Here is a 56,520-nt window from a genome sequence, read left to right as displayed (position 1 = left end):
GATCCAAGAGGAGCTGGGGATGGAAGTGTGGTGCGCCGGTTCCCCAGAGGATCTTGTCGATCGCGTGTTTCCCGCCGGCGTAGAGGAGGTCCTGAAACGTCTCGGTGAACGTCTTCGGTGTCGTCACGGCCTCCGCGAGGGTGAGCTCGAGGTTGACGTAGACGTTCGGGTGGCGGGCGATCTGCCAGCCGGTCTCCTTGGCGAACGTCAACCCGCCGTGAACGATCTCGAAGTTGAGTTCGGGGAAGCAGTTGGCGGCTTCCTCGATGCCGCCGACCTTGTAGGAGTCCATCGGGGCAGCGCCGAACGGGAGGGCCTTGTGGACGGCGACGACGTCGAGGTCGAGGTCGCTCGCGCGTTCCCAGAGCGGGAACGCGGTCTCGGGGTCGTTCATCTTGAACGGGTGATGAGTCCCGTCTTCCTCCCAGTAGGAGGGATACACCTTCACGCCGTGGGGGTCGAACTCGTCGACCTGACGCGTCAGTTCCGCCTCGGGGTCGTCCGTCCCGACAGCGTCGATACTGGCGAGGGCCGCGCCACGGTGCGGGTTGCGTTCCTGGTAGGCGATCGCTTTGTCGAGCGCGGTGAGGCCGTCGTGGAACGCCGCTATGGACTGTGGGTGGATGACGCTGAAATCCGTCTGACTCTCGCGGAAGAGTGCGTTTTCGGTGTTCTCGATGGCCCAGTCACTGAGGAAGGTCTCCTCCGTGCGTGCGTAGCCTTCCGGCATCGCGTTCTCCAACCCGACACCGATCTGTACGACCTGTGCTGCGTATTCGGGCACCCGGTAGTTCGCCTCGGTCTGGTTGTACGCGTGACACACCGCATCGGCGACGAAAACGTCGTCAAGTGATGTCATATCACGACCGATGGCAGTATTCCTCATTAATGTTCGGGCAACTGTACTGAGTCGAGATGAAAGACTGCCACGCAACTCGGCAGCCGCTCCTCGAACCGACGACGAACGCCTACAACGCGCTCGATATCGAGGCGATCGGCCCGATCGAGCTCTCGCACTTTCTGGTGCCAAGTTCGTATAACAGCATACAGTTTACGAGTTCGAGACGAGACACGACTCGCTTCACAGCTCGTCAAAATAAGTTATAGATATTCGATATGTATCGTTCGTGAACCCGGCCACCCCAGTCGTGAGTGTAGGTGTCGATGACGTCGCTCGCGACGTCGCCACGGAGGTACTTTACGATACCGCGGTCGCCGGTGCGGTCGCGGAGGTGCGTGGTGAAGAAATGTCGGAAGTAGTGGGGCGTGACGTTCTCGCTCGCCCCGCCACCCGTTCGGTACCAGCCGTTCTCTCGGGCGTGATCCCGGACGATCCGGCCCACCATCGCCGGTGTGAGGCGTTCACCCCACTTGCGGCCGGTGTTGAGGAACAGCGGTTCGGCGGGTGAGACCGCGTCGGGGCGGATGGCGAGCCAGCGTCGGAGGGTCGACCGGAGCTCATCGTCGACCGGGACCACGGTCGCCCGCTTTCGTTTGTTCGAGGCGCTCCGTTCCTCGCCGTTGACGACAGCCCCCTTCGAGACATCGCTCCTGACGTGGAGCGCGTTCTCGCGGTCGCGGAGCGCTCCACCGCCGAGGGGGAACCGGGCGGCGAGTTCGTCGTCGACCAGCGTGAGATCCCGCAGATCGAGGTTACAGAGCTCTCCGACGCGCATTCCAGTCTTCAGGAGCGTCACCACCACGGCTCGGTCGAGCGGATGGTGGATGTCGGCGACGAACGCCCGCATCGCGGATACCGATATATCGCGTCGGTGGGGGTTCTTGTCGATCGTCTCGTCCATTCCCTCGACCACGAGCGCCATCGGGTTGGCCTCGAAGGCACCGACACGGGCCATGTAGGTGTAGAAACGGTGGAGATACGTCGCGTAGGTCGCCACCGTACTCTGAGCCAGATCCGTTCGCAACGAGTGCACCCAGGCCATACACTCGTGTTCGCCGGCCTCGGCGAGCACCTTCCCCGAATCGCCGAGAAATCGTTCGAATCGACGGAGGACGCGTTCGTACGCCGCACGGGTGCGTTCGGACCGGCCCTGGTATTCGAGGTTCTGGAGGAAGTACGCGACCGGGTCGTCCGGCGAGACCGTCTCAGTCGACATCCGTCCCCGTCACGGCGTAGCCACCCCGACGGCCGTTGTACTGGATCCGACCCTCGCGCTGGAGACGCTGGAGGGCGGTTTCGAGCCGGTCTTCGAGGTCTTCGGTGAGCGAGCCCACGATCTCCTCCCACGAACGGGGCTCCTCGTCCAGAACATCGAGGAGCCGTGTTTCGAGGTCGTCGACCCCTGGGGTCGCACCGTCAGAACCGGGTTCCCCGGATTCGGTATCGAGGTCGAACCCGTGACGCCCGGCTTGGACCATCGACCTGACGAACTCGCTCTGGCTCATCCCCAGGTCGTCGGCGTGCGCCCGCCACTCCTCTTGCTGATACGACGGCACCTGCGTTCTGACCGTCGTCCGTTCGGTGTCGGCCATCGATCGATCCCTCGTACGCCATCGGCATCAATCTTCGGCGCTCACACAGGATAAGGTCTCTTATTTTCACAGCGCGTTTCCGACCACCCCTTCTACGTCGTGCGGTTTTCGCGCGCCCTTGCAGGTCAGTTTGACCAGGCCTGCAAGATCGTCCTTGCAGCCTTGCAGGACAGAACTCGGAAATCGAGTTCGTTTCGGCAGCGTGGTCACTCCCCGCTGAGTCTCGACCGGTATAAACCCTTGGAACGACCGGAGCGATCCAGCGTATGGCCAGTGAGCCCCTCGGAGCGGCCCAGAAACTCGACTGCATGCGAGAGCTCGCGTGCGGACCACTACGAACTACGTGAGGGCGACATCCCGCGTGTTTAGTCCCCTGCGAACCAGGTCGGAACATGGCTTCGGACGGCACTACGATCGGTATCTGGATCGGCGCGGACGACGACGTGCTTCGGGAGTTCGACGAGACGCTCGGCTGCGGGCCCGACCACGCTGGCTCGCGCTCGGAGGCGATCAAGGAAGCGATGCGTCTCGCCATCGCCGTCGAGGAGACCGTCGCGGAGTTCCCGTACGATATCGACGGCGCGCCGCTTCGCCACCAGGTTCAGCAGGCTCTCATCGAGCAGGACCGGCGAGAGGCGAGGGACGAATGATCGCTCGTCGTCTCTCGGCGTCTCGAACCCCCATTTCGGTTTAGCTTCCGGATCCCCTCTCAGAGGACGATGTGCACGCGTTCGCTCGAACAGCCGTCACACGGCAGGTCGAGCATCACAGCGGGCCATCGGGCATTTCGGTGCGATTGAGTCGAAGGGAACCGCTCTGCGACACCCGGATCGTAGCCCAGCGGAAGAAACGGCACGAAACCCCGCTCTGTAGGACATGGAAAGACGCGACGGGCTTTCTTACAACCGAAAACGCGGAGCGTTTCGAAGACAGGAATACGGCGTCGTGAGCTCGGATCGTGGCCTTCGTAACTGCCCGAGTCGCGCCATATCGGCACTCTGCGGGCGTATCTCACGGCATCAGACGTGGTATGGCTACGCACGTACACAGAACGATCGAACGAACTCCGACACCTCCTGCACGCGGTGAATATCACCTTTTGGAGGTCGGCGAACGGTGTGGGGAGCACCGCCGAACCGGGGTCGATGTCGAATCACGGCACGCTGGCCTCGGTGGTCGAAAGACCGCTCGTCCCTCGTGATGGAGCGAACGAAGGGACATCGGGAATTCAGCATCCCCGGCGGTTGTCCACAGCCCAAGCTCTGAAATCGCTCAACCAGCGCTGCGGTCGTCAGTCGCCGTGAAGCCGCGAGAAACCGTCGAACCACCTCGGGGCGGAGGATGAAGGGGCCGTACGGTCGCGCGACACACCACTTCTGCTTGGGTACTTCCTCCGACCATTTCGACCGAATATATCGGCCCCTGCTATACGAACGGGGCCCGTTCGCAGTGGTTGCTCGCTACGGAACCCGTGAGGCTTCGTTGTCCCATCCAAACCACTTTCGATCCCCTCAGACGATTTCCGCAGATCAGCAGATTAACTGTAATTTAATTTATATATTTTTGGCTATAATTCTGTTGGGCCTGCGACGTATGAACCACATGTTGCGATACACAATCAATCCTCATCTCGCAGAATATGTTCTCTCGAAGGAAACCCGAGATCGGTCGGTTCAGGAGGTCGGTCGGTCGATGGCGGTCTCGATAACTCGACGGGTTCGGTCGATGAGCGCGTCTACCTGTTCGCTCTCGGCGTAGATCCTGACCTTCGGTTCGGTACCACTCTGGCGCACCAGTACCCAGCCGTCGTCGCGCTCGATGCGGACCCCGTGTTCGGTCGCGACTTCGCCGTCGGGGAACTCGTCCGGAAGGGTCGTCGCGAGCTGCTCCATCACCGGTTCCTTCCGGTCGTCGGGACAGTCGATACTCACCTTTCGGTAGGGGAGTTCCCGAACGGGCTCACGAAGCGCATCGAGACCGCTCTCGGCGACCAATCGTGCCAGAACTGCTGCGCTCGCCACGCCGTCTATCCAGGGGCCGTGTTCGGAGTGGACGTGTTTCCAGGGTTCGGCCGCGAACACCACGCGTGTGTCGTCCGTCCCCGCCTCGTATGCCGTCACGACCCCCTCGTGAAGCGCGCCCAGACGCACCCGTTCGACCCGCCCATCCGCCGCGGTGACGCGGTCGTCGATCCGGGAGGAGGCGTTCGGCGTCGTCACCACGACCGGGTCCGCGGCGTCGCTCGCACGGGTGTATTGTTCGGCGAGCACAGCGACGATCGTGTCCTCGTGGACGATCTCACCAGTCGAATCGAGGACGACTATCCGGTCGGCGTCACCGTCGTGGGCGAACCCGAGGTCGGCATCCCCGTCCGCGAGGAACGCCCGAACGTCCCCGAGGGTGGCGGGTGTGGGTTTCGACCCACGAGCGGGGAACGACCCGTCGACGTTCGCGTTCAGCGCCGTGACGTCCGCACCGAGTTCGTCGAGTACCTGCGGGGTCGCCCGGCCCGCCATTCCGTTGCCACAGTCGACGACGACGGCGAGGCCGTCGAGCGCCGTGCCGTACCCCTCCGCGTAGTCCACGACCGCCTCGCGGTACGCCCCGAGCGGGTGCAGTCGCTCCGCGGTTCCCCACTCGCTCCACGCCACCGGGTCGGCATCGTCTTCTACTCGGCTCTCGATGCGGGCCTCGGCGTCGTCGTCGTACTCCTGACCGTCGTGAAAGAGCTTCAGACCGTTGTCGGCCGGTGGGTTGTGGCTCGCGGTGACCATCACGCCGCGTCGCCCCCGCGAGGCGAACGCGAGCGCCGGCGTCGGAAGCACGCCTGCACGGCGCACGGCCACACCGGCGCTTTCGAGCCCCGCTTCGAGGGCGGCGGCGAGCCCGGACCCCGTCTCGCGACCGTCACGTGCGACGACGAACGTCGAGTCCACGTCGTCGGTCGCGCGGGCGTCGAGCCCCGCCGCCCGGCCGACCGCGAGCGCGAGTTCGGGCGTCACCCGAGATATCGCCGGACCGCGGATACCCGCAGTACCGAAGAGTGTCATACCCAGTCTCGGGTCGCGGGGCTACTTAGTCTGGGAGGATAGCGGCCGAATTCAGAGCTCGACGCCGCCGGGAATGAGGCTGTGCTGGCGAACGAGGTTGCCCTCGTGGTTGTAGACGAGGAAGGTGGACTTCTCGTGTGCGAGGAGTTCGTCGTTCTCGAAACGAACCACGAGCCGGTAGCGGCCGTCGCCGTCGGCGGCGCGCTCGCCGTAGGCTCGGGCGGCCCGGATGAACTCGAGGACGCCGTCGGCGGTCGCGTTGAGTTCGAGCACGAAGTCGCCCGTGATACGGTTGGTGACCGAGAGCACGCCGTCCCCCGCGGGGCCGTCGGCGTGGAACCGATAGTTGACGTCGGTCTCGCTCGCCTCGACGAGGCCCTCGTCGGCCCCCGCGAGGCTGGTTTCGAGCACCTCGCGCGGACCGTCGAACGCGATGACGATCGTGGGTTTTCGAGGCTCGTCCTCGGCCGACACCCAATCGGTGTTGCTGACGTGGAGGTCGAAGTACTCGCGCCTCATTCGGGTCTGTCCACGCTACGACCCCCGGCGTCATGAACGTAACGCCGGCGAACACCGCGGCTGACGCGCCGCGAACGCCGCGAACGCCGCCACGCTGGCTCGGATCGAGGCTGCCGAAAGACCCAAACCTCACGCCAGCCGGTCGACGATGGTCTCGTCGTCGACCACGAGGTTGTAGGCGTCCTCGTCGTCGTTCCAGAGCACGAGGACGTTCTCGAACGCGAGGAGCTCGCCGTAGTCGGCCTCGGCCAGCGCGCGGTTCAGTCCGGTCTCGCGGGTCACCACCGCGTAGTGGTCGGCGGACTCGCTGCCGTCGCTGACTTTGAACAGCGGGTTCCCCTCGGAGAGCGAGTGGCTGAGTTTCGCCGCCACGAGGTCGACACGGTTCGAGACGTGACGGTCGCTCTCGGCCATCTTCGCTGTTCTGTCGGGATTGGGGATGAATTCGGTCTTTCGTCGTCCCTCTCGTCGGAGGACCGTGTGGGAGAACTGGACGTCGACGTTGACGAACGCCTCGGGGTCGTCGTCTGGGTCCTCGACGGCCTCGGCCAATCGGCGCTGGAATCCGGGGACGGCGAAGTCGGGTTTCACGTCGAACGACCAGCCCCGATCCGTGGGTGCGTGGCCCGGCCAGAGCCGAACGGCGGGGCCATAGCACGTCGCGGGGCCCGAATCACACAGCGCGCGCTCAATCTGTCGAAGCCCGATCGAGGTCTCGCGGTCGGCGGGAGCGATCCCGACCAGCGAACCGGCGGGAGCGAGGGCGTCGAAGTACCGCCGAGCGACTCCCACTGGATCGTCGAGTTCGCTGAGGGAGTTGGCGAACAGGATCAGGTCGTACTCGCCATCGAGTTCGAAGTCCTCGGCGGTGGTACGGTGGATCGTCGGGTGGACGTTTCGCCCGGTGGCTTCGAGCAGCGAATCGAGAATTTCGGTTGCTGCACTCGGCTCTATCGCGTGGTACTCACAGAGCGCGTCGTCGGGGAGCAGGTCGGCGAGGCCGAGCGCCGGGCCGCCGACGCCGGCACCGACATCGAGCACCCGGAGGTGATGAGAGAGCAGTCCATCGCGCGCGAGGTCGGCGAGGACGTACTGCGCGACGGCGTAGTAGTCCGCGAGGTGGTAGATGGCGTACGCCAGCGCGGTGTCGCGGTCGTACTCGACCGCCTGCCCCGCGAAGTAGGACTCCTTGAACCGGCGGATCCGGTCGCGGAGCCCGTCACCCGATTCGCCGTCGGGCCAGCCCGGTCCGTACGCTTCGACCAGTAGGTTCTCGAGGTCGCGGGCGTGTTCGTCGGGGAACGCCGACACGCCGTCGAACTCGACCGCGATCGGGTCATCGGAGACCGGAACGAACGTGCCGTCCGTCCGCTCGACGAGTCCGAGGTCGGGGGCTTCGTCGCGAAGCGTCTCCCGAACCACCGCGGGGTGGGGTCGGCCGTCGACGTACTCGAAGATCTCCTCGGGGTCGATCGGTCGGACCTCCCGGAGGTACTTCGCGTTCGCCCGGACCTCCTCGCGCTGGTCGGCACTCATCGTTCGTCCACCGAATCGCGTGCCTCGCGGTAGAGCGCCTCGAACTCCTCGGCATCCGCGGCGGCGATGCGTTCGGCCGCGGCGGCGATCTCCCCTGTCCCGTCGAAGGCCGTCTGTATCTCGGCGTATACCTGTGGGGAGCCCGAGAGCACCTGGTCGGCGAGCTCGGAGAGCGGCCCGGAGATCGGCGTGTGAAAGCGGTCCGGGACGTCGTCGGCGGCGAGCGCGTAGGCCAACAGCGCGGCGTGGGTGCGGGCCTGTACCGTAGTCATCGCGTGGTCGTGTTCGTCGGGAGTCGTCTCGAAGGGGTCGTTCTCCCGTTCGAGTGCTTCGCGGACCGCGTCGGTCACCGGGCCCGTCGCGTCGTCGACGACGGCGATCCGGCCGGGGGCGTTCACCGGGGCGAACAGCGGGTGGAGGCTCAGCCGCTCGCGGTCGGGTGCGTGGGTCCGCATGGCTTCGACCGGGGTCGCCATCGTGCCGGTGACGTCGAGCATCGCGCGGTCGGCCCGCGGCGCGAACGTCGCGACCGCGCTTTCGACCGCCGAGATCGGCACCGCGAGACAGACCCCATCGAAGCGCTCGGTGGTGTCGAGCGCGACCGCACGACCCCCGACCGCGTCGGCGGCGGCGGCGGCCACGTCGGGGTCGGTGTCGGCGAAGGCGATTTCGATGCCCGCCGACCCGACGACGTCGGCGAACCACCGTCCCATCGCGCCCGCGCCGACGACGAGGAGGTTCATTGGCGACGGTTCCGCCGCGGCGGCAAAAAACCGTTCGAGTGCGGTCGCGACGATACTGGTCTCCGGGTTCCCATCCTTGTCTTTTGGTGACGGCGATGTACCAGCGACGACCGCGGGTAACCCGTTGCAAACGAGGGACCGCACCGCTCCCGCCCCGCGACAGCCACGAGCCTCCCGCACCCACTTTTTTAGACGGGGGAATCGCTCGCCTTCGGCTCGCTCAACCCCCGTCCAAAAACCTGGACTAAAAAGGCTGCTCGCTCACACCGTTCGCTCGCAGTACAACCACTATCACTACCGCTCCCCGTCGTCTACACGCCTCCCAACCGATTTACTTCACTCGCCTCGTTCGTTTCGTTCATCCACCGGCAGAGCAAAGTCGTTCGGGAGAGCTTCGCGCCTTTCGAACGATTTCACTCACGCACGACCGCCAGCGCGCGCCAACCGTCCGCCACCGCAACCGTACCACAACCGCCACCGACCGCCACCCCATCCGCCCTAATCGCACCCCGCGTCCGCCGACCGCACCGCTCGGCGGCTGACGGGTCCGAAAAGCGAGCTGGGACACAGCGACTGCTCTGGAAACGGTGAAAAGGGGGAGGCGGTGTGTTCAGGCCGCGGGCGCTGCGGACTCGAAGGCCTCGTGGAAGGCCGTCGTCATGTCGTTGACCCGCTCGGTGCCGGCTTCGAGCGCGTCGAGCGGGGCGGTTCCGGGTTCGGTCCGGATCACGAGTATCGGGTCGGTCTGGCCACCCGACTGCTCGGGGTTCATGTCGTAGGTCGCGGCGGAGACGCCCTCGACTTCGAGGAGCGCGCCCTTGAGGACGTTCATGAACGTGTGGTCCTCGCCAGCGATCTCGATCGAGAGTTCGGTGTCGTCGTTTTCGATGACGCGGAGGTCCATACACCTCCTTCGTCGTCGCGCGCTTCAACCTGACGAATCCCGGCGCGCGACAGAGTGAAACCCCTCGCTGTCCAGTCGTCAGTATGATCTCGCCGTGGGCGGTGCTCGCACGCATCGTCCTGGTGCTCGCGGTCGTGGGGTCGGTGGTCGCGGTCGCGCGTCTCGACGACGAGCGCTGGGGCGCGCATCTCCAGGCACGGTTCGTCTACGGTGTCCCGTGGGGATCGCTTCTGACCGTGGGCTTCGTTCTCGGGATCTATCTGGTCGTCCAGGGCGGCCTCACGTCGTGGGGAAACCCCGTCTCGCTCCCGTTCCGTGCGTGGTCGTACCGCTACCCGCTGGGGATGGTCGTCGCGCCGTTCGCTCACATCGGCCCGAGCCACCTAGTGGGCAACCTCGTCGGCACGCTCGCGCTCGCGCCGCTCGCGGAGTACGCGTGGGGCCACTACCCGCCGACGCGCGACCGGGACCGAGGCTCGGCCGTTCCGAGCGCACGAGCCGAAGACGCGTTCGTGACGAGTCCCCGTGCTCGAATCCTCGCCGTGCCCGCCGCCGCGGTCGCGGTGGGGCTGTTCACCGGCCTGTTCTCGATCGGACCGATCATCGGCTTCTCGGGTGTGGTGTTCGCGTTCGCGGGGTTCACGCTGGTTCGCTACCCGCTCGCCACCGTGGTGGTGTTCGCGGCGAGCGGGGTGATCCAGCAGGTGTACGTCGCGCTCCGGAACCCGGTGGTCGAGGCGGGCGCGAGCGGTGGCGGCTACGGGCTCCCGTGGTGGGCGACGGTCGCGATACAGGCCCACGCCCTCGGGTTACTGGCAGGAATCGTCATCGGGGTCGCGGTGTTCCGCCGACGCGAACGGCTGCCGTCGGCGGGGCGACTCTGGCTCGGCACCCTGGTATTCGCCATCGGGCAGTCGCTCTGGGCAGTCTACTGGTTCCGCGGCAACGGCCGGTTCGTCCTCTTTCGAGCCCTCGGGGTGGCGCTGGTGTTCGCGCTCGCGTTGCTCGTCGCGGCGAGCGTCGCAACTCCCGGTCGGGCCAGGGGTGTCCGGGGTGTCCGACACGTCCGTCGAATCGTCGGCATCGAGCGCCGTGCGGGGGCGGCGATGGTACTCCTGCTCGCGCTCGCGGTGCTCGCCGCGCCCGCGGTCCCCGTGAACCTCACGACGACCACCGCGACCGGAACGGCGCTCGCCCAAGACGACGGGTCCGCCGCCGGCACGATGGACCGGGTTCAGGTCCGGGATTACACGGTCTACTACGCCGAGAACGTCACGAACCGGGTGGTCTCGGTGGTCGACGTGTCGGCGTTCGGCGAGTCGACGACGGTGAACGCGAGCGGGGTGATCGTCGAGAGCGGACAGCGGAGCCTCTGGACCACCGGGGTCGAGGAGTCACGGCTCGCCTTCGCCGGCTGTGCCACGGTCGGCGTCGGCGGCCTCGGCTGGCGGGAGTCGGTCCACGTCTCCCGCACCGGTTGGAAGGCAATCGGCGGCGGCCACGCCTACAAGGTCCGGTTCGGTCGGGGCAACGACAGCCGACTCGCCTATCTCTCGGGTCCGGCTACCGCCGACGCCACGGTCGCGAACCGGAACGTCTCGGTCGTCCCGCGCCGCGAGGGTTTCGGGGTCGTGGTCTCCCGGGCGAACGAGACCGTCGACCGCGTGAAACTCCCCGCAAACGGGACGACCGCTCATGCGGGTGGCCTGAGCTTCGACCGGACCGGCGGTGACCTGTTCGTCGCCGTCGACGGAACCAGGGTGCGGGTGGCCAGCCGCGAAACGTATAAATGAACTGTCACCAAAATCCCGTATCGACCTGTACTCGTTGCGCAGGCAACCCGAAGGAATAGAACGCTCGCGCCCCATCGAGGGGAACGACCGTGTACGACCGCACCTCGATCCCCTCCAGACCGCTCGAACGGCCGGACGTCGACCGGATCCGCGCCCAGCCCGACGTCGAGTCGGTTATCTCGCTCGGGACGGCCCCGCTCGACGGGCGCTCGTCCCGGGAACCGGACGCGACGAAACGACTGGTGCTCCTGACCGGACGGACGGTCTCCGCGCTCGAATACGACGGTGCCGACTGGTCGAGGGAGGTCCTCGAAACCGACGCCGACCGGGGCGACCAGCTCCGGTGTGCGCTCGACCTGCTGCACGAGCGCTGATCGCCGGCACGGGAGCCGCGAACCGATCCGGGGGTGACGGCTCAGTCCCACTCGATACGGAACAGCTCGGCGTCGATGGTGCGCGTCTCTTCGTCGTGGAACGCGAACCGGTTCGGGAGGTCGAGTTCGGTACGGAACTTCCTCGTAACCGTGCCGTCGTTGTCGGCGGCGAACGACTCCACGAACGGCTGACTCCCGGCGTTGTGGACCGAGTAGGAGACGTCGCCGAGGCGGGCGGCGGCCGCGAGGAACTCGCGGTCGGCGTGGGCGTTGTCGTTCTGAGCACCGAACGGCGGGTTCATCACGACGGTCGTGCGGTCGGGCGGTGCGAGCGGCGCGTCGGTGGCGTCGGCCCGAACCCACGAGACGTCCGCTGCGGTGCCGACTCGACGGCGGTTCTCGACCGCGGTCCGGAGCGGGTCGATGTCGACGTCGAGGCCAACGACACCGGTCGGGCCGCGGAGCGCGGCCGCGAGCGCGAGCATCCCGGTCCCCGTCCCGAGGTCAACCACCAGCCGGTCCTCGATGTCGCCCTGGAGGTCGGCGTCGTGGACGAGGCGGGCGGCCAGCTCCGGCGGGGTCCGGTACTGTTCGAGCGAGACCCGCGGGTTCTCGAAGCCGGCGACCACGGCGAGCTGCTGGGCCAGCGCACTCACGGAGCTCATCGGGTACGACCTACCGACCGCGACGAGGAAAGCGTTTGGAGATCTGTCTGGACCGTCGCCGGGGATTAAGTCGCTGGTGACCGTCGATCACGCACGATGTCCTCGGAACTCGATCCCCAAGTCCGTGCGCTGCTCGATACCCTGGACGAACAGCGCGCGCCACCGACCTACGGCGTCTCGGTCGAGACCGCACGCGCCCAGCTCGAAGAGCTGTTCTCCGCGGCCGACCCCGAGCCCGTCGGGGAGGTTCGAAACTTCGATATCCAGGGGCCAGCGGGTCCGCTCCCGGTGCGGCTCTACGCCCCCGAGACCGCCGACGACCCGCTCCCGGTGTTCGTGACCTTCCACGGCGGCGGCTGGGTCATCGGGAGCCTCGACACCCACGACGCGGTGTGTCGCGGGATCGCCAACGAGGCCGACTGTCTCGTGCTCTCGGTGGACTACCGGCTCGCGCCCGAACACCCCTTCCCGGCGGCGGTCGAGGATTGCTACGCCGCGACCGAGTGGGCCGCCGAGTTCGCGCCCGAGATCGGCGGCGACCCCGACCGGATCGCGGTGGGCGGCGACAGCGCCGGCGGCAACCTCACCGCCGCCGTCAGCCTCATGGCCCGCGACCAGGGCGGGCCGGACCTGTGTCACCAGTCACTGATCTACCCGGCGGTCGCCTCGCCCCCGCTCCACGAGTTCGACTCCTACGCGGAGAACGGCGAGGGCTACTTCCTCGAACGCGACGACATGGCGTGGTTCTACGAGCGGTACATCCCGCGCACGACCGACGCCCGCAACGAGTACGCCGCACCGCTGCTCGCCCGCGACCTCTCTGGTCTCCCGCCGGCGACGCTCGTCACCGGCGGGTTCGACCCGCTCCGCGACGAGGGCTATGCCTACGCCGACCGCCTCCGCGACGCGGGCGTGGCGGTCGAACACGAGCACTTCGAGGGGATGATCCACGGCTTCATCAGCATGACCGACGTCATCGACCGGAGCCGCGACGCCATCGAGGTCGTCGCCGATGGACTTCGAACGTCGTTCGAGAGCTAACTCGGCGAACAGTTCGGTTCGCTGTCTCAGGGGCCGTACGCTACCCCACCGTTCCGGAAGTCCGCCGCTCCGGTGTACTCGCCCGTCTCTTGGTCGATCTGGATCGCCATCACGTTACCCAGCGTCGTGAAGGGCGAGACGTCGTAGCCCCGCTCGCGAAGCCCGTCCTGGACTTCCTCGGGGACGGAGGCTTCGGGATAGACTGTCGGCCCGGAGTTGCCGTAGAAACGCGGTTCGGCGACCGCTTCCGCGAGGTCCATGTCGAACGCCACGAGGTTCAGAATCACCTCCGCGACCGTCGTGATGATGGTCGTGCCGCCGGGCGAGCCCACAGTCAAAAACGGCTCGCCGTCCCGGAAGACGATGGTGGGGCTCGTGGAGCTGAGCGGGCGTTTCAACGGCTGGACCTCGTTCGGACCGCCGGGCTGGGCGTCGAAGTCGGTGAGTTCGTTGTTGAGCATGAACCCGTAGTCGGGCACCATCAGCCCGCTGCCGAACAGCTGCTCGATGGTACTCGTCCACGAGACGAGGTTGCCATCCGCGTCGGCGGTAGTGAAGTGGGTCGTACTCCCGAGCGGGTTCGCTATCGACGGGCGCGGCGCGTCCTGGATCGCACCCACGTCGTCGAGGGTGAGCGGGTCGATGGCGTAGGGCGACCCGGGCTGGTAGCTCCACGGGTCGCCGGGTTCCTGCGTCCCGGTCGTCGCCTGCTCGTAGTTTATCATCCCGCGGCGTTCGTCGAGATACTCCGGGTCCAACAGCCCCTGCCACGGCGCGTCCACGAACTGCTTGTCACCCATGTACTCGCCGCGGTCGGCGTAGGCGAGTTTGAAGACCTCGGCGAGCCGCTGGTAGACCTCGATCGACTGCCGGTCGTACTGACCGAGGTCGAGCGGTTCGAGCAGCGAGAGGATCCCCGCGATCGTCAGCCCGCCGGAGCTCGGCAGCGGCTGGGTTCGGACCGTGACGTCGCCGTACTCGACGTACTCCGGGGTGTCGATCGTGACGTTGTACGCGCCGAGGTCGGCGGGGGTCATGCTCCCGCCGTCCTCCTGGACGGTCTCGGCGAGCGCCTCGCCGATCTCCCCTTTGTAGATAGCGCCGACGCCCTCGTCGGCGATCGTCTCGAACGTCGACGCGAGGTCTGGCTGGACGAGTTCGTCGCCGACGTCGAGCGGGTCGCCGCCGGGGGCGAACACCGCGCGGGCGGCGTCGTTGAATTTACCATACTCTTCGGCGATCGTGCGAGCGAGGTAGTCGTCGACCCGGGCTCCATTAGCGAGGTCGATGGCGGGCTGGATCAGCTCCGCGACCTCGTGGGTTCCGAAGCGTTTCAGCGCGACGTCGCACGCCTTGAAGGTCCCCGGAACCCCGACCGCCTGGCCGAGGGTGATACGCGTGTCGAACGGGATCGGTTCACCGTCGTCGAGGAACATGTCGGGCGTCGCACCGAAGGGTGCGCGCTCGCGGTTGTCGATCGAGTAGAGTTCGTCCTCCTTGGCGTCGTAGACCACCATGAACCCGCCGCCACCGAGCCCCGAGGTGTGGGGCTGGACGGCGTTGAGCGCGAACTGAACCGCGACCGCCGCATCGACCGCGTTGCCGCCCGCGTCGAGCACGTCGGTCCCGGCCGTGACCGCCCGCGGGTCGCTCGCTGCCACCATCCCGTCGCTGCTGGTGGCCGTGTCGACCCGGTCGATCCGCTCGCGTTCGTCGTCCCACGCGGTCGCACGGCCGGCGCTCATCGAGAGCGCTCCCGCCCCGAGTGCGACGGCCGACCCCTTGAGGAACGTTCGTCGGTCGCTTCCCGATCGGGTTTTCGGCTCCCGATCCGCGAGTTCGCTCGCTGGTGAATCCGTTACCGTCGATGTCCCGTCATCGTCGTGTTGTGACATACCGTACGAACGTGTCGTGCTACCGTCTTAAATCCACAGCACGATCGACAGCCTCGGACCGTCGCGATGACGTGGATCCACGGTCTTCGCGACTGGATTACCGGTACCCGAAACGGCCTAGGTTTCCTCCGGTTCCGTCACCGTTTTTCGCGGTCGGCGGGTAGCATCGGCGATGACGGAGGACCTGTTTACGCCGCTTTCGTTGCGCGAGACCGAAGCCCGGAATCGGGTGATGGTCTCGCCGATGTGTCAGTACTCGTGTGAAGACCGTGATGGGATGGCCTCGAACTGGCATCTCGTTCATCTGGGAAGTCGCGCGGTCGGCGGGGCCGGCATCGTGATGACCGAAGCCACCGCCGTCGAACCTCGTGGGCGGATCTCGCCAGAGGACCTCGGCATCTGGAGCGACGAGCACGGCGAAGCGCTCGCGCCGACCGCCGAGTTCATCGCCGACCAGGGGTCGGTCCCGGCGATCCAGCTGGCTCACGCCGGTCGGAAGGCCGCGACGAGCCGGCCGTGGGAGGGGCACGACCCGCTCCAGCCCGACGAGGGTGGCTGGGAGGTGCTCGCACCGAGTGACGACGCGTGGGACTACGGCGACCAGGAGTCCCCGCCGCTCAAGAAAGCCGACCAGGACGACATCGAGGGCGTGATCGACTCCTTCCGCGAGAGCGCCGAACGCGCGCTCGATGCCGGCTTCGAGGTCGCGGAGGTCCACGCGGCCCACGGCTACCTCCTCCACGAGTTCCTCTCCCCGGTCACGAACCACCGCGAGGACGACTACGGGGGCAGCTTCGAGAACCGCGCACGCCTCGTGCGTGAGGTCACCGAAGCGGTGCGGGAGGTCTGGCCCGACGACAAACCCGTCTTTGTTCGGATCTCCGCGACCGACTGGATCGAGGGGCAGGAATCGTGGGACCCCGACCAGTCTGCACGGCTCGCGGACGTGCTCTTCGAGGCCGGCGCGGACCTGCTCGACGTGAGCGCCGGTGGGGCCGACCCGGCTCAGGAAGTCCCCCACTCGGGACCAAACTACCAGGTGCCCTACGCCGAGCACATCACCGAGCAGAAGGAGAGCGACATCGCGATCGGCGCGGTCGGCGGGATCGAGACCGCCGAACAGGCCGATGCGATCGTCCGCAACGACCGCGCGGACCTCGCGATCCTCGCGCGCGAGCACCTTCGTGACCCCTACTTCTCCCTCCACGCGGCCGACGACCTCGACCAGTCCGAGGAGGCCCCGGTGCCGGACCAGTACCTCCGCGGGTTCTGAGCTTCCGGCGTCTCGACTGCCGGTGCCGAAAGAGGTTATCGTACCCCGGTCGTTTTCCGGGACGTGGCAACGAACAACCAGAGCGACACGTTCGACATCGGTGGCGAGGACACGGTTCACCGGCTCGGTTTCGGCGCGATGCGACTCACCGGCGAGGATATCATCGGGCCGCCGGAGGACGAGGAGGAGGCGAAGGACGTCCTCCACCGCGCGACCGACCTCGGGGTGGACTTCATCGACACCGCCGACTCCTACGGGCCGGCGGTCTCCGAACGCCTGATCGGCGAGGCGCTCGCGCCCTACGACGACGCCTTCGTGGCGACCAAAGGCGGTCTCTGGCGTGACGACCGCGACGGTTCGTGGCCCAAGTGTGGGCAGCCGGGCTACCTCCGCAACGCGATCCTTGGGAGTCTCGACCGACTCCAGGTCGACCAGATCGACCTCTATCAGTACCATCGGCCCGACCCTGACGTCGACTACGCCGACGCCGTCGGGACATTCGCGGAGTTCAAGGACGAGGGCAAGGTCAAACACGTCGGCGTCTCGAACGCCTCCGTCGAGCAGATCGAGGAGGCCCGCGACGTGGTCGAGATCGCCACCGTTCAGAACCAGTACAACATCGGTGACCGCGAGGACGAGGAGGTGCTCGAATACTGCGAGGAGCACGACATCGGCTTCATCCCGTGGGCCCCGCTCGGCTCCGGGGAGCTCGACGGCCTCGACGAAGTGGCCGACAACCACGACGCAACGGAGTACCAAGTGGGGCTGGCGTGGCTGCTCCAGCACTCTCCTGTTATGCTCCCGATCCCAGGGACGAGCAGTATCGACCACCTCGAAGAGAACGTCGCCGCCTCGGAAATCGACCTCACCGACGAGGAGATCGAAACGATCGAGAACTGAGGCGACCGGCGGATACCGACTTCATCGACTCTTTTCGGATGTCGTCCCTGATCGGGGTGCGGTGGCGCGCGCTCGCGGTCGTGCGCGAACGGACGTGAGCGCGCGACCACGAATCGGCGTGCGAGGGATGAACGAAAGGAGCGAAGCGAGTGAAGTGAATCGGTTGGGGAGGTGTGTGGCCGTCGCGAGGCGGTGCTGTGCGGTCTCTCAGTTGTGTCGGGACTCGCCGTAGACGAATCGACTGTCGTCACTCCGTGGATTCCGTGACTTAGCGCGAAGATCACTCAATTCGGTCGCCCCAATCCTCCCGAAGCAACCCATACCGAACGTTGTCGATGTACTCGCCGTCGACGAACCGATCCCGTCGAATTCGCCCCTCCTCCTCGAAACCGAGAGATTCCAGAAGCCCCCGAGAAGCGTCGTTGAACGCGTAGACACGCGCTCCGACTGCGGGATGGTCGTAGGTCCGGAACACGTAGTCGACCACCAGTGAGACCATCTCCGTCGCGTAGCCCTCACCGTGTACCTCGGGAATCAACCAGTAGCCGAGTTCGGGGCGTCGCCAGTCGGCGTCCCTGACGGTGATCCCGCCGATCCGACGGATGTCGTCCTCGTCCGGTGATCCCGGTCCCGCGTCGTCGCCGTCGAGACAGACGAGGAATCGGTCCGTACCGTCGTCCTCCTTGTGGATCTCGAGCTGCTCGCGATTTCTCGGCGAGTTGCCGAGCGGGTAGCGGAGTTCGGGGTTCGCGGCCGCACGCTGGAGGAACGGCACGTCCGCTTCTTCGACGGTACGAAGGGTGACTCGCTCACCGCTCGCGACGCGTGCGCCGGGCATGGACACACCGAGCACGACCACTGCAATACGCTTTCGCCCGAACGAAGCCGAAGCTCGATGTGACGAAGGGCGTGAAGGGGCATCACGTCGACCAACGAACGAACCGAGGAATCATGCAATCGAGCACTACAGTTAATTATCCCGAGGTGATACTGGAACCATGGACGGCGGCTGGGGGTCGTTTCGAACCATCGATGGGACGGCGTCGGTCGGCGACGAGGCGCTCCACATCGAGCGGTCACCACGGAAGTTCCTCCACGGCCAGCGAGCGCACTGGCGCGACGGTGGACGTAAGCGACAGCTCGTCACGGTCGGCAAACTGCTCGGGTTCCTGTTGTCGTTGCTCTTCGCGACGTATCAGGTCTCGACGATGCTCGATACGACGGTCGGGGTAGTGGCGGCGCTCTCGCTTGCCTTCGTCGCGCTCGATCCGCTCCACCGGCTGTGGAGACGGACCCGAGGCACGCGGATCGAACTCTCGACCATCGAGCGTGTCACGCTCGACGAAACCGACCGAGAGCTACGGCTCACGCACGACGCCTCGGGTCGTCTGGCTCGATTCGACGCCTGGATCCGGGGGTGGCTCTCCACCAGAGGATTCTCGGCGGCGGACGACACGGAAACCGAAACCACGCTCACGCTCCTCACTGATGACGACGTTCGGGCGGCGCGGGCGGCCCTCCGAGCGCGGGGAATTTCCGTTGTCGACGACGCTCCCGAGAACGAAAACGAGACCGAGACGGAGTATCACTACGAGATACGGAATGGAGTGGTGTTCTGTGACTTGTGCGGGTCGCAGGTCTCGCCGAACGACCGGGTCTGTCCGTCCTGTGAACGACCGCTGAAAGTCGAACGGACGACCGAACCCGACCGACGGACATCACGGGAGCCGGCGGTTGAGCACTGACCGGCGACCGCTTATCGGTCGACTCGAGCGTTACCAGGTGCCGTGGAACGTGTCGAACTCGAGGTTCTCGAGCGGTTCGTTTCCGACGGCGATCTCGTACTCCCCAGGAGTCAACATCGGCTTGTGGAAGCGCGGGCCGTCGTCGGTGGTGATCCGCGGACAGCCGGTGTTGACGAACGCGTCCATGTCGAAGTTTCGGAGTCTGTCGGGCGTGACCTCGTCCATCGTGATGAGGTAGGCGTTCTCGTTCTCCTCGACGATCTGCTCGGCCTGGTCCCAGCGACCCTGGCCGATCTTGGTACAGAAGATGACGCCCCACTTCGTGGCGTCCATCGCGCGGTGCACAGCACCATAGCGCTGCTTCAGGAACTTCTCCGTATCCGCGACCGAGACGGCGTTGTTCACCGGATCGGCGATGACGACCTTCTTCTCGGGGTGTTCCATCGCCAGGCCGAGGGGGTGGAACTTGCCGCCGCCGACGTAGAGGATCTGGTCGGCGTCGATGTCGGCCGAGGCGTAGTTACAGCCGAGGACCTGGCCCTCGTGAGTCAGGCGTTCGTCGCCGCGGCGGGTGTGCACAGTGAAATCGCGGGCTTCGAGCCACTCGCGCATCTCCTCGAACTTGTTCATGTGCTGGGCGGTGGTGACGAGGCCGACGTCGTCTTCGGGGAGTTCGTCGAGCGCGTCGGTCATGATCGGTTCGACGTCCACATTCGAAAAGAGCGGGACGTAGATGATCTTGTCCGACTCCTTCATCGGGGAGTGGCCGAAGTGGACGAACACATCCGTGCGGCGCATCAGGAAGGTGTCGAGGTCACAGGCCCCGTAGCACGGCTGGCCCGACAGCATCACGCGCACGTCGTCCGGGAGGAGGTCCCGAAGGTCGTCGGTCACGGCGGGGCCGCGCCGTTTCAGCCCCTCGGGGAACTGGAGACCGACCTTCTTCGCGTCGCGCTCCTCGACGGCCTCGACGATCCGTTCGAGTTCGTAGTCCCACTCGCGGTCGTGTTTGAGCGACATCCCGGTTCGGGTGAGGTCGCCCTCCGATGGCTCGGTGTGGCTCATTGGGCTGGATTGGGTGTCGTGACGTTTAATCTCGGTGTTTCGACGGGCGAATCGGTCGGCCCGTGACGTCGACGTCACTCGGGGATTGAAACCGTCCGCCCGCCTACACCTGGTATGGCCGACCTCCCGCTCGAACACGTCTACGCCGAACCCGACAGTCCTACCGACGGCCCCGCACCCGCGGTGTTCGTTCTCCACGGCCGCGGGGCCGACGAGGAGGACCTCTTACCCGTGGCCCAGCACCTCCCCGACGAACTCGCCGTCGTCAGTCTCCGTGCGCCCGATCGGTTGATGGGGGGCTACACCTGGTACGAACTCGAGATGCCCGACGGCGACCTCCATCGAAGCCAACCGAACCAGGAGGAGTTCCGCCGAAGCCTCGACTCGGTCTCCGAGAGCATCGATGCCGCCATCGGGACCTACGACCTCGATCCCGACCGGATCGGATTCCTCGGTTTCAGTCAGGGGTCGATCACGAGCCTCGCGCTCCTGTGCGAACACCCCGAGCGGTTCGCGTGGGTGGTGGCGCTCCACGGCTACCTCGCGGAGTCACACGCCGACATGGAGCCGGCGGGCATCGAGGGCACACCCGTGTTCGTCGGGTCGGGAACGATGGACCAAGTGATCCCGACCGAACGCGCCGAGGCCGCGGCCGACCGCCTCCGGGAGCTGGGGGCCGACGTCGAATCCAACCAGTACGGGTCCGCCCACGGGATCGGGCGGGACGAACTGGCCGATATCGTGGCGTGGGTCGAGGCCAGGCTAGGCTGAGCCACCATCACCACCGCCAGATTGAAGCGGTAGACGACCCGTCATCGAACGATGAGCACCGAACCCGACGTCGAGACCGGCGTCGACCCCGCCACCCAGTCCCCGGAAGCCGTCGCCGAGGATCTCGGCGCGGCGATCGCCGCGACCGACGAGTACGAGCGCTACGTCGAGACGAAGACCGCCGTCGAGGAGAGCCCCGAAGCTCAGGAGCGGGTCCGGGAGTTCGAGCGCCTCCGCGACGGGTTCGTCCAGGCCCGCCAGATCGGCGAAGCCACAGAGGAGGACCGCGAGACCCTCCTGGCCGCTCAGCGCGAACTCCACGCGCTCCCCGAGATGGCCGCCTACCTCGCGGCCCAGCAGGAACTCGACGCGAGGCTCGAACGTCTCAACACCGCCATCGGGACCGACCTCGACGTGGACTTCGGCGACCGTATCGGCAGCTGTTGTCAGGACTGACTTTCGAACCCGAGAGGGGATCGTCCGCCGTTTCGTTGGCTATCCCCGTCGAGATCGCAGCCATCGAAATTCGCTGTTCCTCGCCGGTCACCGCTTGGCTGTCGACGGCCGGAGCGGTGGAGACGGATCCGGAACGAATTCATCCCATCAGCGGTCCGTATCACCACGTTCGACGTGGCGACTCGTGATACGTGCTCTCGGTTTCGAGTGCCAGCCCGATGACGTACCCAACCAAACCGAACGGGAGTCCGATGGCGAATCCAGTGAACAGACCCGGAAGAGAAACGACGACCGACGAAGCGCCACCACCTGCCGTCATCGCACTGAATCCGTTGCCGAACAGTACCAGTCCGGCGCTGCCCCCGATCCCGCTCGCGACGGCCGCTACGGCTACTCCCTGCGTACGATATCCGAGAAGGACCGCGACGATGAGGCCACCGGCGACGAGCACCGGTGCGCCGACCACCGATGAAGGCGTTGCCGACACCGGAAGCAACAGCCAGACCACGGTAACAGCCGTCGCGAGGAACCCCCAGACGAGCAGCACGCCGTATCGCTCGGGCTTCCTGCGGACGTGTCCTCGAAGCCCCTCACGACGGAGCTTCGTAGCCGCACCAATGGCGTACCCAAACGGCCCACCGATCAGTCCCATGCCACCGAAAGCGACCCATGCAGCCGCTCGAAGGGCACGGCCGACGAGGGCGATCGTGAAGGGTTCGGCGACTGCCGTCGATACGGCGTTGAACGCGAACACAGGAAGCACAGCCGCGAGGATCCCAGCGAAGACACTGCCGCCGTAGCGACCAGCGATGCCCGCGAGGAGAACCCCGACAACGGCCACGAACATCGCGAACTCGAAGCTCAGCAGGAGCGACCGTCCGACGAAGCGAAGCGTGGCTATGAACACGGCAACGACGAACCCGGTCGTGAGTACCCACGCACTCGTTTGTGGCCGAGTACCGACGATGAGAGCGGGCGGGACGCCTGATGTGGACATAAGCACCTCTGGTTGACAGCCTGTCTTGTATTTTCTTGCATACGAACCTTCCCCCTCGATAAGACGGTACGTCGATCTCCGACGGGGCTGCTCACGGACGCACGGGCCGAAATCGGTGACCCGGATTCAGTGCGCGAAATCGACGAAACCGTACACAAGCCTCTCGCTCGAAGCCGTGGCTCACGCCGGATGGAACCAAGCGGGCCAGCCCAATAGATACAAGTCCTCAGGCCAACCGACTGCTGGTAACGATGGCAGAGCCCGAGCGGCGCAACGGTGGTTGGTCGTGAGCCTCGCGGACGGCGACACCGACCAAGTCGTCAGCGCGAAGGACCTCTCGCGCGCGGACATCGAAACGGTGTGTGACCGCGCGGCCGAGATCGAGCGCTCGCCGCCGGACCGCGCGCGCCACGCCGGGACCCTGCTCGGCCTCCTCTTCTTCGAGCCGAGCACGCGCACGCGGATGAGCTTCGAATCGGCGATCAAGCGCCTCGGTGGCGACGCGCTCGGGATGGGGTCGGTCGAATCCTCCAGCGCGGCCAAGGGCGAGAGCCTCGCCGACACGGTGCGCGTGACCGAGGGCTACGCCGACGCGCTGGTGCTCCGCCACCCGAGCGAGGGTGCGGCGACGATGGCCGCGGAGTTCGTCGACGTCCCGCTCATCAACGCGGGCGACGGCGCGGGCCAACACCCCACCCAGACCCTGCTCGACCTCTACACGATGCGGGAGAACACCGACGGCCTCTCGGACCTCACGGTGGGGATCATGGGCGACCTGAAGTATGGTAGAACTGTGCACTCGCTGGCCTACGCGCTCACGAAGTTCGACGCCCGCCAGCACTTCATCAGCCCGGAGAGCCTTCGCCTTCCACGTTCTGTGCGCTACGACCTCCACGAGGCGGGCGCGAACGTCAAGGAACACACCGACCTCGACACCGTGCTCCCGGAGCTCGACGTGCTCTACGTCACCCGGATTCAGCGCGAGCGCTTCCCCGACGAGAACGAGTACCGCCAGGTCGCGGGCGAGTACCGGATCGACGCCGCGGGCCTCGACGCCGCACGTGACGACCTCACCCTGATGCACCCGCTCCCGCGGGTCGACGAGATCGCCCCGGACGTGGACGAGACCCAGCACGCCCACTACTTCGAACAGGCCCACAACGGGGTCCCGGTTAGGATGGCGCTGCTCGACCTCCTGCTCGATGGAGGACAGTCGTGAACGACATCGACGGCGGCGACGACCACGGTGGGGACGGTGGCAGCGGCCACCCGGATGACGGTGACAGTGGCCATCCGAATAGCGGTGGCAGTAGCCACCCATCCCACGAACTCCGGATCAGCAAGATCGAGAGCGGGACCGTGATCGACCACATCGCGGGCGGCCACGCGCCCGACGTGCTCGCGATCCTCGGTATCGACAGCTCGACCGACGAGGTCGTGAGCGTCGGGATGAACGTCCCTTCCGACCGGCTGGGTCGCAAGGACGTCGTGAAGATCGAGGGGCGCGAACTCAGCCAGGACGAGGTCGACGTCATCTCGCTGATCGCGCCCGCCGCGTCGATCAACATCATCCGCGGGTTCGCGGTCGCCGAGAAGAACCGGGTCGAACGGCCCGACTTCGTCGAGGGCGTGCTGTCGTGTCCGAACCGCAACTGCATCTCCACCGAGGGTGAACCCGTCGCCTCGCGGTTCGCGGTGCTCGACGACGGGGTGCGCTGTGTCTACTGCGAGACCATCGTCCGCGAACAGCTCGCCGACCACATCTCCGTCTGAGACGGTTGCCTGCGTTCGCCTGCTCAACCCCGAAGCCCGCCACGAAGCTGGGTCGTTCATGGCCAGTTCAGGCAATCGGTTCGGCTTCGACTTCGTGACGACGCTCGTGGGGTCGGGCCTCACGCTTCTCGTCTCGGCGGGGATCATGCGCTACGGAGAGCAGCTCCGGTGGACCGCCACCGAGCTCTACGCGATCGGGGGCGGCGTCCTGCTCGTCGGCGGGCTGCTCCTCGGGTTGGTCGTCGTCGCCGCCCCCCATGTTCGGGGTCGTCACACGCAACCCGGAGGAGGTCGAGTGGCCGGAGTTCGACCGACAGTTCCTCGAGGTCAAGTCGGTGAGCGGCCGGACCAACGAACCCGTCGCCGAGGCGGTGAGCATGGTCTCGTGTCACGCCGACAACGCCATCGCGAACGCGAACCCCGACGTCGTGCCGGTCAGCGACGCGGGCGAACCCGCCACCCGCGAGCGGCGCTACTTCGATTGGTCGTACGTCTGCCCGACCCATCCCGACTACCGCGAGGGGCTGCTCGAAACCATCGCGGACGTCGGCGCGGTGAGCGGCGACGTCCGTCTCGACGACGTGGGCTTTCCCCGACCCGAGTACTGCTTCTGCGAGCGGTGCACCCGGCTGTTCGAGGAGAGCGCGTTCGACGACCGGTTCGCGTGGCGCGAGAACGTGATCACCGAGTTCGTCGCGGAGGCCACCGACCGGATCCCCGGGCGGAGCTACCTCACGGTTCACCCCGACCCCTACCCCGGCCACCTCGTCGAGCGCTCCGGGATCGACCTCGACGCGCTCGCCGAGCACGTCGACGAGTTCGTCGTGCCGCTCTACGACATGGCCTACTCGACGACCTACTGGGTCGAGATCATCGCCAGCGGCTTCCTCGACGCGCTCGCGACCCCCTTCTCGGTCGAACTCTACGCGCCCGACATCGAGATCGACGACCTGATCCACGCCGCCGACGTGGCCGACGCCTACGCCAAGGACGTCCTCTTCGGCTACGATTCGAGCAACGCTCGCGCGGCGGTCCGGCGGATGAACGCCGAACGAAACCAGGGGAACGTCTACGGGCCGGAGTGACGCGACTCACTCAAAGCGCCTGATCGCGCCAGGCGAGCAGGTCCTGGCGGTCGCGGGTGTCGGCGGGGAGGTCGGCGAACCACTCGGCGGCCGAGATCTCCTCGTCGGGGTCCGCGATCGAGGGTTCGGTGGTCTCAGCGGCGGCCGCGAAGACCGGGAGCACACCCCAGGTCGCGTGGTCGTCACACCGGATCTCGACCCGGGTGGCGAGCGCGAGTCCCTCGTACCGCGCCTCGACGCCGGCCTCCTCGGCGAGTTCGCGCTCGGCGGTCTCGCGAAAGCTCTCGCCGGGGTCGACTCCACCGCCGGGAAGCACCCAGAGCCCGACGCCCTCGTGGCGACAGAGCAGGAGTTCGCCCGAGGGTCGGTAGACGATGGTGTGGGCACCGTAGGGTGCGCCGGTAGCCCGGATCCGCTCGGCGAGCGTGCGGAAGCGCTCGCGGGAGACGCGGCGGTGACGGGACCGTTCGAGGGTGGCGTCGTAGTCGGTCGTCAGCGCGTGGTAGGCCTGGGCCGCACGCTGGTCGGCCTCGTCGGCCAGAAACCAGAGGTCGCCGAGGGTCATCGGTTCGACTGGGGGGCGGTGATTCGGACGCCATCACGAGCCGATAGCTCCGAGAGAGGGGTGTAGATCATTGCCGAGAGTTCGGTCGGCACCGGCATAAACGTTCGAGTCGCGTCAGGTCCACGGCGAGCCGTCGCGGTCGAACCGGCGGTACCGCCGCTCGATGCCGTCGATACGCATCCGGTCCTCGTTGTCGAGCTGCAATCCGAGTCCAGCGAGGTTGTCCTCGATGTGGTCGGTCCCTGATGCCTTCGTGACGACCGGGACGCTCTGGTGGGCGAGCCACGCGATGAGCACCCGTGCGGGGCTGACGTCGTGCTTCTCGGCGACCGCGATGACCTCGTCGAGCCCGAGGGCCTCACCCCGACACAGCGGCGAGTACGCGACGGGAGCGACGTCGTGATCGGTACAGTACGAGAGCATCGCGCCCGTCGGCGGCAACAGGGGGTGCATCTCCACCTGGTTCGCGACGACCGGCGCGTCGAGTCGTTCCCGAGCGTCGGCGAGCAGGTCGAGGTCGAAGTTCGAGACGCCGACGTGGTCGGTCCAGCCGCGGTCGCGAACCTCGTCGAACGCCGGGAGGGTCGCCTCGGGGTCGTAGGCGTCGGTGGGCCAGTGGACGTATAGCAGGTCGACCGACTCCACCCCGAGGGCGTCGAGGCTCGCCCTCGTCGACTCGACCACGTCGTCGTACGCGAGGTTCTCGGGGTGAACCTTCGTGGCGAGAAAGACGTCCTCGCGTTCGACGTCGGCGGCCTCGATCCCGCGGCCGACGCTCGCCTCGTTGCCGTACATCTGCGCGGTGTCGATGTGTTCGTAGCCCGCCTCGATCGCCGTCCGGACGTTCTCACGACAGTCGTCCGGGTCGTCCATGCCGGAGGTTCCGAGCCCGATCGGGGGGAGTTCCGTCGTCATCATCCGATCCGCGAACCCGACTGGCTTAACATGGTAGCACACACCACTCGCCAAATACATAACCATCGTTCGCGCGAGTTCCCGTCACGTAGGTTTTTGGTACCGGCCGGTCTGGATGGGAGTATGGACGCTTCCAGCGACGACGGGGATCGACGGCCGTCGCGGCTCGGCCGGATGACACTCGGGCTCGGGCTCGCGCTCCAGGCTTCGGAGGACTTCCGGGATATGGAGGACAACGTCGAGTACGCCGAATCGGCGGGGGTGCCGATGCCGGACCTCGTCGCGCCGTTCGCGTCGGGGATGATGGTCGCGAGCGGGCTCGGACTCGCGCTCTGGCGGTTCCCGCGGCTCGCGACGGGCGGCGTCGTCACCTTCCTCACCCTCGTGACCGCGACGATGCACGACTTCTGGAACGCCGACGAGGATTCGAAGGATGGTGAACGCCTCGCCTTCTTCGGCAACCTCGCGATGCTCGGCGGCGCGCTCGTCTTCCTCCGCGAAGCCTACCGATAGGTCGAAGGGTCATCGTTTTTCGAGCGCCGCGACGTAGGTCTCCGCCGAGAAGCGTCGCACCTCGGCGACCTGCCACCCCGTCCCGACGACGGCTTCTCGAAGCCGATCGGGACTGAACAGTCGAAACAACATGGTCTCGTGCTGGTCGCGGTAGGTCGTGTGGTAGACCCGGTGGGCGAGCCCCGGCGTCGGGTCCTCGCGGTAACCCAGAATTTCCACAGTGGCCTCGCGGTCGGGGTCGTAGCCGTGGAGGAGCGCGGTGGCGTCCGACGTCGTCACGAACGCGAGGTCGCCCAGGAACCGCCGAAGGCCCTGCATCGAGCCCGCGAGACCGACCTGGGTGCCGAACGCGAACGCCGAGCGGAACCGGTCGCGCTCGAACTCTTCGCGGAGCGCGAACATGTCGCCGAGTCGCGCGTCCCGCACACCACGTTCGCGCATGGTCTCGACGAGCCGTTCGCTGACTTCGAGCGCGACGGTCTCGAATCTTTCCTGGAAGTGGAGCGTGTCGCGGCCCGCACCCGCCCCGATGTCGAGCGCGGGGCCCGACAGCCACGACGCCTCCCACTCGGCGACCTCGCGGTCGGGGTCACGCGCGTCGAAGTAGAACCGCTGGATCGGCTGTTCGCGGGTCGCGGTGCCGTCGCGGTCGACCAGCGGTTCGTCCCGTTCGTCCCGATGATGGTCGTAGACTGCCCAGCCGAGCGGGTCGTCTCCCGTCATACACTGTGACACATCCACACTTGTAATAAAACCGTAACGAGTGTCGGTACCGAGGCACGAAGGACTCGATAGATCCGTTCAGTTCGAACCGATCGATGCACAACGCTTATTACAATTACGGATGATCGTTGATGTAGGACTCGCGAGGGACGCGTTGCGTGGCATCACCGTTGCAGCACTCCCCGTGGTCCACCTTCCCCCGGTCAGTATCCCGAGAGCGATGGCGCTGTTCGACTCGGGGAAAACGTGGAGAACTGCTCCGGCAGGGATTCGAACCGGGCGAGACGGTCGGCCGCATGGCCGCTGCGACTCGCTGGCTCGAATCCACGCCGTGCGCGCTTCGCTCGTGAATCGCTCAGTGCTCCGGCAGGGATTCGAACCCTGGTCATCACCGTGAGAGGGTGATATGATTGGCCGGACTACACCACCGGAGCGCAATCGGCCCGTTCGTCGCGGGCATCCGAGTGCATTCCGTGATAACGACGAATCCCGTTTAACCGTTGTGTTTTCGCCCGGTCACTCGTCGTCGAACGGCGACCGGGTGGCGGTGGGTTCGTGGCCCGCGAGGCTGACGATGTTCTCGCGGCCGACCCGGAGTTTGGTGAGGGTTCCCTCGTCGGCCATCTCCGAGAGCAGGGTGCTGACCTTGGACTTCGACCAGTCGGTCTCCTCGACGATCGCGGTCTGTTGCATCCGCCCGCCGTTGGCTTCGAGCAGCCCGACGATCCGGTCCTCGTCGCTCCGGAGGTCGGCGCTCGTCACCGCCGGCGTGGTCGGATCGTCGGGGTCGTCGGCGTTCGCATCGCTTCCCGTGTCGTCGTCTGTCACTGACTCCGTCGCCGCCGACGCTTCGGCGGGTGGGGTCTCGTCTTCACTCCCCGAGCCGAACACCGGTCCCGACGAACGACGGACGAACACCGCACCGAGGACGACCGCGAGGGCGACCGTGAGCACCGCCCACGGGAGCGGCGAGGTGAGCATCGACTGGCTCCCGACCGGGTCCTCGGACCCGGTGAACGTGACCCGGGGCTGGCCGCTCGCGAACTGCGTCTCGCCGAAGTAGGTCAGCGAGTCGGAGGTGTTCCCCGACCCGTTGGTCGAGGCGTCGGGCGTCGGCTCCACCGACGACCAGTCGACCCCGAGGTTCGGGCCGGCCCGGATCTCGATCGACATGTTCGGCGAGAGATAGATGCCGTTCTCGAAGGTGTCCCCGACCGTCACGCCACCGTCGCTCGGCGCGGTGAAGTTCGTCCAGAGGAAGGACATCTCCACGACGCCGGTCGTGCTCGGTTGGGAGGTGACCTCGGCGGTGTGGGTGAACCCCCGAGCGCTCATCGTGCGCCCGGTGGCGTTCGAACCGGCGGCGGTGAGGTCCGTCGCCCGCTGTCTGAAGTCGGTGTAGACCGGCGTCTCCTCCGTGTTGAATCGCTCCGCGTAGGTCCGGAACTGCTGGGTCCGGGTCTCGTTCGCGAGGGGCTGGTTGTACCGCTGGGTCCAGCGTGCCGAGCCGTTCTCGTAGACCGTGACGACGAACTGGGTCTCGCCGAACGACGGGCTCGACGCGTTCGCCGCCTCCGGCTGGGCCGCCGCTGGTCCGGCGAGGGCGAGGCCTCCAACCAGAACCATCGCGACGAGACCGAACGCCCACAGCCGGTTCATCTATTCAACACCACCGCACCAGTATATAAAAACACTGTGACCACCATGCGGGTCTCACACCTACGGAGCCAGGCGATTCTTCCGCCCCTTCAGCTGCTCGTCGTAGTACTCGAAGGTCATCGGGCACCACTCCGCCGCGAGGTCGAGCACCGACTCCGTGAGCTCCCGGATCTCCCACTGGCTGTCGGCGGCGGCGCGCATGTCGGCGACGTGCATCAACATCCGGGCGTTGAGCGAGAAGACGAGGTTGACCTCCGTCCCGATGGGGAGCACGAACCGGGCGTCCTCGGGAGCCATCCCCAGGTCGAGGAGCTCCTGGTAGGACTCGACCGACTGGGTCACGGACTCGCGGAAGACCTCCCGCCGGCGCTCGACGGTCGCCTCGTCGGTGTCGGTCCGTCGCTGGTTCCGACCGATCCAGTCGGCGTCCGTGACCGCGGGTGGCGTCACCACCATCGCGCCCTCACGCACGTCTTCGGGGTCGACCTCGTCGAAGGCGACGTAGCGCATCGACTGGACGTCGAAGGAGACGTGGCGGTGGCGGGTGAGCTGGGCCATGCACGACCGGGAGATCCCCTCGACCGCGAAGGTGGCCTGGGGGTGTTCGAACGGGCCGAAGTGGCCGTGGGAGAGGAGGTGACCGATCAGGGTTCGTTTCTTCTCGTCGAGGTCGTCGCCCTCGATGGTCGACATGAGGTCCTCGAAGGACTGGTCGCCGACGTAGTCGGACGAATAATCACACCGCGCCGCGGTACAGATCACGCGTTCGGGGTCGTCGGTGGCTTCGAGCAGACGAACGTCCATACAGGAACCGAGATGGCCGCGGACTAATAGTTGGTTGATACCGTCCGCCGACGCGGACTATTCGAGCAGTCGTCGTGTTTCGGCGTGGCGGTACCGAAACATCGGTTCGAACCCGACGACGGCGAACGGGTCGGCGAGGTGGCCGAGTTCGCCGAACGGGAGCCGGTACTCGACCCGGTCGCGCGCGATGGTCTCCGCGCCGTCGGCGTAGAAGCTGTGGGTGTGCGTCCAGCTCGGGAACGGCCCGTCGCTCATCTCGTCGCGAAACAGCGCCGCGCCCTCGCTCTCGCGTCGTTCGACGATGGTCGAAGTCCAGCCCTGGCGCGGGCCGACACCGAACGGTCGCATCGAGAGGTCGACCGTGGCCCCCTCCTCCAGAACCTCGGGGTCGGGCTCGCCGTCGGGGCCGCGCGACGCCTCCACCCGGAGGTTCATGAACGCGGGCGTGACTTCGGTGAGCCCCTCGATCCCCGAGTGGAAGTCCCAGACGTCCTCGAACGGCGCACGGATCCGCGATTCGTGCTGGTAGGTCGGCATAGCCGATGGAGGGTCTCGTCCACCAAAACCCCTCGTCTCCCGTCGGTGAGGCTCCACGGTCGCCGACCGTGATAGAGAATCACTCGCTATCGTGTCAGTTACGTGGGAAAAGCGGCATGCATATATCCCAGGGCGTCGATGAGTCCGGCATGACTCACACCTGCCGGAACTGCAAGCGGACCTTCGGGACCGAACTCGAACTCGAACTCCACCGCGACGTCTGCACGGACGCCCAGCTGTTCTGTGAGGTATGCGGCGATCGATTCGCCGAACGAACCGCGACGAGGGACGGCTGGCGATTCTCCTGTCCGAACGAGGACTGCGAGGGCGAGGGCCTCGAAGAGGACCTCCACTCCGTCGGCGACGTGCTCGTCTCCGCTCGATAGTCAACTCCGCTCGCGGAGCGCGATCCGCTCGATTTCGCCGAGCGCACGCCGACAGACCGGGACGTAGCCGGCGGCGAGCATCGGCACCTCGATCGCGACCCGGCAGGTTTCTCCCTCCCCCTCGACCCGGTGGCCCGTCGCCGGGATCCCCGCGACCCGCCACGTCCAGCGGTAGTTCTCGCAGTCGACGATCCGAAACGGTATCCGGGGCCCCATCGAGCCCGCATCGCGACCGAACAGTGATCCTGGACCCGGGAGTCGGACGTAGCCACGCGATCCGGCGGTGACGAACCGGTCGGCACACTCGACCCCTGCGACCGAGGGTCCCCACTCGGGCCAGCGTTCGGTGTCGGTCAGCACGCGCCAGACGACCGCGGCCGGAGCCTCGATAGCTCTCGAAACGACGATCCGGCGGCCGTCGGGGGTGCGCTCGATCTCGGACGGCATGGAGACGGGTTCTTCGCCGGCGCGGATAGGTTTTTGCGAGCCGCCGACGAACGAATCGCGTGGAATACACGACCCTCGGCAACACGGGTATGACCGTCAGCAAGATCTGCCTCGGCTGTATGAGCTTCGGGAGTTCGGACTGGCGCGAGTGGGTGCTCGACGAGGACGAAAGCGAGGAGATCATCGACAAAGCGGTGGACCTCGGGATCAACTTCTTCGACACGGCGAACATGTACTCCCGGGGCGAGTCCGAGCGCGTCGTCGGCAACGCGCTTTCGGGCTACGACCGCGACTGGCTGGTGCTCGCCACCAAGGTCTTCAATCCGATGGACGACGACAACCCCAACGCACAGGGGCTCTCCCGGAAGGCCATCGAGCAGGAACTCCAGCACTCCCTCGACCGGCTCGGGGTGGACACCATCGACCTCTATCAGACCCATCGGTGGGACGACGACGCGCCGATCGAGGAGACACTGAAGACGCTCGACGACGCCGTCCGCCGAAACCAGGTGCGCTACATCGGCGGCTCGTCGATGTGGGCCCACCAGTTCGCCGACGCGCTCCACACCAGCGATTCGCTGGACCTCGAACGGTTCGCGACGATGCAGAACCACTACAGCCTCGCCTACCGCGAGGAGGAGCGCGAGATGCTCCCGCTCTGCGAGAAGGAGGACGTGGGGGTGATCCCGTGGAGCCCGCTCGCGCGGGGCTACCTCACCCGCCCCCACGAGGAGTTCGACACGACGACGCGTGGGGAGACCGACGAGTACGCCAGAGAACACCCGTACGCCGCGAACGGTGGCGAGGAGATCAACGAACGCGTCGAGGAGGTCGCGAACGACGAGGGCGCGACGATGGCCCAGATCGCGCTCGCGTGGATGCTCCACAAGGACTGGGTCGACGCGCCGATCGTCGGCACCACGAGCGTCGAACACTTAGAAGACGCCGTCGCGGCGCTCGACATCTCGCTTTCGGAGAGCGATATCGAGTACCTCGAAGCGCCCTACGGGCCGGTGCCCGTCTCGGGTCACCAGTGAGTCGGTAGGGAAAAACCGGTCTCAGTTCTCGTCAAAGCCGAGGTCCGCTTCGGGATCAGTTCCCTCCTCTGAGCCGAGTCTCTCGACCCACTCCAGCGCCTCGTCGATACCCGTCTGTGGCGGCGAGCAGGTGAACGACCGGCAGACGTAGATCGTGGGATCGTCGTTGGGCTGAGTGCGGTCGGCCCAAATGGGTGGGGATTCCGCGAGGCCGAGGGTGTCGAGCCAGCCCCTTAGGTCGTCGTCGGTCGGCGGCCGGTGCGCGAGCACCCGGCCGGGGAGGAACCCCCGACCGATCCGTTCGCGCCACGCGTCGGGGAGCGAATCCGCCACGACCGTGAGTTCGAGCGAACCCGCAGTGTGGCGTTCGGCCGCGAGCGCGAGCGAGGCGCGTGCGAGCGGCGACGATTCGATCGTCTCGGCGTGGGTTTCGAGCACGCCCTCGGCGATCCCGGCGAAGTTTTCACTGGGGGCGAAGTGGTCGAGCGCGAGCAGCGTCTCGACCGCGACGCCAGTACTAGAAGGCGTCGACTGGTCGTCGAGTTCCTGGGGGCGCGCGACGAGCGACTCGCCGCTGCTCGGCGTGAAGTAGAGGGTCCCCTCCTCGGGGTCCCAGAACTCCGATTCGATGGTGCGCGCCAGGTCGAGCGCGAACCCGAGGTGACGCACGTCGCCGGTCGCCTCGTAGCAGGCGAGCGCGCCCCGCGCGAGGAAGGCGTAATCCTCGAGATAACCGTCGATCTTCACCTCCCCGTCCTTGTACCGACGGGAGAGGAGGTGGTCCGTTTCGTCCCAGAGTTCCTCGCGGACGAAGTCGAGCGCCGCGACGGCGGTCTCCGCGAATCGGGGATCGAGCGCGAGGCCGGCCTCGGCGAACGCCGCGACCATCAGCCCGTTCCATCCAGCGAGGACTTTCTCGTCACGGTTGGGTCGCGGGCGCTCCGCGCGCGCCGCGAACACGGCCTCACGGGCGCGTTCGAGGTCGGCCTCGACATCCTCGGTGGTGGTATCGTGTTTCTCGGCGAGCTCCTCGACGTCGGCGGCCAGCGTCAGCACCGTCTTCCCGTTCTCGAAGTTGCCCGACTCGGTGACCCCGTAGCGTTCGCAGAACAGCTCGGTGGCGCGGTCGTCGCCCACCGCGTCGTGGACTTCGTCGGGGGTCCAGATGTAGAACGCACCCTCCTCGCGCTCGCCCGATTCGCCGACGCTCTGGGCGTCGAGCGTGCTGAAGAATCCCCCCTCGGGACCCGTGAGTTCGCGTTCGACGAAGCCGAGGGTCTCGCGGGCGACCTCGGCGTAGCGCTCGTCGTCGAACAGCCGGTAGCCGTCGAGGTAGGCCCGGACGAGTTCGGCGTTGTCGTAGAGCATCTTCTCGAAGTGGGGGACCGTCCACTCGCGGTCGGTGGTGTAACGGTGGAACCCGCCGCCGACGTGGTCGCGCAATCCCCCAGTAGCCATCGCGTCGAGCGCCTCGCGGGCGACGGTCCCGAACTCCTCGTCGTCGGTTCGGTCGGCGGCCTCCATTAGGAGCCGGAGGCGGCCGGTCTGGGGGAACTTCTGACTGCGGCCCGAGCCACCGTACTCCCGGTCAGCATTTCGCACGGCGCTCCTCGCAGCCGTTTCGAGGAGTTCGCTTCCCGGCGGATCGCCCGGTTCCGGGGTGTCCTCGAGCTCGCCCGCCATCGCGTCGGCCCACTGGTCGGCGCGCCCTTCGATGTCCTCGCGCTCGGTCTCCCACGCCTCGGTGATCGAATCGAGGAGGTCGAGGAATCCGGGCTGGCCGCGTTTCGCCTCCGGCGGGAAGTAGGTCCCGATGTAGAAGGGGCGGCCGTCGGGCGTGAGCCAGACCGAGAGCGGCCATCCGCCTCTCCCGCTCACCATCCCGATCACCGTCTGGTAGAGCCTGTCGAGGTCGGGCCGCTCCTCCCTATCGACTTTTATCGGGACGAACGCCTCGTTGAGCCGTTCGGCAACCCGCTCGTCCTCGAAGCTCTCGTCGGCCATGACGTGACACCAGTGACACGACGAGTAGCCGATCGAGAGGAAGATCGGGACGTCGTGCTCGCGGGCCGCGGCGAGCGCGTCGTCGTCCCAGGGCTGCCAGTTGACGGGGTTGTCGGCGTGCTGGCGGAGGTAGGGGCTCCGTTCGGTATCGAGCCGGTTTCGCTCGGTGACGGTCATGGCTCGGCGTACGCACCCGAGACGGGTAAACCACCGTTCGCGTTCTCAGGCCCCGAGTTCGAGCGAGAGCCGGTCGATGTGGACCTTCTCGTCGTCCTGGAGCATCCCGAGGATGCTCTGATTGCCGGTCGGCTCGGCGTCGAGGTCGGAGATCGTCGGTCGATAGCCCGCGTCGAGCGCGCCCTCGAAGAAGGCGAACGCGGTCGGTGCGTCGAGGTTCTGAAGGTCGACGGTGAGCGAGCCGCCGGCACCGAGGTCGTCGCGGGCGGTCGCGAGCTCGGCGGCAGCGTCTTCGAGCTCTCGATCACTCATGTCGATGGTCACGTCTGCCATACCGGGACGAGCCACCGAATCGGGATAAGCGGTCGGGTCGATGCGGTGATTCGTTCCATCGAATACGGACGGGCCGCGCCCGTACCGTCGCCGGCTCCACTGACGAGTTCGGAGCCGTTCGCGACCAACCGCCGGGCGGCTACGTTTATACGACGCTGGCGAGAACGGAAAACGACCGTGTGCCCAGCGTTCTCGCTCGATCGATTCCGCCGACCCGAGTACACTGGCGAGAACCGGTGTCTCCCGTGTACGGCGACCAACGTCGGTATCGCGGCCGTGGCCGGCGCGCTGGTCGCGCTCGTCTGGCTTCCCGCCGGCGCGGGCGTGCTCGCGTTCGGTCTCCTCGCGATCTACCTCCGGGGATACCTCGTCCCCGGAACGCCAGCCTTCACCCAACGGTACTTCCCCGAACCCGTGCTCCGCGCGTTCAACAAGACCGACTCGCGCCCCGTTCCCCCCGCGAACCGGCCGGCGACCGATCGACCGGCCGAAGCCCCGGAGCCAACGTTCCTCGGGGACCCCGGGGCGTTGCTGTCGGCGGCCGACGCCGTCGAACCCGACCCCGAGGCGGACGATCTCCGTCTCGTACCGACGTTCCGTGCCGCGTGGCACGACCGCATCGACCGGATCCGAACTGAAGGGACCGAAGAACGCGCCCTCCACACGCTGTTGGGCATCGACGAGACGGTCCACCTCGACGACGAGAACCCCGACGGCGTCGTCATGGCACACACCGAAACCAGACCGGTCGGCTACTGGGAGTCCCGGGCGGCGTTCCTCGCCGACCTCGCGGCCGCGGTCGAACTCTCGTCGCGGTACGAGGACTGGGGTCGGCTCTCGGTCGAAGGCCGAAGCCAGGCCGTCAACGGCCTCCGGGTCTTCCTCGATCGCTGTCCGACCTGTGACGGCGAGGTGGTCTTCGGCGAAACCACCGTTCGGTCCTGCTGTCGGTCACACGAGGTGCTCGCCGTCTCCTGTGTCGCGTGCGGTGCACGGATCCTCGAGGTCGATGCGCCCGAGACGGAGTCTTGATAGCTGTCGGGAGTGGTCGGTACAGTGAGTGATGAGCTTATATTAAGCACTTTCTCGATATTAATATCGTAAGGATAGATGAAAACACTACTCGGTTGCATTAGGGAGATATGTAGAGTCTGAAAAGGACATTGCACTACTCAATGCTGTAAGGCAAAAAGAAGATCAGAAAACGGGAGTAATTGGTAGCAGTACTGCATTCGATAGCTATGAAGACTATAATAATCTCAAAGAGTTAGAAGATCATGATGCAGTGGCTGAGGCAGAGTACTACGGAAATTACACGAGGCATCAACAAGTTTAGAGATATACCAGTCGAGATTATCTTTGGGTCAATGCGCTATGGCGATGCGTACATTCAGAGGTGGTGCGCTCTTTTCGATGATCACCATCGCTCGATTTTCGTGATGACCAATCTCTCAGTGAAACCAATGACAGGCTCGAAAACAAAATCACTAAAGAGATGCGTGAATACACCTTTTTGCAGAATGTTTGCAATTTGAGAGAACTACCAAACACTCAAATGTATATGTTCGGACTAACTGTATACCTGATGAGATTCCACTCAAAGCATATGGAGAAATCAGAACTTAGTTGAGTAATAGTGAGATCGAGGCTCTGGATGTTATCCGAACTGCTGAAGACCAGCTATCGAAGGAAGCGGTTTGTAAGTAAATATCTGTCGGAAATGAGTAAACAAGGGTCTACTAAACAACCTCAATCAATTGAGATATATCGAGAAACTGTACAAACCTGATCCATACCCAACAATATTCTCAGGATAGAGTCCCTTTATTCATTATTAGTCATAGGCAGTTTCGTGTTAGATATTGACAAGGAGCCAATCTTCTCTATAATGAGTATGATTGAAGGGAGTTACATCATAATATATAGTAGCATGGCTCATTCACACCCTCATCTATGTTACTCTATGATTATGCGAGCTAGTGGCCAATTTTTCCCAAAGCGATTTCTATCTAGCGAATTCATTTGAGGTTAGGAAACCCAACATGAAGATCAACAAGTTCACTACGAAAAATGAAGATGAGGTCTCATTGAGTGATTTTGTGATATTAGTAGGACCAAACAACACTGGAAAGTCACAGACTCTACGTGATATATCAGATATGATGTCAGAAGGCATTGAGAATTCTGATCCCACAATAATCTCTGATCTTGACTATCAAGGCGAAACATATAGCCAATTCGCTGAAGAATTCTCCATCAACGAAAATGCAGATATGTCAGGCAGGTATAACATTAGCGGGATTGCACCCAACCTCAATAACCGTAGTTCAGAAAATGTTCTCACAAGTCAAGTCGAAGAACTCCGTGAAGCTCAGGGGGATATAACTGGAATTAACATTGTCCGTCAGAGATTGATGAAGTTCCAGGTCGCATTCCTTGGTGCTTCTTCCAGGCTTGATATTGCCAGCTCTTGCGAAACATATGATTTTCATGAAGGCTCTCCGTCGAACATCTTGCAAAAATTATATGAGAATCCCGCTGCCCGCCAAGAACTGAGAGACGCTTTCAATAGCATATTTCAACAAGATATAATACTAGATTTCAGCAGTACTCGGAATTTCGTACTTCGAGTAGATGAGGATATGGGTGACATTGATGGGAATATATTAAGACCAACTGGAGACCCACAACAGGATCAGGCAATAGGAAGTAAAGTTGACAATCAAGGAGCAGGCTATCGAAGCTTAGCAGGTGTAGTATTAAGTTTGCTCTTGGCTCAGCGAAGAGTCGTATTGTTAGATGAACCTGAGGCTTTCCTACATCCAGCTCAAGCAAGGGAATTCGGGATTTGGCTATCAGAACACGCAAGAAGAACCCACGGACAAATCATTATTTCCACACATAATTCTCATTTCTTGGATGGTGTACTATCGGTTGATACCGACGCTACTGTTTACCGGCTCAACCGCTCAGATGATTATACTCAATATAACGAAATCTCTCGGCAGGTGATCTCGAATCTATCATCTGATTCTCTACTGTCAAGTTTGAGAGTAATGAACGGTGTTTTCCAAAAAGGAATAGTAATCTGTGAAGGCGGTTCCGATAAGTTAATATATCGATATATCGCAGACGAGATTCTTGGTGAGAGAAATGCTGTATATGTACCCTGCAACGGGAAACACAATGCACCTAAAATTGCTAATGTATTACGTGAGGGCGCTATACCTCAGGTCATTGTTGCAGACTTCGATATACTAAGCACACCCTCGATATTCCGAGATTGTTTAGAAGGGCTGAGTGGGGAGGATATGAATGATATGATGGGAAAATGTAACCAAATAAATCAGCAAATACGAGCAAGCTCTGTTGACTGGTCTAATGTAAAAGAAAATGGGTTTGCTTCTGTTCCCAATGAGATTGCTCGCCCGCTCGGAGAGTTATTACAAACATCTGAAAACTATGGACTGTATGTCGTACCCGTCGGTACTGCCGAAGGGTGGTTTGAAACCAGTGGAAAAGTATCAGAAAATATAGACGAGGCACTTAGTCAAATAGATGATGATTGTCCACCCCAGCTACAGCGATTTGTTCGTCATTTCCAACACTCACTTATTGATCAGTATGAAAATGTTGTAGTGGCAGAAGAAGCATAGTTCTACGAAATGTCCTATTTTACACACACATATATATATATGAGATTCATTATTTTTAGCGTATATCTGTGCCCCCTTTTATGTCTACACCAGGCCATTTGTACGATCCTCGATATAGTGAATCGGTGAGTCAATTTTTGCCGTTTTTCAATTGTGTGTTACATCGAATCGTAACGGACAAGTGAATATTTCGTATCTCCTCTAATCACTCAAAATAGCGTACACAAGCCGTGAAAGGACAGAGATAGTCCCGGGCAGATTCGAACTGCCGTCAACGGCTCCAAAGGCCGTTATGATTGGCCACTACACCACGGGACTTCGTTCGTTGCACTCACTCAATCCCGTGAGCATCGAAAACCCTTCGGGTTTTCTCACCACCGGAACGCTCGCTTCCCTCGCGTTCCGAGCCTCGCCTCGCTTCGTTCGGCGAGACACCACGGGACTTCGATCTCGAATATCCTCGATACGTACTTGAACGCTTCGAGAGGTCAGTCCGCCGCGCTGGGTTCGGCGTCGAGGAGTTCACAGACGTCCTCGTCGGGGGCGAAACAGTCGGGACACTCGCACTCGCGGTCGATGATGGTGTCGAGGCGTTCGGCCACCGTCTCGTCGATCACGCTTTCGAGCTGACTGGCCTCGGTGCGGTAGTCCTCGACGCCGAGCACCGAGACCAGGAAGCGCTCGATGATGCAGTAGGTCTGGAGCGAGTCGCGCGCCCGCTCGATCCCCTCGTCGGTGAGCGTCACGCCCTTGTACTTCTCGTGGTCGGCGAGCCCGCGGGCTTCGAGTTTCCCGATCATCTCGTTCGCGCTCGCGGGGCTTACGCCGAGCGAGTCGGCCAGCTTGCCGGTGGACGCCGGACCGTTCTCGACCTGCTGGACGAGATAGATCGCCTTGAGATATTGTTCTGCAGTGTTCATTGAAACCTCGTCTCCGGATCGCGTTGTCGGAATGCCGTCGTCATTCGCGTGCCTCCATGAGTTTCGTGACGTCCTCCGCCCCGTCGGCCTCCTCGGCGCGGATCCCCGCGAGCGTCTCGACCAGTCGGTCGCGCTCGATGCTGAACGTGGCCTCGCTCGCCTCGATCGCGCCGATGAGGTCGTCGTAGAACTTGTACGCCGTTTCCTCGTTCGCGAGCTGGTCGTAGAGCACGCCGTCGGTGTCGCGGTCGTGGTCGTAGTGTTCGGCCACCAGCGGCGAGATCTGGTCGAACGGGATCTGTTCGGCGTCGAGCTCGTCGATCAGCGCCGAGAGCCGGTCGCGGTGGTCCGCGGACTCCTCGGCCGCGTGGTCGAGCAGCGCCTCGATCTCGGGGTCGAGGTCCGCCTCGAACGACTGGTGGTGCTGGTTGGCGCGTGCCTCCACGACCTCCTCCAAGACCATGCCGATCTGGAGCAGGCGTGCGAGCTGGTGGTCCGAGGCCACCGGTTGGCTGACGCTCATCCCGACCACCCGGTCGAAACGCGCACGAAAATCGATACCTCCGAAGCGGTCATAGCATGATTCCGGACCCCAGGGACTTAAACGATTACTCCCGAAGGCGCGCCGCCACGAGCCCCGAGAGGTCGTCGCGGAACTCCTCGACCGCGATCTCTTCGAGCACCGGCACGAAGAACCCCTCCACGAGCATGTTCCGCGCCGTCCGCGGCGAGACCCCGCGCGAGGTCATGTAGAACAGGTCCAGTTCGTCGACCTGCCCCACCGACGCGGCGTGGGAGGCCTCGGTGTCGTGGTTGTTGATGATGAGCTTCGGCGAGGCGTCGGCCTCCGATTCGTCGCTCAGCATCAGGGTGTTCTCGCGCTGGTAGGAACTCGTGTTCCACGCGTCCCGGCCGACGTCCTGGACGCCCTCGTAGACCGACCGGGCGTGGTCGTCGAGCACGCCGCGGGTCACGAGGTCGGCGGTCGTGTGCTCGGCCTCGTGCCACACCCGCGAGGCGACGTCGAAGTGCTGGTCGTTGTGGCCGAAGAAGGCCCCGACGATGTGGGTCTCGGAGCCCTCACCCAGCAGTCGCGTCTCGACAGAGGACTTCGTGAGCCGCGAGCCGACGTTGCCCTCGATCCAGTTGATCGTGGCGTTGACGTCGGCGTGACCCCGTTTCAGGGTGTAGTCGTAGCTCGTCTCGTCGAGGTTCTGGAGCGAGCCGTACTGCACGTTGGAGTTCTCGCCCGCGGCGATCTCGACGAGTCCGGAGTAGTAGCGTTCACCCTCCACCTCGTCGCCGGTCGTCTGGCGTTCGAGGATCGTCGCCGAGCTCGATTTGCCAGTAACGACGAGGGTGTAGTTGAACAGCGACCGGGAGTTCATCCGGGTCCGCACCGTGATGTCCTCGGCGTCGACGCCATCGGGGACGACCACCACTGTGCCGGTCGAGAACAGCGCGGTCTGAAGCGCCGTGAGGTAGTTCTCCTGGGGGTCGATGACGCTGCCGAAGTGCTCGCGAACGAGCTCCTCGTGGCTGTCGAGCGCCTCGGCGATCGACATGACCTCGACCTCGTCGGGGCCCACCTGGTCCTTCTCCTCGGCCGCGTTGAGCGGGTCGACCAACGACTCGAAGTCGAGGTCGTAGAGGTTGGTCCAGTTGCGACCCGGCGTCCGGATCACGTCCGGCATGTCGAGCTCCGAGAGCGCGTCGAGCGCGTCGAGGCGCTGCTGGAGTAGCCACTCGGGCTCGTCGAGCCGGCCCGATATCTCCCGTACCTGCTCCTCCGTGAGGTTTGCGTGTAGCTGTGTACTCATGTGTCGCGAGATCGGGAGTTACCCGAGGCTCCCCTCCATCTCGAGTTCGATCAGTCGGTTGAGTTCGACCGCGTACTCGATCGGGAGCTCTTCGGTGATCGGTTCGATGAAGCCGGCGACGATCATCTGCTTGGCGTCGTCGTCGTCCAGTCCACGCGACTGGAGGTAGAAGACGTCCTCGTCGCCGATCTTTCCGACCGTGGCCTCGTGGGCCACGTCGACCTTCGACTCCTCGATCTCCATGTACGGCATCGTATCGGAGGTCGACTCGTTGTCGAACATCAGCGCGTCACACTCCACCGATGTACTGGAGTGCTCCGCGCCGTCCGAGATGTGGACCAGCCCTCGGTAGTTGGTCCGGCCGCCGTCCTTCGAGATCGACTTCGATTCGATCGTGGACTTGGTTCGGGGCGCGTTGTGGTAGACCTTCGCGCCGGTGTCGATGTTCTGGCCCTCGCCCGCGAAGGCGATCGTGATGTGGTTGTCGGTCGCACCGCGGCCCTTCAGGATGGTCGAGGGGTAGAGCATCGTGGCCTTCGAGCCCATCGAGCCCGAGACCCACTCCATCGTGCCGTTGGCCTCACAGATCGCGCGCTTGGTGTTGAGGTTGTAGGTGTTCTTCGACCAGTTCTGCACCGTGGAGTACTGGACGTGGGCGTCCTCGCCAACGAAGACCTCGACGCCGCCGGAGTGGAGGTTGAAGCTCGCGTACTGCGGGGCCGAACAGCCCTCGATGTAGTGGACCTCCGAGCCCTCCTCGGCGATGATGAGGGTGTGCTCGAACTGGCCCATCCCTTCCGAGTTCATTCGGAAGTAGGCCTGAACGGGCATCTCGACGGTGACGCCCTCGGGGATGTAGACGAAGCTCCCGCCGGACCACACCGCGCCGTGGAGCGCCGCGAACTTGTTGTCCGACGGCGGCACGCACGACGTCATGAAGTGCTCCTTGACGAGTTCGGGGTGTTCCTGGACCGCCTCGTCCATGTTGCAGAAGATGACGCCCTTCTCCTCCCAGCGCTCCTGCATGTTCTGGTAGACGACCTCGGACTCGTACTGGGCACCGACGCCCGAGAGCGCGTTCTTCTCGGCCTCGGGGATCCCGAGCTGGTCGAAGGTGTCCTTGATGTCGTCGGGGAGCTCGCTCCAGTCGTCGACGCCACCGCGGACGTCGACGTCCGGTCGGATGTACGGGACGATCTCCGCGATGTCGACCTCCGAGAGGTCGGGCTGGCCCGGCCAGTCGGTCGGCATCGGCATCGCATGGAACTGCTTCAGGGCTCGAAGGCGGCGCTCAAGCATCCACTCGGGCTCGTCCTTGTCCTCACTGATGACCCGGATGGTCTCCTCGTCGAGCGCGCCCTTCTCGGTCTTGAACGCCGAGGCCTCGTCCTTCTTGAACTCGAAGCGCGCTTCGGAGTCGGTCTCGCGCAGGTGGTCTTGGTCTGAACTCATGATTTGTTTCGTTGTGGGGTAGTGGTCGTAGCCTTATCAGGCTGTCTCGTATGCCTCTTCGCGGACCCAGTCGTAGCCCTCGTCCTCGAGGCGTTCGGCGAGCTCGGGCCCGCCGCTGGTGGCGATCTTGCCGTCGAGCATGACGTGGACGTGGTCGGGCTCGACGTAGTCGAGGATCCGCTGGTAGTGGGTGATCTGGAGGATGCCCGCACCCTGCTCGTCACGGAGCGCGTTGATGCCCTTCGAGACGTCCTGGAGGCGGTCGATGTCGAGCCCCGAGTCGATCTCGTCGAGCACGGCGATCGACGGCTCGAGGATCGCGGCCTGAAGCACCTCGTTCTGCTTCTTCTCCCCACCGGAGAAGCCCGCGTTGAGGTAGCGCTGGGCGAACGTGGTGTCCATGTCGAGCTGCTCCATCTTCTCGGCCATCAGCTCCTGGAACTCAGAGACGCTGACCTCGCCCTCGTCGACGTTGCCCTCCATCGGCGAGGTGTCGTAGCCCGAGTCCTCTTCTTCTTCCTCGTCCGCCTCGCCCTCTTCGAAGAGGTCGTCGCGCTCTTCGAGCTTGGCGTTGAGCGCCGTTCGGAGGAAGTTCACCATCGTGACGCCCTCGATCTCGACGGGGTACTGGAATCCCAGGAAGACGCCGACCGCTGCGCGTTCGTTGGGTTCGAGGTCGAGGAGGTTCCAGGTCCGCTTCTCCTCGGGGATCGTCATCCCCTCGAACTCGTCCTCGTCGAGGTGGACCAGCACCTCGCCCTCGGTGACCTCGTAGGCCGGGTGGCCCGCGATGACCTTCGCGGTCGTGGACTTGCCCGAGCCGTTGGGTCCCATCAGCGCGTGGATCTCGCCCGACGACACTTCGAGGTCGACGCCGTCGAGGATCTTCTCCCCGCCCTCCGCGACCTTCGCGTGAAGGTTCTTGAGCTGTAGCCGTGCCATGTTCCTATCACCCCCAGGTTGGCTCGTGAACCTGATAATGGTTTCCATCCACCCCCAACGATTTTCGATGATGGAAAATATCTTTCACGCTGATGAAAACGTCGTTACTCGACGAGACCGGCGAACGACCCGTCGCGACCCGCGACTCCTTTCGAATCCGTTCTGCTACGTAATTTATCGAAAGTGATTTCCGGGGTGTATTCGCGATAACGTATACCGTGACAAACGACAGCAGTGACCGGCGGACGAGGCGACGATTCCTTCTGGCGACGGGCGCGGCGGGTGCGGCCGCGCTCGCGGGTTGTTCCGGTGGGGGTAGTGATGGCGGATCGAATGGGTCGAACGGGTCGAGCGCCAACGGCAGCGGTGGTGGTTCCGACGGAGCCGCCGGCAACGCAAGCGGCGGGAACGCCACCGCCGGCGCGAGCGGCGGGTCGAACGAGCGCGGTCGGCTCGACCTCGTCAGCGCCAGCGTCTCGTCGTTCGACCCCGTCGCGGCGTCCGACACGGCCTCGGGGGCGGTGACCACGCAGGTCTTCGACGGGCTGATGACCTATCCGAACGGCGAGATCCCGGTCACGAACCTCATCGCGGCCGACTACGAGGTCTCCGACGACTACACGACCTACACCTTCTCGTTGAAGGAAGGGGTCACGTTCCACAACGGCGACGAGGTCACCGCGAACGACTTCGTCTACAGCTACGAGCGCCTCGCGGCGTCGCCGAACTCCCAGGCTGTCGCGGACATCCTCGATTCGGTCGGGATCGCCCACGAGACCGACGGCGACGACGCCTACAGACCCGGCACGCTCGCCACCGAGGCGGTCGACGACTACACCTTCCGCTTCGAGATCGAACAGCCGTTCCACGCCGCGCTCCAGGTGCTCTCGAACAACCAGTTCGCGGCGGTCCCCGAGGGGATCGTCGGCGACATCGAGGGCTACGACGGCGAGATGGAGCAGGGCGCGTTCGCGAACGACCCCGTCGGCGCGGGGCCGTTCCGATTCGCGGGCATGGATGCCGGCACCGCAGTCGACGTCGAGCGGTTCGAGAACTACCACGGCGAGGTCCCGCAGGTCTCGGGGGTCAACTGGCAGATAATCGAGGATTCGAGCTCCATCTACAACTACGTGGTCGGCCGGAACGCGGACGTCTTCAACATCCCGACCGCCCAGTACCAACAGGAGAAGGCCACGATCGAACGTACCGACGACCAGGGCCGACGCCACGGCACCTACGGCCCGCTCAAGAACGGCGAGACGGTGAACTACCTCGAAGTGCCGTCGCTGTCGGTCTACTACATCGGCTTCAACGTCCCGAACGTGCCGACGCCCGTCCGGAAGGCGATGGCGTACGCCCTCGACCAGTCCACCGTCGTCGACCAGGTGTTCAAGGGTCGCGGGCTGCCGGCGTACCACTACACCGTCCCGAGCATCTACCCCGGCGGCCCGGAGGCCTACCAGCGCCACGCGAAACAGCAGTACCCCTACGGCTACAACGAGACACAACTCGACGAGGCCCGTCGGGTGATGGAGGAGGCGGGTTACAGCCAGAACGACCCGTTCGAACTCGGGTTCACGATCTACCAGTCCGACACGTGGCTCCAGACCGCGAAGCTCCTCCGCGACCAGCTCGCGAGCGCCCACATCGAGATGACGATCCAGCAGATCCAGTTCTCGGCGTTGCTCGAACAGGTGCAGAACGGCAACGTCGAGGCGTTCACCCTCGGGTGGATCGTGCCGTGGGCCGCACCGGACGCCTTCCTCAAACACCTGAACCCCGCGACCTCGGACACCAGTGCGGCCTCGCCCGAGTCGTACTCGAACCAGCCGACCGACACCGACACCGCCCAGCGCGCCGTCTCGGCGTGGGAGACGGTCCAGAACAACCCCGCACCGACCGACGCGGCCCAGCAGGCCCGCAACGACGCTTACGTCACGATGGAGGAGGCGAACTGGGAGACGGTGGCGAGCCTCCCGGTCTACCACGAGACGACCCCGCGGTTCTGGTACGAGGCGGTCGACATCCCGCCGTTCGGGGTCGCCGGCGACTACAAACAGAAGTTCAACCGGGTCTCCATCAGCGGCTGAGACCGTCGCGTGCGAACGGGCGATCCCTCGTCGGACGGCGGATCCGGTCGGCAGGGGATTTACGATGGTGGCCGGTGGAGTGGTGGCATGCCAGCACCCGATCTCGATCGATTCACCTCCCGCCGCTCGACCGTCTACGCCACCGAGGGGGTCGTCGCCACCAGCCAGCCGCTCGCCGCCGAGGCGGGTGTCGAGACCCTCCGGGAGGGCGGCAACGCCTTCGACGCCGCCGTCGCCACCGCCGCGGCGCTCAACGTCGTCGAACCGACGAGCACGGGCCTCGGCGGCGACGTCTTCGCGCTCTACCGCACCGCCGACGGCGAGGTCGGCGCGATGTCGTCCTGTGGCGGCGCGCCCGCCGAGGCCACGATCGAGAACGTCCGCGAGTCGGTCGAGACCCACGCGGACGCCGACGAGTGGTATCCCGAAAGCCGGGGGGCGGCGGTCGACAGCGGCGGCGAGCGCGGGATGCCGTTCCTCGGTCCGCACGCCGTCACCGTCCCCGGGACGGCGCGGGGATGGGAGACGACCATCGAGCGCTTCGGCCGTGGAACCCTGAGCGACGCGCTCCAGCCCGCGATCCGCTACGCGATGGACGGCTACCCCGTCACGGAGGTCATCGCCGACCACTGGAAAGGTGCCGAGACCCTCTTCACCGACGAGAATGCCGCCGAGGCGTACCTGAACGACGGCCACGCGCCCACGGTCGGTGAGCGCATGCGTCTGCCCCAACTCGGCGAGAGCCTGGAGGCGATCGCCACCGAGGGCGCGGACGTGGTCTACGAGGGCCGGATCGGTGAGGCGATCGCCGAGGAGATTCAGTCGAAGGGCGGTTTTCTCACCACGGACGACCTCGCGGCCTTCGAGCCGACCTTCCCCGACCCGGTCTCGACGCGCTACAACGGTGCCGAGGTCTACGAACTTCCGCCGAACAATCAAGGACTGATCGCGCTCGAAGCCCTCAACATCGCGAACGAGGTCGACGCCGGTAGCTACCCCCTCGACTCGCCCGAGCGGGTTCACTACTTCGCGGAGGCCACCAAACGTGCGTTCCACGACGGCCACCGCTACATCACCGACCCGACCTACGAGGACGTACCGCCGCTCGCGTCCGGGGCGTGGGCGGCGGAGCGAGCGAACGACGTCGACGCGACCGCGAGCGACGTGAGCTTTGGCGTCCCTGACTCACACGCCGAGGACGCCGATACCGTCCTCCTCTGTGTCGCCGACGCCGCGGGCAACGTGGTCTCGTTCATCAACTCGCGCTTCGCGGGCTTCGGGAGCGGGCTGGTCGCCGGCGACACCGGGATCGCCCTCCAGAACCGCGGCGCGTCGTTCTCGCTCGACCCCGACCACCCGAACAGCCTCGAACCGGGCAAACGGCCGTTCCACACCCTGATCCCTGGGCTCGTGGACTTCGCGCCCGACGGGAGCCGCGACGATTGGGCCGCCTTCGGCGTGATGGGCGGGTTCATGCAGCCCCAGGGCCACGTCCAGACCATCTCGAACGTCGTGGACTACGACCTCCCGCTCCAGGCCGCGCTCGACCTCCCGCGATGGCGCTACCGTGAGGACGGCTCGCTCGCGATCGAGGGACGGATGGATGGAAACCTCGCGACCAAACTCGCGCGGATGGGTCACGACGTCCGGGTGCTTCCACCCGTGCAGTTCGGCGGCGCACAGATCGCGAGAAACAACGAGGGAGTCCTCTCGGGTGCGACCGAACCCCGAAAGGACGGCACCGTCGCCGGCTACTGAATCCGCACGGGTCCACCGTGGACCCGAGCACGCAGGTGTGGAGAAGTCACTCGATCGCCAGTTGCGGTGGCCGACGCCTCAGACGAGCAGCAAGACGGCGGTGTAGCCCGCCGCGCCGACCGCGAACGCCCACCACCGGCTCTCGAAGTTCTCGGGGAGCTCCTCCTTGATCACGTTGAGGATGATCCCGCCTGCCAGGAAGGCGACCAACACGGCGACGAGCGCCTCGCCGACCTCGAAGAACGCGCCGATGGCCGCCCCGACGACGACCGCGAACGAGAGCACCCACCGACCGACGTCGTGGTATCGGTGCTCGTGGTCCTCGCGCAGACTGGCGTCGTTGACGACGAAGTGCACTCCCATGGCGACGGCGAACAGGACGGTCGCCGTGGGACCGGCCCGGTCGTGGAGGAGGTAGCCGATGATCCCGTTGTAGAGCGCGAACGAGCCGATGTGGATCCAGAAGACCCCAGCAGCCGGCAGCGAGACCCCGAACGGGGTGTCGTCCTGTCGCGAGCGGGTGACCAGCCGTTCGAGACCGTAGAACACGGCGAACCCGGTGAGCGCGACGAGATAGACGTGATGCTCGAAGAAAGCCGCGACGAAGAGGTCGCTCTCCTCGAGTATCTCGCCCCGTTCTTGGAGCTCGGGGAACAGGTGAACGAAGACGTACGCGACCGAGATCCCGCCCCCGAACGAGAGCCATCCGCTTCGCGGGATACGATCGATGGCGCGGAGGCCGCCCGCGAGCAAGTGGACGACCGCGAGCGCGATGGCCGCCGCGAAAACCACCCCGGTCCCGGAGTCGAACTCGGCGAGAGCGCCCCCGACTCCCGAGGCGCTCCTCACGACCGTGGCTTCGGGTTCCCACATGGAGTGCACCAACGTCTCGAAAGCGGAACAGCCCTCGGGTGCGGTCGCACATCGAGCGCTCACCGTTCCCTACCCAGTACGGGATCCACACCCGAGACAGGCTCGCCGGAATCCCGTGTGGGACGTATCGTCGACGACACGGGGCCGATCCACAGCGACGACTAACCATCCGAGGACGGGTGCTTCAGGGGTGACGCGAGCCAACGGGACGAGAGCCCAACCAGCGGCGACCGGGAGGGGTTATTCGGGTGGTTTGAGGGCGATGGACATGAGACCCGCGAGGATCGCGAGCACGCCACCGGCGAGGAAGGTCGGCGTCCAGCCCGCGACCGCGATCAGCCAGCCCGCGACCGCGCCGCCGAGCACGCCGCCGCCGACCTTGCCCATGTAGACCAGCGCGTAGTTGCTGGAGGAGTTGGCTTCGCCGTAGTAGTCGCCGACGAGACTTGGATAGAGCGTGAACTGGGGACTCCAGAAGAAGGTGGTGACGACCACGGCGGCGATGAACCCCACCCCGGACCCCAGCCGTCCGAGCCAGACCATCGCGAACAGCCCGAGCCCCGAGACCAGTGACATCACCACGATAGCCCACTTTCGGGAGACCCTGTCCGAGACCCCACCGACGACGATCCGGCTGAGGCCGCCGACCAGGGCGAGCACCGTCGCGGAGGTGGTGGCGACCGCGGCGGCGAGCCCGAAGCTCTGGGCGAACGAGACCACCTTCGCGGTCACCAACAGGCCGGCGGCGTTGACGAACGTGAAGGTCACGAAGAGGATCCAGAACTGCCAGGTTCGGAGCACCTCGCGCGGGGTGTACTGGCGGCGGGTGTCAGCGGTCGCGGTGCCCCCGTTCGCGGCGGTTCGTTGGTCGTCATCGTCGTCGGCGAGCCAGTCCTCCGGCGGGTCGCGGAGCGCGACCGCGCCGACGAGGATGCCGACCCCGATCAGGAGACCCATGTTCCGGAGGACCTCCGAGTAGGCCCCCAGGCCCGTGTTCGCGCGGACGTACGGGATGAACACGGCGCTCCCGGCGGCGAAGGCCATCGTGCCGATCCCGGTGGTGAGCCCGCGCTTGTCGGGGAACCACTTGAGCGCGGTGTTCACCGCCACGGTGTAGACGATACCGACCCCGAGCGCGCCGAGCGAGTAGAGCAGGTAGACCTGCCAGATCGCCGTCGCGTAGGCCAATCCGAGGTATCCTCCGCCGGCGAGCACGCCCGCGACGAGGCTGATCGTTCGGGGGCCGTGGTTGTCGCGCCAGATGCCGACCGGGAACTGTGAGAGGGACTGGATCGCGACGAAGAGCGTGAAGACCACGCTGAGCGCCGAGAGCTGGACGTTGAGGTCGGCGGCGAGCGGGCCCTCGATCGACGACCAGACGTACTGGTAGGGGCTGATGAGCCCCATCATCAGGGCGGCGGCGACGACTTGCCACCACCGCGACCGCCCCAGAACCTCCTTCGCGCGTGTCCCGTGGTCGATGTCGGAGGCCACGCTACGTCGTTCGCCCCTCGTCGGATCGAACGCTACGCGACGTTCCGCACCCGTTCCACGGACGGCGACCGGTGTTCATACGCTCGATTCGCCGCTGGCCCGAATAAGTACCCCGGAATCAGCGGAATTCGCGCTCGGTCAGTTCCCCTCGATGGCGTCGATCACCATTGCGGCGGCGATCACGGCCTCCTTCGGGACGTCGCCGGTGTCGTCGACCCTCACGGTGTACTCGTCGCGGAGCGAGAACCGTCCGTCGATCGAGCCCACGTGGCCGCCACCGGCGTCGGTGATCTCGTACGAGTGGGGGATGAACGAGAAGACGTCGGAGGCGTATCTGAGGAGGTCCGCGAGGGTGCTCCCGGACTCGATCCGCGCGATGACGGACTCGTCGTCCGGGTCGCGGAGGGTCCACTTGTCGGTCAGCATCGTCCACTGCCGATCGAGCACCACGACCGGTTCGCCGGTGACGTCGTCGGTGAGGGTGTAGTTGCCGGCGACGTCGAGGATGCCCCCCGCCGTGACGGTGAACACCGGGTCGCCGTCCGGGCCGACGAACGGGAACTCCTCCTTCAGCCGGAACATCTTCTGTGAGCCCTTGAGGACCACGTCGCCCGACGAATCGTAGGCCCGGTACTTGTTCCGGACCAACGATTGGACGACTCGGTACTCGTCGTCGGTGAGTTCGATGCCCGCGAGAGCGTCGTCGGTGCGTGACATTGGTCGGTTCTCGCCGGTCGAAGTGAAATAGTTTCGCACGAACGCCGTGGGGAGCGGGGGCGGGGCCGTCGTCCGGCGGCGGTACGGTGGCGGCCGCGGTGCGGTTGCGGTCAGCGGTTGCAGTGCGGAGCCTGGCGGATGAAGGGCGAGCGCCCGGAGGGCGCGAGGGCTTCGGCGGTGCGGTGCTGTGCGGTTGCGGAGGTGCTAGTGGTAGTACCGCGAGCGAACGGAGTGAGCGAGCGGGCCGAGGAACCCCCGAGTGAAACGAGGGGGTGACGCTGGCTTTTGATCCACATTTTGCTAGGGAGCGAACGAAGTGAGCGACCGCAGCAAAAGGTGGGGAACCGACAGGGTTTCACTCCCGGCGACCCCAGCGAACACAATGAGTAAGGACGCCATCGAGGTCCGAGGAGCCGAAGAGCACAACCTCAAAGACCTCGACGTCACCATCCCGCGCGACGCGTTCACGGTCGTCACCGGGTTGTCGGGATCCGGCAAATCCTCGCTGGCCTTCGAGACCGTCTACGCGGAGGGCCAGCGCCGATACATCGAGTCGCTCTCCGCCTACGCACGGAACTTCCTGGGTCAGATGGACAAGCCCCAGGTCGAAACAGTGGAAGGGCTCTCGCCGGCGATCTCGATCGACCAGAAGAACGCCGCCAACAACCCTCGGTCCACGGTCGGGACCGTCACCGAACTCCACGACTACCTTCGCCTGCTCTACGCCCGCGTCGGCGTGCCCCACTGTCCGGACTGTGGGCGCGAGGTCGGCGAGCAGTCCGCCCAGCAGATGGTCCGGCGGATCCTCGAACTGCCCGAGGGGACGCGGGCGAAGGTCGCCGCGCCCGTCATCCGCGACCAGAAGGGGGCCTTCGAGGACCTCTTCGACGACCTCGTGAGCGAGGGCTACTCGCGGGTGGAGGTCGACGGCGAGAGCTACGACCTCGCGACAAACAGACCGGAACTCGACGAGAACTACGACCACACCGTCGACGTGGTGGTCGACCGCGTGAAGATCAGCGAGAACGCGCGGTCGCGGATCACCGACAGCGTCGAGACGGCGCTCGAAGAGGCCGACGGCGTCCTCAAAGTCATCCTCCCCGACCCACCCGAGGACGCGGACCTCGGTGGGGCCGTAGCACGTGCGACCGGCGACCTCGCGGGTGAGGCCGACGACCGTGCGGTGGTCGAGTTCTCCGAAGCCCTCGCGTGTACCCACTGTGGGATCGACATCTCCGAGATCGAGACCCGGAGCTTCTCGTTCAACAGCCCGCACGGGGCCTGCCCCGAGTGTGAGGGTATCGGCGAGACCAAGGAGGTCGACCGGGATCTCGTTGTCCAGGACCCCGAGAAGCCCCTCAAAGAGGTCTTCGAACCCTGGAGTTACTCCCGGTCGTACTATCAGACCCGGCTCGACGCCGTCTCGGACCACTTCGGTGTCTCGCTCAGCACGCCCTTCGAGGACCTCGACCCCGACGTTCAGGACGCGTTTCTCTACGGCACTTCCCGGAAGGTCGTCTTCGAGAGCCGAACGCGGAACGGCACACGGCGCAAAGAGAAACGCTTCGAGGGCGTGATCCCGAACCTCGACCGTCGGTACGTCGAGACCGAGAGCAAGAGCACGCGCGAGCACATCGAGAAGTACATGGCCGTTACGACGTGCCCGGCCTGTGAGGGGACCCGCCTCAAACCCGAGAGCCGCGCGGTACTGGTCGACGACACCCCGATCACCGACGTGAATCGGATGTCCATCGGCGACGCGCTCGCACACTTCGAGGGGATGGAGGACGGGATGTCCGACCGCGACCGCACCATCGCCGAGGAGATCCTGAAGGAGATCCGGTCGCGACTCGGGTTCATGTGCGAGGTCGGACTCGAATACCTCACCCTCGACCGCCAGGCCGCCACGCTCTCCGGTGGTGAGAACCAGCGCATTCGACTCGCGACCCAGATCGGCTCCGGGCTGGTGGGCGTGCTCTACGTGCTCGACGAGCCCTCGATCGGACTGCACCAGCGCGACAACGATCGATTGTTGAACACCCTCGAAGAGCTCCGCGACATCGGCAATACACTACTCGTCGTCGAACACGACGAGGCCACGATGCGCCGGGCCGACGAGGTGATCGATATGGGCCCGGGCCCCGGCAAGCGCGGCGGCGAGGTCGTCGCCCAGGGCACCGTCGAGGAGATCGAGCAGGTCGAGGGCTCGATCACGGGTGAGTACCTCTCGGGACGGCGGGCGATCCCGGTGCCCGAGGAGCGCCGCGAACCCCAGGGCGAGATCCGGATCCGCGGGGCGCGCGAGCACAACCTCGCGAACCTCGACGTCTCGATCCCGACCGGTTGTTTCACCGCCATCACGGGCGTGTCGGGCTCCGGGAAGTCCACCCTGATGCACGACGTGCTCTACAAGGGCCTCGTTCGCGAGATGAACGACAACAGAACTGTCGACCCCGGCGAGCACGACGCCATCGAACACGAGGACATCGAGACCGCGAGGCTGATCGACCAGTCGCCGATCGGCCGTACGCCCCGCTCGAACCCCGCGACGTACACCGGTGTTTTCGACCACGTCCGCGAGCGGTTCGCGAGCACAAACCTCGCCAAACAGCGTGGCTACGAGAAGGGGCGCTTCTCCTTCAACGTCAAGGGCGGGCGGTGTGAGGCCTGTGGCGGGCAGGGCACCGTCAAGATCGAGATGAACTTCCTCTCGGACGTCCACGTCCCCTGCGAGGAGTGCGGCGGCGCGCGCTACAACGACGAGACCCTCGAGGTCGAGTTCAAGGGCAAGACCATCGCGGACGTGCTCGATATGAGTGTCGAGGAGGCCTACGAGTTCTTCGAGGCCGACACCCGACTCAAGCGTCGGCTCCAGCTCCTCCGCGACGTCGGGCTGGACTACATGCGCCTCGGCCAGCCCTCGACCACCCTCTCCGGGGGCGAGGCCCAGCGCGTCAAGCTCGCCGAGGAGCTCGGGAAGAAGCAGACCGGCGACACCCTCTACCTCCTCGACGAACCAACCACGGGGCTCCACTCGGCCGACGAACGCAAGCTCATCGGAGTGCTCCAGCGCCTCGTCGACAACGGCAACACCGTCGTCGTGATCGAACACGAACTCGACCTCGTGAAGAACGCCGACCACGTCATCGACCTCGGTCCCGAGGGCGGCGAACACGGTGGCGAGGTCGTCGCGGCCGACAGCCCGGAGGCCATCGCCCACGACGAGGACTCCCACACCGGGCGCTACCTCAGGGACCTCCTCCCGGCTGTGGAACTCGACGGACCGCGTTCGGACCGCCGGGTCAGCGCGGCGAGCGACGACTGACCGGAACGGATCGAGTTACGACCCGCCGTTGCGGGCCCGCCGGAACCACCGTGAGAGCCGGGATCGGAGGTCGAGCCGGCGTTTCGCCATGATGACCGTGCCGTCGGCCTCCAGACCGACGGCCTCGGGGGTCGCGCCGAACACTAGGCGCTGGAGGAGCCCTTCGCGACTCGCACCCACGATCGTGAAGCCGTGGTCGGCCGAGAGCGAAGCGATCGTCGGGACGACCTCGTCACCCTCGACTACGTCGCCCGCGACGTCCTCGGACTCGACGACGGCGGCCGTGGTCTCGACGTCGCGTTCCGCTCGCTCCCGCTCGTCCGCGGACGCGTCCGGCGGCACGACCGAGACCACGCGAACGTGGGCGTCGTTCGCTCTCGCGAGCGCGCTGGCGACCTCGGCGGCGTACGCCGCGTGCGGGCCGCCCGCGGTGGGGACGAGGATCGATCCGACCGCGGTCGGCGGACCGATCCGCTCGACGAGGACGTCACACGGTGCGTCGGTGGCGACCCGGTCGACGTTGCTCCCGAGCACGAAATCCCGGCGACGGCTCCGGCCGCGCCAGCCCAACAGGATCTCGTCGACGTCCTCGGCTTCGGCCGTCGTGATGATCGCGTCGGCGACGTCGTGGCCGATCCTGACCGTGCCGCCAGCGGGAACCCCCGCCGCTTCGGCGGTCTCGATGGCCTCTTCGAGGAGTTCGCGCTTCGTCTCGACGAACTGCCGACCCTCTTCGACCGGGGTCTGACGGGGGACCGTGACGACGCTCATCACCCGGATCTCGGCGTCGCGTTCGCGCGCGAGGTCGATTGCGGTCCGGAGGAGCCGGTCGGTCGTCTCCGGGTTCGCGAGCGGCACGAGGATCCGCCGTTCGCGCTCCTCGGGGGACTCCGCCGCGAGCACCGTCGGAGTCTCCGCCTCGCGCTCTTCGGCCTGTTTGCCCTTCGAGTAGCCGTAGAACACCGCGAGCCCGATGACCATCCAGACCCCGGTGACGGCGAGTGCGACGAGCCCCTCGTTGCTGGTGCCGATCCCGATGGCTTCGAGCCCGAGTTCGTAGATCAGGAAGGGCAGGAGCACGACTTGGGCGGCGATCCCGATCAGCGCGGGCCAGGGCATGAACGGCACCGTGAAGGTACGGTCCAGGTCCGGGTGGGTGGTCCGCATCCGTATCAGCGCCCAGTTGACCTGGATGAATAGTAGTATAAACATGATGTCGGCCGAGGCCGCGACGCTCTCGATCGGGAGCGTGACCGACATCGCCACGATCAGCACCGTCGAGAGCAGGATGGCGACGTGGGGCGTGCGGCGCTCGGGGTGGATCCGTTCGAAGACCGCGGGGAGTTCCCGATTTCGCCCCATCGCGAACGACACCCGGCTCGACGAGTACACGGTCGCATTGAGCGCGCTCGACGTGGCTGCCACCCCCGCAACGAGCAGGAGGAGTGCACCGTAGGGCATGAACTGGTTGGCCGCCTCGACGATGCCGAGCTCCCCGAGCCCGCCGAGCGCCTGCCACGTCGGTGTGCCCGCGCTCACACCCGCCAACCCCGCGATCTCCTGCGTGACGTCGATCCCGCCGATCGCGACGAACGCGACGAGGACGTAGATGGGGACGACGACCGCGAGCGAGTAGAACACCGCCTTCGGCACGTTTCTTCCGGGATCTTTGACCTCCTCACCGGACTGGACGATGATCTCGTAGCCCTCGAACGCGATGTAGGTGAAACCCATCGCGCCGATGATCCCGAACACGCTGTTGGGTGCGAACGAGGGGCTCGAGAGGAACTTTGCGGGCCAGTCGGGGGTGGTGAGGGTGGCGTACGCGCCGAAGACGATGAACAGCCCGAGGATCACGAGCTTGACGACGACCACTACCACCTCGGCGCGACCCGTCTCCTCGGCTCCGCGATAGTTGACGTAGCCGAAGCCGACCGCCACCAGCGCCGCCAACAGGCGCTCGGCCAGCGAGTGGGTGAGGAAGCCGAAGAACACGAAGTTCTCGGTGAGCGGCGTCACGGTGACGAGGAACTCCGTGAAGTAGGTCCCGAAGGTCACGGCGTAGAGCGCGCACGCGACGGCGTGGGCGAACCAGCTCATCCACCCGGCGTAGAAGCCGTTCGGCTCGACCAGTGACTCCGCGACCCAGAGGTAGCCCCCACCGGCCTCGGGGAACGCGCCACCGAGCTCGGCGTAGGACATCGCGGTGAACAGCGCCACGAAGCCGTTGATCAAGAACGCCACCGTGAGCGCGGGGCCCGCGATCCCGGCGGCGAAGCCGGTGAGCGCGAAGAT

52 protein-coding genes and 2 tRNA genes (1 of these 54 only partly in view) are annotated in these 56,520 nt (G+C 65.3%); 20 read left to right on the top strand and 34 right to left on the bottom strand.

The features are described from left to right. The 3 genes from D3261_RS07055 to D3261_RS07045 form a co-directional block, all read right to left on the bottom strand. A protein-coding gene (locus D3261_RS07055) for an amidohydrolase family protein (protein ID WP_120070749.1) crosses the window boundary here: on the bottom strand, positions 1–859 show its 5' portion. The gene continues 215 nt to the left of window position 1, outside the view; only the first 859 of its 1,074 coding nucleotides appear in the window; it begins with the start codon at positions 857–859; the stop codon falls past the left edge of the window. A gap of 232 nt (positions 860–1,091) precedes the next feature. Then, positions 1,092–2,117 carry a tyrosine-type recombinase/integrase gene (locus tag D3261_RS07050; protein WP_120070746.1) on the bottom strand — a complete coding sequence of 342 codons (1,026 nt, stop codon included), beginning with the start codon at positions 2,115–2,117 and terminating at the stop codon, positions 1,092–1,094. After that, positions 2,107–2,493 carry a DUF5805 domain-containing protein gene (locus D3261_RS07045; protein ID WP_120070743.1) on the bottom strand — a complete coding sequence of 129 codons (387 nt, stop codon included), beginning with the start codon at positions 2,491–2,493 and terminating at the stop codon, positions 2,107–2,109. The genes D3261_RS07050 and D3261_RS07045 overlap by 11 nt, the downstream gene beginning before the upstream one ends. Positions 2,494–2,885: 392 nt before the next feature. Here D3261_RS07045 and D3261_RS07040 point away from each other — a divergent pair, with 392 nt between their 5' ends. After that, the gene (locus D3261_RS07040) at positions 2,886–3,143 is read left to right on the top strand and encodes a hypothetical protein (protein WP_120070741.1); all 258 of its coding nucleotides are present in this window, start codon (positions 2,886–2,888) and stop codon (positions 3,141–3,143) included. A gap of 1,023 nt (positions 3,144–4,166) precedes the next feature. Here D3261_RS07040 and D3261_RS07035 read toward each other — a convergent pair. The 5 genes from D3261_RS07035 to D3261_RS07015 form a co-directional block, all read right to left on the bottom strand. After that, positions 4,167–5,543: a phosphomannomutase gene (locus D3261_RS07035; protein ID WP_120070739.1), complete on the bottom strand. Its 1,377-nt coding sequence runs from the start codon at positions 5,541–5,543 to the stop codon at positions 4,167–4,169. Between the two features lie 51 nt (positions 5,544–5,594). Continuing rightward, complete coding sequence (locus D3261_RS07030; RefSeq protein ID WP_120070737.1) at positions 5,595–6,062, bottom strand: DUF5793 family protein; 468 nt, start codon at positions 6,060–6,062, stop codon at positions 5,595–5,597. 129 nt (positions 6,063–6,191) lie between these two features. Continuing rightward, the gene (locus tag D3261_RS07025; protein WP_120070735.1) at positions 6,192–7,598 is read right to left on the bottom strand and encodes a small ribosomal subunit Rsm22 family protein; all 1,407 of its coding nucleotides are present in this window, start codon (positions 7,596–7,598) and stop codon (positions 6,192–6,194) included. Beyond that, on the bottom strand, positions 7,595–8,341 hold the full coding sequence (locus D3261_RS07020; protein WP_120070733.1) for a prephenate dehydrogenase/arogenate dehydrogenase family protein: 747 nt from the start codon (positions 8,339–8,341) through the stop codon (positions 7,595–7,597). Before D3261_RS07020 ends, D3261_RS07025 begins: the two co-directional genes overlap by 4 nt. A gap of 610 nt (positions 8,342–8,951) precedes the next feature. Further along, positions 8,952–9,245: a DNA-directed RNA polymerase subunit L gene (locus D3261_RS07015; RefSeq protein WP_120070732.1), complete on the bottom strand. Its 294-nt coding sequence runs from the start codon at positions 9,243–9,245 to the stop codon at positions 8,952–8,954. A gap of 83 nt (positions 9,246–9,328) precedes the next feature. On the opposite strand from D3261_RS07015, the gene D3261_RS07010 reads away from it, so the two are divergent. After that, positions 9,329–11,038: a rhomboid family intramembrane serine protease gene (locus D3261_RS07010; protein ID WP_120070731.1), complete on the top strand. Its 1,710-nt coding sequence runs from the start codon at positions 9,329–9,331 to the stop codon at positions 11,036–11,038. Positions 11,039–11,127: 89 nt separating this feature from the next. Beyond that, on the top strand, positions 11,128–11,412 hold the full coding sequence (locus D3261_RS07005) for a hypothetical protein (protein WP_120070730.1): 285 nt from the start codon (positions 11,128–11,130) through the stop codon (positions 11,410–11,412). A gap of 41 nt (positions 11,413–11,453) precedes the next feature. On the opposite strand, the gene D3261_RS07000 is transcribed toward D3261_RS07005, so the two are convergent. After that, positions 11,454–12,077, bottom strand: coding sequence for an METTL5 family protein (locus tag D3261_RS07000; RefSeq protein WP_120070729.1), 624 nt, complete (start codon positions 12,075–12,077; stop codon positions 11,454–11,456). Between the two features lie 96 nt (positions 12,078–12,173). On the opposite strand from D3261_RS07000, the gene D3261_RS06995 reads away from it, so the two are divergent. Continuing rightward, complete coding sequence (locus D3261_RS06995; RefSeq protein WP_120070728.1) at positions 12,174–13,118, top strand: alpha/beta hydrolase; 945 nt, start codon at positions 12,174–12,176, stop codon at positions 13,116–13,118. 26 nt (positions 13,119–13,144) lie between these two features. On the opposite strand, the gene ggt is transcribed toward D3261_RS06995, so the two are convergent. Next, the gene (gene ggt / locus D3261_RS06990) at positions 13,145–15,013 is read right to left on the bottom strand and encodes a gamma-glutamyltransferase (RefSeq protein WP_233553918.1); all 1,869 of its coding nucleotides are present in this window, start codon (positions 15,011–15,013) and stop codon (positions 13,145–13,147) included. A gap of 172 nt (positions 15,014–15,185) precedes the next feature. On the opposite strand from ggt, the gene D3261_RS06985 reads away from it, so the two are divergent. Next, positions 15,186–16,286, top strand: a complete 1,101-nt coding sequence (locus D3261_RS06985; protein WP_120070727.1) for an NADH:flavin oxidoreductase/NADH oxidase — start codon at positions 15,186–15,188, stop codon at positions 16,284–16,286. A 63-nt stretch (positions 16,287–16,349) separates the two neighbouring features. Then, positions 16,350–17,186, top strand: a complete 837-nt coding sequence (locus D3261_RS06980) for an aldo/keto reductase (protein WP_120070726.1) — start codon at positions 16,350–16,352, stop codon at positions 17,184–17,186. Between the two features lie 280 nt (positions 17,187–17,466). Here the strand turns inward: D3261_RS06980 and D3261_RS06975 are convergent, their stop codons facing one another. Continuing rightward, entirely contained in the window at positions 17,467–18,024 is a 558-nt protein-coding gene (locus D3261_RS06975; protein ID WP_120070962.1) for a GNAT family N-acetyltransferase, read from the bottom strand. A 160-nt stretch (positions 18,025–18,184) separates the two neighbouring features. Here D3261_RS06975 and D3261_RS06970 point away from each other — a divergent pair, with 160 nt between their 5' ends. Beyond that, positions 18,185–18,931 (top strand): zinc ribbon domain-containing protein, encoded by a 747-nt coding sequence (locus D3261_RS06970; RefSeq protein WP_120070725.1) that lies wholly within the window; start codon positions 18,185–18,187, stop codon positions 18,929–18,931. Between the two features lie 30 nt (positions 18,932–18,961). On the opposite strand, the gene dph2 is transcribed toward D3261_RS06970, so the two are convergent. Continuing rightward, entirely contained in the window at positions 18,962–19,996 is a 1,035-nt protein-coding gene (gene dph2, locus D3261_RS06965; RefSeq protein WP_120070723.1) for a diphthamide biosynthesis enzyme Dph2, read from the bottom strand. Between the two features lie 114 nt (positions 19,997–20,110). Between dph2 and D3261_RS06960 the strand changes: the two genes are divergently transcribed. Together D3261_RS06960 and D3261_RS06955 are read left to right on the top strand one after the other, a co-directional pair. Then, positions 20,111–20,767 (top strand): alpha/beta hydrolase, encoded by a 657-nt coding sequence (locus D3261_RS06960; protein WP_120070721.1) that lies wholly within the window; start codon positions 20,111–20,113, stop codon positions 20,765–20,767. Between the two features lie 51 nt (positions 20,768–20,818). After that, the gene (locus tag D3261_RS06955; RefSeq protein WP_120070718.1) at positions 20,819–21,223 is read left to right on the top strand and encodes a YlbF family regulator; all 405 of its coding nucleotides are present in this window, start codon (positions 20,819–20,821) and stop codon (positions 21,221–21,223) included. A 160-nt stretch (positions 21,224–21,383) separates the two neighbouring features. On the opposite strand, the gene D3261_RS06950 is transcribed toward D3261_RS06955, so the two are convergent. Beyond that, positions 21,384–22,220, bottom strand: a complete 837-nt coding sequence (locus D3261_RS06950; protein WP_147464935.1) for a hypothetical protein — start codon at positions 22,218–22,220, stop codon at positions 21,384–21,386. Between the two features lie 286 nt (positions 22,221–22,506). Here D3261_RS06950 and pyrB point away from each other — a divergent pair, with 286 nt between their 5' ends. Next, positions 22,507–23,439: an aspartate carbamoyltransferase gene (gene pyrB / locus D3261_RS06945; RefSeq protein ID WP_120070713.1), complete on the top strand. Its 933-nt coding sequence runs from the start codon at positions 22,507–22,509 to the stop codon at positions 23,437–23,439. Positions 23,440–23,555: 116 nt separating this feature from the next. Next, the gene (gene pyrI, locus D3261_RS06940) at positions 23,556–23,993 is read left to right on the top strand and encodes an aspartate carbamoyltransferase regulatory subunit (protein WP_199693946.1); all 438 of its coding nucleotides are present in this window, start codon (positions 23,556–23,558) and stop codon (positions 23,991–23,993) included. 67 nt (positions 23,994–24,060) lie between these two features. On the opposite strand, the gene D3261_RS20325 is transcribed toward pyrI, so the two are convergent. Then, on the bottom strand, positions 24,061–24,252 hold the full coding sequence (locus D3261_RS20325; RefSeq protein WP_199693945.1) for a hypothetical protein: 192 nt from the start codon (positions 24,250–24,252) through the stop codon (positions 24,061–24,063). Here D3261_RS20325 and D3261_RS06930 point away from each other — a divergent pair. Next, positions 24,251–25,078, top strand: a complete 828-nt coding sequence (locus tag D3261_RS06930; RefSeq protein ID WP_120070710.1) for a hypothetical protein — start codon at positions 24,251–24,253, stop codon at positions 25,076–25,078. The two genes, D3261_RS20325 and D3261_RS06930, sit on opposite strands and share 2 nt — an antisense overlap. 10 nt (positions 25,079–25,088) lie before the next feature. Here the strand turns inward: D3261_RS06930 and D3261_RS06925 are convergent, their stop codons facing one another. Next, the gene (locus D3261_RS06925; RefSeq protein WP_120070707.1) at positions 25,089–25,643 is read right to left on the bottom strand and encodes an NUDIX hydrolase; all 555 of its coding nucleotides are present in this window, start codon (positions 25,641–25,643) and stop codon (positions 25,089–25,091) included. A gap of 114 nt (positions 25,644–25,757) precedes the next feature. After that, entirely contained in the window at positions 25,758–26,558 is an 801-nt protein-coding gene (locus D3261_RS06920) for an aldo/keto reductase (RefSeq protein WP_120070704.1), read from the bottom strand. Between the two features lie 123 nt (positions 26,559–26,681). Between D3261_RS06920 and D3261_RS06915 the strand changes: the two genes are divergently transcribed. After that, complete coding sequence (locus D3261_RS06915) at positions 26,682–27,071, top strand: DoxX family protein (protein ID WP_120070702.1); 390 nt, start codon at positions 26,682–26,684, stop codon at positions 27,069–27,071. 9 nt (positions 27,072–27,080) lie between these two features. Here the strand turns inward: D3261_RS06915 and D3261_RS06910 are convergent, their stop codons facing one another. From D3261_RS06910 to D3261_RS06890, 5 genes are all read right to left on the bottom strand, one after another. Next, positions 27,081–27,794, bottom strand: a complete 714-nt coding sequence (locus tag D3261_RS06910; protein ID WP_120070699.1) for a class I SAM-dependent methyltransferase — start codon at positions 27,792–27,794, stop codon at positions 27,081–27,083. A 359-nt stretch (positions 27,795–28,153) separates the two neighbouring features. Continuing rightward, positions 28,154–28,228, bottom strand: a tRNA-Glu gene (locus D3261_RS06905). Between the two features lie 82 nt (positions 28,229–28,310). Continuing rightward, on the bottom strand, positions 28,311–29,453 hold the full coding sequence (locus tag D3261_RS06900; protein WP_120070696.1) for a hypothetical protein: 1,143 nt from the start codon (positions 29,451–29,453) through the stop codon (positions 28,311–28,313). Between the two features lie 60 nt (positions 29,454–29,513). Continuing rightward, positions 29,514–30,257, bottom strand: a complete 744-nt coding sequence (thyX, locus tag D3261_RS06895) for an FAD-dependent thymidylate synthase (protein WP_120070694.1) — start codon at positions 30,255–30,257, stop codon at positions 29,514–29,516. A 57-nt stretch (positions 30,258–30,314) separates the two neighbouring features. After that, the gene (locus tag D3261_RS06890; protein ID WP_120070691.1) at positions 30,315–30,794 is read right to left on the bottom strand and encodes an SRPBCC family protein; all 480 of its coding nucleotides are present in this window, start codon (positions 30,792–30,794) and stop codon (positions 30,315–30,317) included. Positions 30,795–30,943: 149 nt separating this feature from the next. Here D3261_RS06890 and D3261_RS06885 point away from each other — a divergent pair, with 149 nt between their 5' ends. Next, on the top strand, positions 30,944–31,180 hold the full coding sequence (locus D3261_RS06885) for a transcriptional regulator (protein WP_192927968.1): 237 nt from the start codon (positions 30,944–30,946) through the stop codon (positions 31,178–31,180). On the opposite strand, the gene D3261_RS06880 is transcribed toward D3261_RS06885, so the two are convergent. Then, on the bottom strand, positions 31,181–31,627 hold the full coding sequence (locus D3261_RS06880) for an SRPBCC family protein (protein ID WP_120070687.1): 447 nt from the start codon (positions 31,625–31,627) through the stop codon (positions 31,181–31,183). Positions 31,628–31,686: 59 nt separating this feature from the next. Between D3261_RS06880 and D3261_RS06875 the strand changes: the two genes are divergently transcribed. Further along, positions 31,687–32,664: an aldo/keto reductase gene (locus D3261_RS06875; protein ID WP_120070684.1), complete on the top strand. Its 978-nt coding sequence runs from the start codon at positions 31,687–31,689 to the stop codon at positions 32,662–32,664. 21 nt (positions 32,665–32,685) lie between these two features. On the opposite strand, the gene D3261_RS06870 is transcribed toward D3261_RS06875, so the two are convergent. Both D3261_RS06870 and D3261_RS06865 read right to left on the bottom strand, forming a co-directional pair. Next, positions 32,686–34,845, bottom strand: coding sequence for a thioredoxin domain-containing protein (locus D3261_RS06870; protein WP_120070682.1), 2,160 nt, complete (start codon positions 34,843–34,845; stop codon positions 32,686–32,688). Between the two features lie 45 nt (positions 34,846–34,890). Continuing rightward, positions 34,891–35,178, bottom strand: coding sequence for a hypothetical protein (locus D3261_RS06865; protein WP_120070679.1), 288 nt, complete (start codon positions 35,176–35,178; stop codon positions 34,891–34,893). Positions 35,179–35,355: 177 nt separating this feature from the next. Between D3261_RS06865 and D3261_RS06860 the strand changes: the two genes are divergently transcribed. Beyond that, entirely contained in the window at positions 35,356–36,210 is an 855-nt protein-coding gene (locus D3261_RS06860) for a hypothetical protein (RefSeq protein WP_120070677.1), read from the top strand. Between the two features lie 1,010 nt (positions 36,211–37,220). Further along, complete coding sequence (locus D3261_RS06855) at positions 37,221–38,834, top strand: ATP-dependent endonuclease (protein WP_120070675.1); 1,614 nt, start codon at positions 37,221–37,223, stop codon at positions 38,832–38,834. A gap of 245 nt (positions 38,835–39,079) precedes the next feature. Here D3261_RS06855 and D3261_RS06850 read toward each other — a convergent pair. From D3261_RS06850 to D3261_RS06825, 6 genes are all read right to left on the bottom strand, one after another. Continuing rightward, a tRNA-Gln gene (locus D3261_RS06850) sits at positions 39,080–39,152 on the bottom strand. A gap of 170 nt (positions 39,153–39,322) precedes the next feature. Continuing rightward, entirely contained in the window at positions 39,323–39,754 is a 432-nt protein-coding gene (locus D3261_RS06845; protein ID WP_120070672.1) for a metal-dependent transcriptional regulator, read from the bottom strand. Positions 39,755–39,794: 40 nt separating this feature from the next. Continuing rightward, positions 39,795–40,277: a ferritin-like domain-containing protein gene (locus D3261_RS06840; RefSeq protein WP_120070956.1), complete on the bottom strand. Its 483-nt coding sequence runs from the start codon at positions 40,275–40,277 to the stop codon at positions 39,795–39,797. 85 nt (positions 40,278–40,362) lie between these two features. Then, complete coding sequence (gene sufD / locus D3261_RS06835; protein ID WP_120070669.1) at positions 40,363–41,574, bottom strand: Fe-S cluster assembly protein SufD; 1,212 nt, start codon at positions 41,572–41,574, stop codon at positions 40,363–40,365. A gap of 18 nt (positions 41,575–41,592) precedes the next feature. Beyond that, complete coding sequence (gene sufB / locus D3261_RS06830; protein ID WP_120070667.1) at positions 41,593–43,026, bottom strand: Fe-S cluster assembly protein SufB; 1,434 nt, start codon at positions 43,024–43,026, stop codon at positions 41,593–41,595. Positions 43,027–43,062: 36 nt separating this feature from the next. Next, positions 43,063–43,968 carry an ABC transporter ATP-binding protein gene (locus tag D3261_RS06825; protein ID WP_120070664.1) on the bottom strand — a complete coding sequence of 302 codons (906 nt, stop codon included), beginning with the start codon at positions 43,966–43,968 and terminating at the stop codon, positions 43,063–43,065. 218 nt (positions 43,969–44,186) lie between these two features. On the opposite strand from D3261_RS06825, the gene D3261_RS06820 reads away from it, so the two are divergent. Together D3261_RS06820 and D3261_RS06815 are read left to right on the top strand one after the other, a co-directional pair. Beyond that, positions 44,187–46,058: an ABC transporter substrate-binding protein gene (locus D3261_RS06820; protein ID WP_120070662.1), complete on the top strand. Its 1,872-nt coding sequence runs from the start codon at positions 44,187–44,189 to the stop codon at positions 46,056–46,058. A gap of 87 nt (positions 46,059–46,145) precedes the next feature. Next, entirely contained in the window at positions 46,146–47,816 is a 1,671-nt protein-coding gene (locus D3261_RS06815) for a gamma-glutamyltransferase family protein (protein ID WP_120070660.1), read from the top strand. A gap of 78 nt (positions 47,817–47,894) precedes the next feature. Here the strand turns inward: D3261_RS06815 and D3261_RS06810 are convergent, their stop codons facing one another. The 3 genes from D3261_RS06810 to D3261_RS06800 all read right to left on the bottom strand — a co-directional run bounded on the left by D3261_RS06810 (position 47,895) and on the right by D3261_RS06800 (position 50,900). Further along, positions 47,895–48,689 carry a hypothetical protein gene (locus D3261_RS06810; protein WP_199693944.1) on the bottom strand — a complete coding sequence of 265 codons (795 nt, stop codon included), beginning with the start codon at positions 48,687–48,689 and terminating at the stop codon, positions 47,895–47,897. A gap of 240 nt (positions 48,690–48,929) precedes the next feature. Further along, positions 48,930–50,183, bottom strand: coding sequence for an OFA family MFS transporter (locus D3261_RS06805; protein WP_120070657.1), 1,254 nt, complete (start codon positions 50,181–50,183; stop codon positions 48,930–48,932). Positions 50,184–50,321: 138 nt separating this feature from the next. Next, positions 50,322–50,900, bottom strand: coding sequence for an LURP-one-related/scramblase family protein (locus tag D3261_RS06800; RefSeq protein ID WP_120070655.1), 579 nt, complete (start codon positions 50,898–50,900; stop codon positions 50,322–50,324). 382 nt (positions 50,901–51,282) lie between these two features. On the opposite strand from D3261_RS06800, the gene uvrA reads away from it, so the two are divergent. Next, on the top strand, positions 51,283–54,225 hold the full coding sequence (gene uvrA / locus D3261_RS06795) for an excinuclease ABC subunit UvrA (protein WP_120070652.1): 2,943 nt from the start codon (positions 51,283–51,285) through the stop codon (positions 54,223–54,225). A 15-nt stretch (positions 54,226–54,240) separates the two neighbouring features. Here uvrA and D3261_RS06790 read toward each other — a convergent pair. After that, a partial coding sequence (locus D3261_RS06790; protein WP_120070649.1) for an amino acid permease occupies positions 54,241–56,520 on the bottom strand: 2,280 nt, incomplete at its 5' end.

The organism is Halococcus sp. IIIV-5B (assembly GCF_003602035.1).
Taxonomy (GTDB): domain Archaea; phylum Halobacteriota; class Halobacteria; order Halobacteriales; family Halococcaceae; genus Halococcus; species Halococcus salsus.
The sequence above is the reverse complement of the archived record's forward strand: the minus strand, read 5'-3'. Positions and strand labels throughout refer to the sequence as shown.

Excerpts from the sequence above, each read along its gene's own strand:
- D3261_RS07050 (WP_120070746.1), bottom strand. The coding sequence starts at position 2,117 with ATGTCGACTGAGACGGTCTCGCCGGACGACCCGGTCGCGTACTTCCTC.
- D3261_RS07045 (WP_120070743.1), bottom strand. The coding sequence starts at position 2,493 with ATGGCCGACACCGAACGGACGACGGTCAGAACGCAGGTGCCGTCGTAT.
- D3261_RS07040 (WP_120070741.1), top strand. The coding sequence starts at position 2,886 with ATGGCTTCGGACGGCACTACGATCGGTATCTGGATCGGCGCGGACGAC.
- D3261_RS07035 (WP_120070739.1), bottom strand. The coding sequence starts at position 5,543 with ATGACACTCTTCGGTACTGCGGGTATCCGCGGTCCGGCGATATCTCGG.
- D3261_RS07030 (WP_120070737.1), bottom strand. The coding sequence starts at position 6,062 with ATGAGGCGCGAGTACTTCGACCTCCACGTCAGCAACACCGATTGGGTG.
- D3261_RS07025 (WP_120070735.1), bottom strand. The coding sequence starts at position 7,598 with ATGAGTGCCGACCAGCGCGAGGAGGTCCGGGCGAACGCGAAGTACCTC.
- D3261_RS07020 (WP_120070733.1), bottom strand. The coding sequence starts at position 8,341 with ATGAACCTCCTCGTCGTCGGCGCGGGCGCGATGGGACGGTGGTTCGCC.
- D3261_RS07015 (WP_120070732.1), bottom strand. The coding sequence starts at position 9,245 with ATGGACCTCCGCGTCATCGAAAACGACGACACCGAACTCTCGATCGAG.
- D3261_RS07010 (WP_120070731.1), top strand. The coding sequence starts at position 9,329 with ATGATCTCGCCGTGGGCGGTGCTCGCACGCATCGTCCTGGTGCTCGCG.
- D3261_RS07000 (WP_120070729.1), bottom strand. The coding sequence starts at position 12,077 with ATGAGCTCCGTGAGTGCGCTGGCCCAGCAGCTCGCCGTGGTCGCCGGC.
- D3261_RS06995 (WP_120070728.1), top strand. The coding sequence starts at position 12,174 with ATGTCCTCGGAACTCGATCCCCAAGTCCGTGCGCTGCTCGATACCCTG.
- ggt (WP_233553918.1), bottom strand. The coding sequence starts at position 15,013 with ATGTCACAACACGACGATGACGGGACATCGACGGTAACGGATTCACCA.
- D3261_RS06985 (WP_120070727.1), top strand. The coding sequence starts at position 15,186 with ATGACGGAGGACCTGTTTACGCCGCTTTCGTTGCGCGAGACCGAAGCC.
- D3261_RS06975 (WP_120070962.1), bottom strand. The coding sequence starts at position 18,024 with ATGCCCGGCGCACGCGTCGCGAGCGGTGAGCGAGTCACCCTTCGTACC.
- D3261_RS06970 (WP_120070725.1), top strand. The coding sequence starts at position 18,185 with ATGGACGGCGGCTGGGGGTCGTTTCGAACCATCGATGGGACGGCGTCG.
- dph2 (WP_120070723.1), bottom strand. The coding sequence starts at position 19,996 with ATGAGCCACACCGAGCCATCGGAGGGCGACCTCACCCGAACCGGGATG.
- D3261_RS06960 (WP_120070721.1), top strand. The coding sequence starts at position 20,111 with ATGGCCGACCTCCCGCTCGAACACGTCTACGCCGAACCCGACAGTCCT.
- D3261_RS06955 (WP_120070718.1), top strand. The coding sequence starts at position 20,819 with ATGAGCACCGAACCCGACGTCGAGACCGGCGTCGACCCCGCCACCCAG.
- D3261_RS06950 (WP_147464935.1), bottom strand. The coding sequence starts at position 22,220 with ATGTCCACATCAGGCGTCCCGCCCGCTCTCATCGTCGGTACTCGGCCA.
- D3261_RS06930 (WP_120070710.1), top strand. The coding sequence starts at position 24,251 with ATGTTCGGGGTCGTCACACGCAACCCGGAGGAGGTCGAGTGGCCGGAG.
- D3261_RS20325 (WP_199693945.1), bottom strand. The coding sequence starts at position 24,252 with ATGGGGGGCGGCGACGACGACCAACCCGAGGAGCAGCCCGCCGACGAG.
- D3261_RS06925 (WP_120070707.1), bottom strand. The coding sequence starts at position 25,643 with ATGACCCTCGGCGACCTCTGGTTTCTGGCCGACGAGGCCGACCAGCGT.
- D3261_RS06920 (WP_120070704.1), bottom strand. The coding sequence starts at position 26,558 with ATGACGACGGAACTCCCCCCGATCGGGCTCGGAACCTCCGGCATGGAC.
- D3261_RS06915 (WP_120070702.1), top strand. The coding sequence starts at position 26,682 with ATGGACGCTTCCAGCGACGACGGGGATCGACGGCCGTCGCGGCTCGGC.
- D3261_RS06910 (WP_120070699.1), bottom strand. The coding sequence starts at position 27,794 with ATGACGGGAGACGACCCGCTCGGCTGGGCAGTCTACGACCATCATCGG.
- D3261_RS06900 (WP_120070696.1), bottom strand. The coding sequence starts at position 29,453 with ATGAACCGGCTGTGGGCGTTCGGTCTCGTCGCGATGGTTCTGGTTGGA.
- thyX (WP_120070694.1), bottom strand. The coding sequence starts at position 30,257 with ATGGACGTTCGTCTGCTCGAAGCCACCGACGACCCCGAACGCGTGATC.
- D3261_RS06890 (WP_120070691.1), bottom strand. The coding sequence starts at position 30,794 with ATGCCGACCTACCAGCACGAATCGCGGATCCGTGCGCCGTTCGAGGAC.
- D3261_RS06885 (WP_192927968.1), top strand. The coding sequence starts at position 30,944 with ATGACTCACACCTGCCGGAACTGCAAGCGGACCTTCGGGACCGAACTC.
- D3261_RS06880 (WP_120070687.1), bottom strand. The coding sequence starts at position 31,627 with ATGCCGTCCGAGATCGAGCGCACCCCCGACGGCCGCCGGATCGTCGTT.
- D3261_RS06870 (WP_120070682.1), bottom strand. The coding sequence starts at position 34,845 with ATGACCGTCACCGAGCGAAACCGGCTCGATACCGAACGGAGCCCCTAC.
- D3261_RS06865 (WP_120070679.1), bottom strand. The coding sequence starts at position 35,178 with ATGGCAGACGTGACCATCGACATGAGTGATCGAGAGCTCGAAGACGCT.
- D3261_RS06855 (WP_120070675.1), top strand. The coding sequence starts at position 37,221 with ATGAAGATCAACAAGTTCACTACGAAAAATGAAGATGAGGTCTCATTG.
- D3261_RS06845 (WP_120070672.1), bottom strand. The coding sequence starts at position 39,754 with ATGAACACTGCAGAACAATATCTCAAGGCGATCTATCTCGTCCAGCAG.
- D3261_RS06840 (WP_120070956.1), bottom strand. The coding sequence starts at position 40,277 with ATGAGCGTCAGCCAACCGGTGGCCTCGGACCACCAGCTCGCACGCCTG.
- sufD (WP_120070669.1), bottom strand. The coding sequence starts at position 41,574 with ATGAGTACACAGCTACACGCAAACCTCACGGAGGAGCAGGTACGGGAG.
- sufB (WP_120070667.1), bottom strand. The coding sequence starts at position 43,026 with ATGAGTTCAGACCAAGACCACCTGCGCGAGACCGACTCCGAAGCGCGC.
- D3261_RS06825 (WP_120070664.1), bottom strand. The coding sequence starts at position 43,968 with ATGGCACGGCTACAGCTCAAGAACCTTCACGCGAAGGTCGCGGAGGGC.
- D3261_RS06815 (WP_120070660.1), top strand. The coding sequence starts at position 46,146 with ATGCCAGCACCCGATCTCGATCGATTCACCTCCCGCCGCTCGACCGTC.
- D3261_RS06810 (WP_199693944.1), bottom strand. The coding sequence starts at position 48,689 with ATGTGGGAACCCGAAGCCACGGTCGTGAGGAGCGCCTCGGGAGTCGGG.
- D3261_RS06800 (WP_120070655.1), bottom strand. The coding sequence starts at position 50,900 with ATGTCACGCACCGACGACGCTCTCGCGGGCATCGAACTCACCGACGAC.
- uvrA (WP_120070652.1), top strand. The coding sequence starts at position 51,283 with ATGAGTAAGGACGCCATCGAGGTCCGAGGAGCCGAAGAGCACAACCTC.